This window comes from uncultured Lutibacter sp. (assembly GCF_947493565.1).
GTDB lineage: Bacteria > Bacteroidota > Bacteroidia > Flavobacteriales > Flavobacteriaceae > Lutibacter > Lutibacter aestuarii.
The window spans coordinates 172,396-230,066 of the sequence record NZ_CANLRG010000006.1 but is presented as its reverse complement, the minus strand read 5'-3'; the positions used below and the strand labels follow the sequence as shown (position 1 = coordinate 230,066).

The window sequence follows — 57,671 nt, the reverse complement described above, 5'->3', positions numbered from 1 at the left end:
GTGGCAACTTGATATAATAAAGGTTGAAATGTATGGTAATTATTTTTATCGATTAAAACGACTTGAAGTTCTTGGTTTTTTAAATTTTTTGCAAGCATAATTCCTGCAAAACCTCCTCCAACAATTACAACTCTGGGGAAACTAGTTTTAGGTATATTCATAACTTTTAGTTCGTAGTTATCAAATTTACAAATTATGAATTACACTAAACAAAAAAACGCTTTCAAAAATCGAAAGCGTTTTCTTAAGTATGTTAACGAATAACTAATTAGTCTTCTTTTACTTCTTCAAAGTCAACATCTTCTACATTATCTCCCTCATTTTTTGGTTGTGCATTACCTGCATCACCAGTTGGTGCGCCTTGTGCTTGCGCCTCTTGTTGAGCTTTATACATTTCTTCACTTGCTACTTTCCAAGCTTCATTAATTTTTTCCATTGCAGCATCAATTTGTGCAAGGTCTTTAGTTTCATGAGCTTTCTTTAATTCAATTAAAGCAGCTTCAATAGGTTCTTTTTTATCTGCTGATAATTTATCACCAAATTCTTTTAATTGTTTTTCTGTTTGGAAAATCATCGAATCTGCGCCATTAATTTTTTCAGCAACTTCTTTTGCTTTTTTATCAGCGTCAGCATTTGCTTCTGCATCAGCTTTCATTTTCTTGATTTCCTCCTCAGTTAAACCAGAAGAAGCTTCAATTCTAATGTCTTGCGTTTTGTTGGTTGCTTTGTCTGTAGCAGTTACATGAATAATTCCATTAGCATCAATATCAAAAGTAACTTCAATTTGAGGAACTCCTCTTTGTGCTGGTGGAATTCCATCTAAATGGAAACGACCAATCGTTTTATTATCTGCAGCCATAGCACGCTCTCCTTGAAGCACATGGATTTCAACTGATGGTTGGTTGTCTGCAGCTGTTGAGAATACTTGTGATTTTTTAGTTGGAATAGTTGTATTAGCTTCAATTAACTTTGTCATTACATTTCCCATAGTTTCAATACCTAAAGAAAGTGGTGTAACGTCTAACAGCAATACATCTTTTACATCTCCAGTTAAAACTCCTCCTTGAATAGCTGCTCCAATAGCTACAACTTCATCTGGATTTACTCCTTTTGATGGCGCTTTTCCAAAGAATTTTTGAACAGCTTCTTGTACTGCTGGAATACGAGTTGATCCACCAACTAATATAATTTCATCAATATCACCTGTTGTTAAACCTGCGCTATCCAATGCTTTTTTACAAGGCTCAATTGTTCTACGAACTAAATCATCAATTAATTGTTCAAATTTAGATTTAGATAAAGTTCTAACCAAGTGTTTTGGACCTGTAGCAGTAGCCGTTACATATGGTAAATTAATTTCTGTTGATGCTGAAGATGATAATTCTATCTTCGCTTTTTCAGCAGCTTCTTTTAAACGTTGTAAAGCCATTGGGTCTTGACGTAAATCCATATTTTCATCAGCTTTAAACTCTTCAGCCAACCAATCAATGATTTTTTGATCAACATCATCTCCTCCTAAATGCGTATCTCCATCTGTTGATAATACTTCAAAAACACCATCTCCTAATTCTAAGATAGATACATCATGTGTACCACCACCAAAATCAAAAACTACAATTTTTTGGTCTTGTCCTTTTTTATCTAAACCATAAGCTAAAGCTGCAGCAGTTGGTTCATTTATAATACGACTTACTTTTAAACCTGCAATTTCACCAGCTTCTTTTGTTGCTTGACGTTGTGCATCGTTAAAATATGCTGGAACAGTAACCACTGCTTCTTTTACTTCTGTACCTAAATAATCTTCAGCAGTTTTCTTCATTTTTTGAAGAACCATTGCTGATATTTCTTGCGGTGTATATAATCTTCCATCAATATCTACACGAGGTGTATCATTATCTCCTTTAACTACTTTATATGGTACACGTTCTGCCTCCATTTGAGATTCAGAATATTTATTACCCATAAAACGTTTAATTGAATAAATGGTTTTTAGTGGGTTTGTAACTGCTTGTCTTTTAGCAGGATCTCCTACTTTACGTTCTCCTCCTTCAATAAATGCCACAATAGAAGGGGTAGTTCTTTTTCCTTCGGCATTAGGAATTACAACAGGCTCATTTCCTTCCATTACAGAAACACAAGAGTTGGTAGTTCCTAAATCTATTCCTATAATTTTACTCATAATTATATTTTTAAATAATTGTTTTAATTTTTTTAAACTTACAATAAGCAATAGACAATGACTGTGCCATTAAAACAAATATGTCAAGTTGTCATAATTTAAAGTCATAACCAAAAAAATTGACATTAAATCTTAGCATTCTTTAGAATAATTTCAAAATATTTTCAAAAATGCATTTAACAAAGCCTTATATTTACACAATTTTTAAAACGAAAAATTAAATGGAGTGTATTTCTATTTTTGATATGCTTAAAATTGGAATTGGTCCCTCAAGTTCACATACTTTAGGTCCATGGAGAGCTGCTGAAAGGTGGATAAATCATCTAAAAAAAGTTAATTTATTTGATAGCATAACTGCTGTTAAAGTTGATTTGTACGGATCTTTATCTTTAACAGGAAAAGGGCATGCTACAGATTTAGCTGTGATTTTAGGTTTATCTGGTTGCGATCCTGAGTATATTCCTACTGATGAAATACAACCTTTAATTTCTAAAATTAAGGAGGAACAAAAATTAAAATTTGGCAACAGTTTCAATATTCATTTTGAAGCAGCTTCTAACATTGTTTTTAATAAAGAATTTTTACCATTTCATGCAAATGGAATCAAATTTACTGGCTTTAGCCATGATAAAGAAATTTCAACAGACACCTATTATTCAATTGGAGGAGGTTTCATTGTTAGAGAAGAACTAATACATGCCAAAGAAAATATTGAAATCCACAAAACATTTCCTTATCCAATTCAAAAAGCAAAAGAGTTAGAAGAATACTGTAAACAAACCCAATTAAAAATTTCTGAAATTGTATTAGAAAATGAACGTTCTTTAAGAAGTGATGAAGAAATTGACTTTGAAATAAAAAGAGTTTGGAATACCATGCTTGAATGTATGTATATTGGATGTCATACTGAAGGAAAATTACCTGGAGGTTTAAATGTTAGAAGAAGAGCTTTTGATTTACATGAAAAATTAAAAGAAGAAAAAAAATATAATTCTCCCGAAGAATGGCTAGTTGCTATTAGAAATACCGAAGTTAAATTTCGTCAAATATTAAAATGGGTAAGTTGTTTTGCTTTAAGTGTTAATGAAGTTAACGCTTCATTAGGACGAGTTGTAACAGCACCAACAAATGGTAGTTCTGGAGTAATTCCTGCTGTTTTAATGTATTATATGGTAATTGAAAATCATGATGCAGATTTTAAGCAGATTAAACAATTTTTATTAGTGGCTGGAGAAATTGGAAGTTTATTTAAAAAAGGAGCAACCATATCTGCAGCTATGGGAGGATGTCAAGCAGAAATAGGGGTTTCATCAGCGATGGCAGCCGGAGCCTTAACTGAGTTGTTAGGCGGAACCCCTGAACAAGTTTTAATGGCAAGTGAAATAGCTATGGAACACCATTTAGGTTTAACCTGTGATCCTATTGGTGGTTTGGTACAAATACCTTGTATTGAACGAAATGCTATGGGAGCTATCAAAGCCATAAATGCTGCTGAACTGGCTTTAGAAAGCGATTACTTAAATGCAAAGGTTCCTTTAGATAAAGTAATTTCGAGTATGTGGGAAACTGCAAAAGACATGAATGTTAAGTATAAAGAAACCTCAGAAGGTGGTTTAGCCGTTAGTGTAAATATTTCAGATTGTTAAAATAATTACGAAATACCAATTTTATTTTTTTATATTTGAGTATCTATTTTTAATTAATAATAAAAAAATTCGTTACTCATGAGTAAATTTGATGAAAAAATAACACTTTATCAAAGTGAAATGAAAAAATTAGGTCTTAGTTTTGACGCTGATTTACTAACAAAAGTTACTAAAGGATTAGGTCCTTCAATCTACAAAGCTGATGCTGAAACTGTTTCTGGATCTGATGAAAAAGAACTTGAAACTGTAAAAAATAATTTTTTAATTAAAAAATTAGGTTTATCTGATGGTCCAAAATTAGATAGTGCCTTAGAATCTGTAATTGAAAAAGTAGGAAAATCTAACAGAAATAAATATAGAGCTATTGTTTATTATTTATTAGTAAAAGAATTAGGTCAAGAATCTAAGTATTAATTGCATACTTATTTCAAAAAATAAAAAGACCTGCATGAGCAGGTCTTTTTATTTTTTAAGGGCTAGAAATTTTAATCTTCGTCCATTTCATCTGGTAAATCTTCTACATCATTATCATAAACTTCATCAAAGTTATCTTCGTCAGCATCATAGTCTTCCATCGTCTCTTCCAACTTCAAACTAATTTTAACTAAATAAATAGTGTCTTCAGTTTTTACTTCTACAGCTCTCACTGTTTCATCTTTCGCATTTTTAAAAGTTATAATATCTCTATATCCATATCCATTTGGAAATTTTTCAACTAATAAATCTAAAATATCACTTGTTAGTTTGCTATAATCTACAATTACTCTTTTCATTAATTTCTACAATTACATATTTAACAAATAAGCGAAAATCAAAGGCGCTACAATTGTGGCATCTGATTCAATAATATATTTTGGTGTATGAATATCTAATTTACCCCAAGTGATTTTTTCATTAGGAACAGCTCCTGAATAAGAACCATAACTTGTTGTTGAGTCTGAAATTTGACAAAAATAACTCCAAAACGGTGTATCGGTACGTTCCATATCTTGATATAACATAGGTACAACACATATTGGAAAATCTCCAGCTATACCTCCTCCAATTTGAAAGAATCCTATACCTTCTTTTGAATTTTCTGTATACCAATCTGCCAAAAACGTCATATATTCGATTCCAGACTTCATAGTGCTTGCTTTCAATTCACCTTTTAAAACATAAGAGGCAAAAATATTACCCATAGTACTATCTTCCCAACCAGGAACTACCATTGGCAAATTAGCTTCAGCTGCAGCCAACATCCAACTATTTTTAGGATCAATTTCATAATACTGTTCCAAAACTCCAGAAAGCACCAACTTATACATAAATTCATGAGGAAAATAGCGTTCACCAGCATTTTCAGCATCTTTCCAAATTTTAAAAATATGCTCTTGTAAACGTCTAAATGCTTCTTCTTCTGGGATACAAGTATCTGTAACTCTGTTCAACCCTTTTTCTAATAAATCCCATTCATCTTGAGGTGTCAAATCTCTATAATTAGGAACTCTTTTATAATGAGAATGCGCTACCAAATTCATGATATCTTCTTCTAAATTAGCACCTGTACAAGAAATAATTTGTACTTTGTTTTGTCTAATTACTTCTGCAAATATTTTTCCTAATTCAGCAGTACTCATTGCACCTGCAAGAGAAACTAACATTTTTGAACCTTTTGCTAATTGGTTTTCATATTCTTTAGCAGCATCCACAACTGAGGCTGCGTTAAAATGTAAATAATATTTTTCAATAAAATTTGAAATAGCTCCTTTAGTAGTCATAATCTTCGTCTTCGAATTTAGTTGATTTATGGTTAGGTTCTTTATAACCATCTATATTATCATATTCATCTATTTCAGTGTTTGCAAACTTGTAACTAAGCATTTTATAGTACAATTTTGCAGCTAAGAAATCTGATGATTTTTCATCTTTATTTGGGCAAAGTTCAACAATATCAAACCCTACTACATTTTTTTCTTTAAAAACTTTTTGAAGAAACTCCAATGTTTCATACCACAACAACCCTCCTGGTTCTGGCGTACCAGTTGAAGGCATAATTGACGGATCAAAAGCATCTAAATCAATAGTTAAAAAAACGTTATTAGTCATTAAATCTATTGCATTATCCATCCAATAATCATCTTGAGCCATTTCATGTGCAAAAAACACTTTATCTTCATCCATAACTGTTTTTTCAATAGCATCCATACTACGAATCCCTACTTGAATTAGGTTGGTATTTTGACTTGCTTCATAAACAGCACAAGCATGATTACATTTAGAGCCTTCATATTCCTTTCTCAAATCGGCATGAGCATCAATTTGCACTACTGTTAAATTATCAAAACACTCGTTAAATGCTCTAATTGAACCAATTGAAATTGAATGTTCGCCTCCAAATAAGGTTACAAATTTATTTTTTTGAATATAGGATTTTGTAATATTATGAACCTCTGCCACCATTGTTTCTGGAGATGAGTTTTCAGTAACAGGATCAGCTAAAAACACACCGTTTTTGTAAACTTCAGAATCTGTTTCAATATCATATAATTCCATATTTTCAGATGCTTCTAAAAAAGCTTCTGGACCTTTGTCTGCTCCTTTTTGCCAAGTACTTGTTCCATCATAAGGAACAGGGATTAAAACTACTTTTGAAGTTTCAATTTTTGAATACTGCTCAGGAATTCCTGCGTATGTTCTTTTATTCATAACCCAATATTTTTAAAAAATCTTTTGCTGTTTGTTTTTCTTTAAAAACTTTAAATTCTAATTTTTGTTCGTTGTTTTTTGATATAATTATATGTTTTGGTTGTGGAATTAAACAGTGTTGTAACCCTCCATAACCTCCTATTGATTCTTGATAAGCACCTGTATTAAAAAACCCTAAATACAATGGTTTATCTTCTTTATATGTTGGTAAATAAACGGCGTTTATATGCTGTTCTGAATTGTAATAATCATCACTATCACAAGTAAGTCCACCTAATAAAACACGTTCATAAACATCATTCCATCTGTTTAAAGGTAATAAAATAAATCTTTTATTTATAGCCCAACTATCAGGTAATGTAGTAATAAATGATGAGTTAATCATATTCCAATTTTCTCTATCATTTTGTTTTTTCTGATAAAGAACTTTGTAAATAGCTCCTCCGCTTTCGCCAACAGTATAACTGCCAAATTCTGTAAAAATATGTGGTGTTTGCACCTCAGCTTCTTCACAAGCATTTTGAATTTGAGAAATAATTTCATCAATCATATACTCGTAGTCATAATCAAATGCTAATGAATTTTTTATAGGGAAACCGCCACCAATATTCAAACTATCTAAAGAAGGACAAATTCGTTTTAGGTTAATGTAAACTTTTAAACATTTATTCAATTCATTCCAATAATAAGCATTGTCTTTAATACCTGTATTGATAAAGAAATGTAACATTTTTAAATTTACCTTATTATTTTCTTTGATTTCTCTTCGATAAAAATCTACAATATTTTTATATCCTATCCCTAATCTTGAAGTATAAAATTCGAATTTTGGCTCTTCTTCAGATGCTATTCTAATTCCAATATTCATTTTTCTACGAACTCCATTTGTTAACAGTCCAATTTCTTCATAATTGTCTATTATTGGGATACAGTTTTTATGTCCGTTATTAATTAATTTTTGAATATTTGAAATATACTCATCCCGTTTAAAACCATTACATAAAATGTAGGTTTTATCGGTAATTTTACCTTCTTTTTTTAGGTTCTCTACAATGTTAATATCAAAAGCCGAAGAAGTTTCAATATGTATATCGTTGGTTAATGCTTCATCAAGCACATGTTTAAAGTGAGAACTTTTTGTGCAATAACAATAGTGATATTTGCCTTTGTATTTATGTTTACGCATAGTGCGTTTAAACATTTCTTTAGCTTTTTGAATGTTCTCGCTAATTTTTGGCAAATATGTAAATTTTAAAGGCGTTCCGTATTCTTCCACTAATTTCATCATATCAATATCGTGGAAGTGTAAATTTTTGCTGTTATCCACTTTAAATTCTTCTTGTGGAAAATCAAATGTTTGATTGATTAGATCAATATATTTATTATTCATTTAGTATTATATTAATTTTTTTGATAAAAAATAGCATAAAGCTATAAGATTTTACAGTAACTAATACTAAATCATACTCTTAAAACTGAATATATGTGCTGATTATTTACAACAAAAAGAAAGTTGTAATTAATAAAAATACGGTTAAAAGAAGTTCTTATTTTTTTATATTTTCCGTTATACTTCCTAAGTATATTGTAACCTAAAAACCTCTTTACAAATAGGTTACAACCGAAAAAAGACATATCTTTCATCGTTAATAAAAAATAACGTGACAAACATATATAAAAAATAAATATAATTTTAAAAAAAATATAAAAATTTATCGTGTAAATACCAATTCGGTAGTAGAAGATAAATTAGAATCTAATGCATACCCTTCATAATTAAACCCCTTTAAGCCTTCTAAGGTTTCAATATTATGATCAATTATATAACGAACCATTAATCCTCGAGCTTTTTTAGCAAAAAAACTAATCATTTTTAGTTTTCCATTTTTATAATCTTTAAAAACAGGTGTAATAACTGGAACTTTAAGTAAAGTTGGTTTAATTACTTTAAAATATTCATTACTAGCAAGATTTAAAAATAACTCATCCTCATCTAATTCTTCATTTAAAGCTTCAGTAATTCTTTTCCCCCAATATTGATATAAGTTTTCTTTACGACCAACTTTTAACTTTGTTCCCATTTCTAAACGATAAGCTTGCATTAAATCTAACGGTTTTAACAAACCGTATTGACCCGATAAAATTCTTAGCTTTTGTTGAAGTTCTTCTAACTTATTTGCTGGAATTGTATAGGCATCTAAACCAATATAAACATCTCCTTTAAAAGCATATACAGCCTGACGAGCATTTTGTAATGAAAATGGCAATTCCCATTCTTGATTTCTCTTCCAGTTTAGTTCTCCTAACTTGGAGGAAATATTCATTAATTCTGATAGTTTTTTAGGAGATTTCTTTTTTAAAACTTTATTTAATTTTTCAGCATCACTTAAAAAAATACCTTGTGTATAGTTTGAAGTTGGTATGTTGCTTTCGAAATCTAATGATTTTGCGGGTGATATAACTATTTTCATATTCTATTTTTAGTCTGAAACAAATTTACATGATTTCAATTATTTCTCCTTTTTTAAATTCAAAATTAAAATCCCCTTTAACAATAAAGTCTGATTGATAAATTTTATCTCCAGTAGGAAACCATTTTCTCAACTTATTATTCGCAATAATAAACAATCCATCTTCATCACCTAATGCACAAAACTGTTCCATATCTCCACTATAAATTTTTATTGCTTCAAAAGTATTTAATTTGTTTACTGTACGCTCTATATTATTCGAAGATATTCCTATTTCACTAATGCTATATAGTTGTTTTGAAGAAAATTTTGTTTCAGAAATTAAATTCATATTCTTTCTTGAAATAAATTCTACAATATTTTTATCAATATCATAAAAATAAATTGCTTTAGAATTCCAACTATAAAAATCTTGAATTTCATTGTCTTCAAAACATAAAACATCTACACGTTCTTTTAACCACTCTAATGCTTCTTTCTCTTTATTTGAAGGAATGTTAAAAGCAAAATGATATGGAGTTATATGTTTTTTATACTTAAATGTTAATAGCGACTTACCCACTCTAAAACTTGTAAATTCTGGTGTAGAAATTACTATTGGAAGTTCTAAAATTGTAGCGTAAAAATCTATTTGAAATTCTAACTTATTTGTAAATATTATCAGTTCTTTAATTTTCATTATAGTGTAAATGTAATACAACAAACAATAATTATCGTTAAAAAATAATACAATAAAATTATGAAAGAATAAGTTAAACTTATGTTAGTGTATTAATAAACTGTTGCATTTTAGAAAATAATAATGAAACGTGATAACCATCTAACAAGGCATGATGAACTTCAACTGAAAAAGGTATTTTTTTCAATTCATTGTCATTAAACAAGCCTCCAAAAACTATCTTTGGTATTCCTTTACTATATTCATCACCTTTTCTTGCGTGTTTAAATCCTGTAAACGAAACCCAAGGAATTGTAGAACAATGTACAATTGCTAATTCATCTTCATTTGTATTAAATACTTCACCTCTTTTAAGTTTTAAAATTGCTTTTTTTCCACTGGCATTAAATTCAAAAATTGAAGATGTAGGTGTAAATATAAAATCGCAAAATGAAAAAGTATGATCCTCATTTAAAATGGTAGAACCAACATTAACAGAATCAAAAGCATAAACTTTTTCATTTTTGATTCTTAATTTAAATTCTGGAATTTCATTTATACTTTTTATGGCCACATAAATACAAGCTAATGAAAATAATAAATCATGCTTTTTACAATACGTGTAAAGTTTTGTTACTTCTAAGTTTGCTGTAATATTGAAAAAAGGATCTTTATAAGATTTAAAAAATTTATATTGAGATTTTCTTATTCCAATTATTTACATCAAACTCTTTCATTTTTATTCTTTTTGATGAATGGTATAGGTCCTCCATTTTTCAAGACAGTCCGACATATCTTGAGGTATCTCAGAATTGAATCTTAAAAACTCTTTAGTGGTAGGGTGTTCAAAACCTAATGTTTTTGCATGTAAAGCTTGCCGAGGTAAAACCGTAAAACAATTTTCTACAAACTGCTTATACTTTGTAAATGTGGTTCCTTTTAAGATGGTATCACCTCCATAACGTTCATCATTAAAAAGTGTATGTCCTATATATTTAAAATGAGCTCTTATTTGGTGAGTTCTCCCTGTTTCCAATTTGCACTGCACCAAGGTAACATAGCTAAATCTTTCAATTACTTTATAATGTGTTACGGCGTGTTTTCCAAAATCACCTTCAGGAAAAACACTCATTTGTAGTCTATTTTTTAAACTTCTACCAATATTCCCTTCAATAGTTCCTTCATCTTCTTCAATATTGCCCCAAACTAGCGCATAATATAAGCGTTCAGTTGTTCTATCAAAAAATTGTTTGGATAAATGTGCCATTGCAAACTCTGTTTTGGCAACTACTAATAAACCGCTAGTATCTTTATCTATTCTATGTACTAAACCTGGTCGTTCATTAGAATTAGTTGGTAAATTTTCAATATGATGAATCAATCCATTAACCAGAGTTCCTGAATAATTTCCATGTCCTGGGTGCACCACCATTCCAGCAGGTTTGTTTACAACAATAACTTGGTCATCTTCAAATAAAATTTCTAGAGGAATGTCTTCAGCAACTAATAAGTTTTCATGAGGCGGATGTGCTAATACTACCCTAACCACATCTTTTGGTTTTACTTTGTAATTAGATTTTACTGGAATTTCATTTACCAATACATTTCCTGCCTTTGCTGCTTGTTGAATTTTATTACGAGTCGCATTTTCAATAAAATTCATTAAAAATTTATCAACACGTAAAGGAACTTGTCCTTCATGAGCCACATACCTAAAATGTTCGTAGAACTCTTCTTGTTCTTGCCCTATTTCTTCAATACTCATTACTGTGTTCCTCCTAAATTTGGTGAATAACTACCACTGCCTTTTCCATCACCTAATTTTAAGGTAATTATAGAATTTTTAGGTATTTTATCTCCTGCTTTTACATCTTTTCCTTTAAATTTCATCCCTCTAACCACATCTTTCGCAATATCAGAAACGTAAATTGGATTGGCTCCAATTTTAAAACCAATAGCAGTAAGCTGAGAAACTGCTTGCCGTTTAGTTTTACCATATAAATTTGGTATTTCAACATCTGCGTAACCAGAAGGATTTAGTGTTAAATAAATTTTTCTATTTTCTTTCACATAATCTCCAGCTATAGGTGTTTGCTCTATTACTGATTGTTTTGGATAGTCCGGGTTGTAGCTTGCTGAATCTATAACTACAAAATTTAAGTCTAATTCTTCTAAGGCTTTTTCTACATTAGCTAAACTCATTCTTTCCAAATTAGGAACCTCAATTTTTTGATTATGGTTCGTAGATATATTTAACCATTTCATTACGAGGAAAATAAAAACTACCAAACCAATTACAGCTATTACTAACTGTTTTAAAAACGTTTTTGATTTTATAAATTGAATAAGACTCATTTTTTATATTTTAATTTTGCAAAGATACTTTTTTTGAGTTGAATTGTTTATTTCTTTAAACCTTAAAAAATAAATCTGTTTTAACAACCAACTTATTTTTTATTTCTAACACTTAAATTTTCTTAATTTTTGCACTTAAACTATTAACTATATTTATGTAAGTTTGTAACTATACTCAAATAATAAACTTAAAATGAAAAAAAATATTGCCATTATTATGGGTGGTTACTCCTCTGAAGTAAATATTTCACTAGAAAGCGGAGCTGTTGTTTATCAACATATTTCTAAAGAAAAATACAATACATATAAAGTTCATATCTTAAAAAATAAATGGATAGTAGTTGATGATAATGGAAAAGAGTATGCTATTAATAAACATGATTTTTCTACCATAATCAATAACAAAACAATACATTTTGATTTAGTTTTTAATGTCATACATGGACACCCAGGTGAAGATGGAACTATTTTGGCATACTTTGACTTACTTGGAATAAAACATACTTCTGCCCCATTTTATCAAATGGCATTAACCTTTAACAAACGTGACTGCTTAAGCGTTGTTAAACAATATGGAGTTAAAACTGCTACTTCTTATTACTTAGATAAAGGTGAAACCATTGATGTAGGTAAAATAATAAAAAAAGTAGGCTTACCTTGTTTTGTTAAGCCTAATAAAGCGGGTTCAAGCTTTGGAATTTCTAAAGTGAAACATCAAAATGAAGTTATCCCAGCAATCGAAAAAGCTTTTACCGAAGATTCCCAAATTTTAATTGAAGAATTTTTAGATGGAACTGAAATTACTATTGGCGTTTTAAACTATCATAATACCATAAAAGTACTTCCAATGACCGAAATAGTTTCAGAAAATGATTTTTTTGATTATGAAGCAAAGTATTTAGGAAAGTCTCAAGAAATTACCCCGGCTCGTATTTCAAATGAACTCCATAAAAAATTAGAAAAAATTGCTACAAAAGTTTATAAAATTTTAAATATGAGTGGTTTTTCACGTTCAGAATATATTATTGTAAATGAAGAACCTTACTTTTTAGAAATGAATACAGTTCCAGGACTCACTGCTGCTAGTATCATACCTCAACAAGCGGCAGAAGAAGGTATTGGTTTACAAGAACTTTTTGATAACGCCATTGAAATGGCCTTAAAAAACTAATTATGAGAAGAGCAATTTTTCCAGGGTCTTTTGATCCAATTACATTAGGTCACGTTGATATTGTTAATAGAGCATTGCCTTTATTTGATGAAATTATTATTGCTATTGGAATTAATTCAGATAAAAAATATATGTTTACTCTAGAAGAACGAGTAAATTTTATAAAAGAAAATTATAAAACGGAATCAAAAATTAAAGTACTTACTTACTCTGGTTTAACCACCGATTTTTGCAAAAAAAAGGCTGTAGATTTTATTTTAAGAGGGTTGAGAAACCCTGCTGATTTTGAATTTGAAAAAGCCATAGCTCAAACCAACAGAAAATTATCTAATATTGAAACTGTATTTTTGTTAACATCCGCAGATACCGCATTTATTAGTTCAAGTATTGTTAGAGACGTATTTAGACATGGTGGAGACATAACAGGCTTTGTACCTGAAAGCGTTTACAAAAAATAGTGAAACTTCTTATGAAAAAACACTTTTACTTAGTACTCATAATTATTATAACTTCTTGTAGTAAACCCAACAAAACTACAGTTGATTTTACTACAAAATTTGAAAAATCAGAAGGATTAGAAACAACAACTTATGAAGAAACTATTTCTTATTTTAAAAAATTAGCTCAAGAATTCCCTGAAATTTCCATTCAAGAAATAGGAGTAACAGATAGTGGAAAACCATTACATTTAGTTGTATTTAATAGTTCAAAAGAGTTTAACTTTGAAAAAATTAATGAAGGAAACAAAAATGTAATTCTTATTAATAACGCAATACACCCTGGAGAATCTGATGGAGTGGACGCTTCTATGATGTTGCTAAGAGATATCGTTAAAAATCCTACTAAAATAAAACAGTTAGAACATATTGTTTTAGCAATCATTCCTATTTATAATGTTGGTGGAGCGCTTAATAGAAATAGCTCTTCTAGAGCCAATCAAAATGGCCCAAAAGAATATGGATTCAGAGGGAATGCAAGAAATTTTGATTTAAATAGAGATTTTATAAAAGCTGACACCAAAAATGCACGTACATTTGCTCAATTATTTCATCTGGTAAATCCCGATATTTTTATTGACAACCATGTAAGTAACGGAGCCGATTATCAATATACAATTACCCATTTATTTACTCAACACAATAAATTAGGTAATGATTTAGGTGATTTTATTGAAAACACAATGCGCCCTAGTATTGAAGCTGATTTACTTCAAAAAGATATTATTATAACACCTTATGTAAATGTATGGGGTGCAACTCCTGAAATTGGTTTTAGTCAATTTTTTGACTCTCCACGCTATTCCAGTGGATACACAACACTATTCAATACTCTAGGAATGATGATAGAAACACATATGCTAAAACCCTACAAACAACGTGTTGAGCAAACATATGGTTTGTTGGAAAGTATGATTGATTTCACTATAAATAATGGCAAAAAAATAAAACAACTTCGTAAAAATGCTGTAGATAACATTTTAAAAAGCAACACATATCCTATAGCCTATGAAGTAGTTAAAGACACCTGTTCTATTCTTCAATTTAAAGGATATGAAGGAAGTTATATTGACAGTAAGGTAACAACTGGAAAAAGACTTTTTTACGACCGAACAAAGCCTTATACTAAAAATATTAATTATTACAATCAGTTTAAAGTTGTAAAAGAGATAAACATTCCTAAAGCATATATTTTAAAACAAGGTTGGTGGAAAGTTTTAGAACGATTAAATGACAACAATATTAAATACACAATAGTTGATAAGGATACAATTATAAATGTTGAAGAGCAACATATTAAAGACTACAAAACAAGATCTAATGCATACGAAGGACATTATCCACACTACAACACCTTAGTAACAACTACTTTAAAAGAAGTTAAATTTAATAAAGGAGATATTTACATTCCGGTAAATCAATTTGGAGCGAGATATATTATAGAAACATTAGAAGCTTCAGCAACAGATTCGTTTTTTAATTGGAACTTTTTTGATAGCATTTTACAACAAAAAGAAGGCTATTCCGCTTATGTTTTTGAAGATATTGCAGAACAATTTTTATTAAAAAACCCTACTGTAAAAATTGAGCTTGAGAAAAAAATAGCAACTGATGAAAACTTTGCAAATAATTCAAAAGCTCAATTAGATTTCATCTATAAACATTCTCCTTATTATGAATCGGCACATTTAAAATTACCAATTTATAAAGTGTTTTAATTCATTTGATTATGAGTTTGAATAGCAAAGAAATTCAATTACAATTTGAAGGTTTTTTGAATACTCCTAAACTTTGGACAACTACCAGCGTTTACACCTTAAAACAATTTAAATTTGAGTTGAAAAACACCTTACCCTTTAATGGAAACATTTTAAAAAATCAACGTTTAGGTAAAAGAGTTGAAAGTTTTGTGAGCTTCGTTTTAAATCAAACTGATTCTTGTAAAATTTTAATTGAAAATGCCCAAATACAAAACAATAAAACAACTTTAGGTGAACTCGATTGTATTTTGCTGCAAAATAACACCCCTGTTCATTTAGAAGTCATTTACAAATTTTATTTATATGATAAAACCGTTGGTAAAAACGAAATAGAACATTGGATTGGACCTAATAGAAAAGATAGTTTAGTTGCTAAACTCAACAAATTAAAAGAAAAACAATTACCTATTTTATTTAGTTCATTTACAAAACCATTATTAAAAAAACTAAATATAGATATTGCCACCATTCATCAACAAGTTCTTTTTAAAGCTCAATTATTTACCCCCTATAATAAAGAAAAACCAAAGTTTAATTTATTAAATAAAGAGTGCGTGAAAGGCTTTTATATTCATTATAATCAACTTTCACAATTCAACGATTGTAAGTTCTATATTCCAACAAAATTAAATTGGTTACAAGAAATTAGAGTACCTATTAGATGGTTAACCTATGAACCATTTTTACATAAAATTGAAATATTGATTCAACAAAAAACTGCTCCACTTTGCTGGTTAAAACATCCAAATGGCAACACTGAAAAGTTTTTTGTGGTTTGGTGGTAAAAAGATCAATCAAAAATTTCGTTTTCGTTTTTAAATGCTTTAAATTCTATTGGGTTTCCACTAAAATCCTCAGTAAACATTGTATATTGTTCACCTTTTGAATCTTTATACCTAAGTTGTGGTTTTACAATAAATTTACAATTTGCAGTCGTTAAACTTTGCTTTATATTTTCAAATTCTTCTAATGTTAAAATACATCCAAAATGAGGTATTGGCACTTTAACTCCATCTACTGTTCCACAATAATCCAGTTTTGGAATATTCCTATTGACATGAGCTGATAGTTGATTTCCAAAAAAATCAAAATCTATCCAGTTTTCTGTATATCTACCTTGTTTACACCCTAAAATATCTAGGTAAAATTTTTTGGTAGATGCGATATCTTTTACTTTAAAAGCATAATGAAAAGGTCTCATAATCAACTTATATTAGTTATTAAATTCGATATTAATAAAAAATCATTTTTTATTCAGGCCATTTAATAGTATCATCGTCAATAAAAAGTGGTGACCACTGTATTTCATCCAAAACACCATTAGTTAACCAAAAATTAATCGATTTTTCTTCTATTTCTATTACTTGGTGATTTTCATCATCACTTTCAGAGCAATCTTCTACATCAACATCTTCAAAATTTAAATCAGTTAATTGATTCAATAGTTCACTTTCTTGTAAACCAATCAAAGATTTCCCTTCTAATTGATAAAAATTAGAAGCAACAGAAATCATGGTTAATTTCCATTGTTCTTCTTCATCAAAACCTAAAGAAATTTTTAAATTTTCATACTCCCACGATTCCGTTAAATCTTTTGAACTTTCAGAATATGAAAAAGCATCAATAAATGAAGGCTCTCCTAACAACAATTTTACCTCAGCCCTACTCATTCCAAATTTAAGTACACCTAATCCGTAACCAAGTTTTATCTCTTTAATTTCATTTCTCATAATTATCAAATTTATATTTACAAAGGTACTTTAATAAATGCTAATAAAAATAAAAAACCAAAACTTGATTCTCTTTTAAAATTCACCTAAAATTACGTAATTTGAACACTTCAAAAAAAGAAAATAAATGAAAGTTTGTATAGCTGAAAAACCAAGCGTAGCAAGAGAAATAGCTTCTGTATTAGGAGCCAATACCAAACGCGAAGGTTATTTTGAAGGCAATGGTTATGCTGTAACTTATACTTTTGGGCATTTATGCACACTTTTTGAACCGAATGATTATAAACCACATTGGAAAAGTTGGGATTTGAATAATTTACCAATGCTCCCTGAAAAGTTTGAAACCAAAGTAGTTACAAATGATGGTATCAAAAAACAATTTAACATTGTTAAAAGTTTATTTGATAAAGCTGAAGTTATTATAAATTGTGGTGATGCTGGGCAAGAAGGAGAACTTATTCAACGTTGGGTTATTAATCAGGCTAATTATAAAGGAGAAGTTCAACGCTTATGGATTTCATCATTAACTACTGAAGCCATTAAAGAAGGGTTTGAAAATTTGAAACCTTCCAAAAATTATGATAATTTATACTATGCCGGATTTTCTAGAGCCATTGGAGATTGGTTATTAGGAATGAATGCTACCCGATTATACACGGTAAAACATGGTGGTTACAAACAAGTGCTGTCGGTTGGCAGAGTACAAACCCCAACTTTAGCCATGGTTGTCAATAGATTTAAAGAAATTGAAAATTTTAAGCCGCAGCCTTATTGGGAACTTCAAACCTTATACAGAGAAACACTATTTAACTGTGAAGAGGGTCGATTTTTAAAGAAGAGAGATGGAGAAGTTTTAGCCAATAAAGTAAAAGAAAGTGACTTTGAAATTGTTTCAATAACCAAAAAAGCTGGAAAAGAATATGCACCAAAATTATTTGATTTAACAGGATTACAAGTATATTGTAATAATAAATTTGGATTTTCAGCAGATGAAACCTTAAAAATTGTTCAAAAATTATACGAACAAAAAGTAGTTACCTACCCAAGAGTAGATACCACTTTTTTACCAAATGATTTGTATCCAAAGGTTCTAGGAATTTTAAAAAATTTAACCAACTACAGTTCTCTAATTCAACCTTTATTAAACCAGAAAATTAGAAAATCTTCGAAAGTTTTTGATGATAAAAAAGTAACCGATCATCACGCAATTATCCCAACTGGAGTGCAAATTAATTTACAATATAATCAACAACAAGTATATGATATTATTACCAAACGTTTTATTGCTGTTTTTTATGAAGATTGTAAAGTTGCAAACACTGCTGTAATAGGACAAGCTGCTGAAGTTACTTTTAAAACTACTGGAAAAGAAATTGTAAAAAAAGGTTGGAGAATTGTTTTTGAAACAGCTGAAAATACTAAAAAAGAATCTGGAATTCTTCCTACTTTCACCAAAGGTGAAAAAGGACATCATGAACCTTCTTTTTTAGAAAAAGAAACAAAGCCACCTAAGCATTTTTCTGAAGCAACTCTTTTAAGAGCTATGGAAACTGCTGGTAAACAAGTGGATGATGATGAAATGAGAGAACTAATGAAAGAAAATGGTATTGGACGTCCATCTACCCGAGCAAACATTATTGAAACACTTTTTAAACGCAAATACATTATTAGAAACAAAAAACAAATTTTACCTACAATTACTGGTATTCAATTAATTGATATTATTCAAAATGAATTATTAAAATCTGCCGAGTTAACAGGAAGATGGGAAAAAAGATTAAAAGAAATTGAACAAGGAACTTTTAACGCTGGAACTTTTATAAAAAACATGAAAAAAATGGTAGACCATTTAGTATATGAAGTTCGTTCAGAAACTATTAGAGCAAATATTTCAGCTACTACCTCATCTAAAAATAATAAAAATTCGGCTAAAGAACTTAAAAAGAAAAAAGGAATCACTATTGAAAATTGCCCAAAATGTACTACCGGAACTATTTTAAAAGGTTCTACAGCTTTTGGTTGTAGCAACTACAAAAATGGATGTAATTTAAAACTTCCTTTTAATTATTTAGGTAAAAAAATATCTGAAAAACAATACATTAGATTAATTCAAAAAGGATGTACTGTTAATTTAAAAGGCTTTAAAACTGAAGAAGGAAACGTTGATGGATTAATTCGTTTTGATGAAAACTTCAATCTTAAATTAGAACAAAAGAAAACGATAAAAAAAACAGACACTCTAACTTGTCCAAAATGTCAAACAGGAACAATATTGAAAGGAAAATCGGCTTATGGTTGTAGTAATTACAAAAAAGGTTGCAACTTTCTTTTTAGCTTTGAAGACATCAAAAAAAAAGCTGCAGGCTCTAAAATTACCAAAGAATTAGTATTACAAATTATAAATGGACAAGTTTAAACATCAACATTTTGCAATGTATAAACCTGACGGCTATTTAAGTCAATTTACAAATAATGATGTAAGTAAAAACAAAAAGAAGTTGTTAGGAGAATTTTATACATTTCCAAAAAATATTATGGCAATTGGCAGATTGGATGAGCCATCAGAAGGGTTACTACTACTTACCACAAATGGAAAAACCAGTGAATTTATTAGGAGTCGTAAAATAGAAAAAGAATACTTGGCACAAGTAGATGGCAACATAACTTCTAAAGCTATTGAAATGCTAAAAAAAGGAGTTGAAATTAGTGTTGAAGGCAAAAAATACTTAACCAATCCCTGTGAAGTTTCTAAATTAAATGAACACCCTGTTTTACCAAAAAGGAATAAAAAAATTAGAGATGATAGGCACGGTCCAACAAGCTGGATTTCGATTACAATTACGGAGGGCAAATTTAGACAAGTACGAAAAATGACTGCTGCTGTTGGTTTCCCAACACTGAGATTAGTACGAGTAAGAATAGGACATATTAAACTACAAAATATGATTCCTGGAGAAGTAAAAAAGATTAACCTTTAAAGCTATAAACACCTACAATTGCCCGTTAAAATCTTGTTAAACAACTTCTTCCTTAATAAATTTCAAAAAATATTCTTATCTTGTTGTTTCAAACTAAACTACTAAATTTATAAAATGATCACACTTCAAATAAATGGAGAAAAACACCAAATCGATGTTTCTCCAGAAATGCCTTTACTATGGGCAATTAGAGATATTATTGGACTTACAGGAACAAAATATGGTTGTGGTATTGGAGTTTGTGGGTCTTGCAAAGTTTTATTAAACAACTCTCCTGTACAATCTTGTATGATTCCAGTATCAGTAGCTGAAGGTCAAAATATTACAACTATTGAAGGTGAATCAAAAAACTTACAATTACTACAAGAATCTTGGGGAGAATTAAACGTACCTCAATGTGGATTTTGCCAACCAGGACAATTAATAGCTGCAACGGCTTTACTTGATAAAAATGACAATCCGACTGATGATGAAATTGATGAAGCGATGATTGGAAATATCTGCAGATGCGGAACCTATCAACGCATAAAAAAAGCAATTCACAGAACAGTTGAACTTAAAAAACAAAACTAATTATGAAACCTATAAAAAATGTAAGTCGAAGAAGTTTTGTTAAAAGTATTGGTTTAGCCTCTGGCGGATTAATACTAGCTTGTAACACTTCTGTATTTTCTGACAAAGAAAAAACTCCAGAAAATTTAATCAATTTTAATCCAAATTTATTTGTTCAAATAAATTCTGATGGAAGTGTTGTTTTAATTGCCTCTCGTTCTGAAATGGGCAACGGAGTTAGAACTTCATTACCATCGGTAATTGCAGATGAAATGGAAGCTGATTGGTCTAAAATTAAAGTTCAACAAGCCGTTGGAGATAAAAAATATGGCGATCAAAATACCGATGGTTCAAGAAGCATTCGTTATTTATATGAGCCTATGAGAAAAATGGGAGCAATTGCAAAAGCAATGTTAATTAGTGCTGCTGCACAAAAATGGCAAGTTCCAGAAGTTGAATGTTCTGCAGAGAATCATTTCATAATACATACAAGTGGAAAAAAAATTGGTTTTGGAGATTTAGTTGAAATTGCAAAAACTCTTGAAATTCCTTCAGATGAAAGTTTAACTTATAAGAATCCTAAAAATTTTAAATATATTGGCAAACATTTAAAAGGAGTTGATGTTAAAGCATACGCAAATGGCAGTGCTATTTTTGGGCTTGATAAACGTTTGCCCCACATGAAATTTGTTGCTATTGCACGTTGCCCTGTTACTTTTGGAAAAGTAAAATCGTTTGATAAATCAGCTGCTTTAAAAGTTTCTGGTGTAGAAGATGTAATTGAAATCCCTCGAATTGAAAAACCTTTTGGTGCCCTTGGAGGTGTTGCGGTAATAGCCACAAATACTTGGGCCGCTTTTAAAGGTAAAGAAGCTTTAAAAATTGAGTGGGATTTTGGTGAAAACCAACAATATGATTCTGAAAAATACATGAATCAAATTACCCAAAATGTTCACAAAGAAGGTAAAGTTGGAAAAAATCAAGGAAATATAAATAATGCTTTTAAAAATGCTCACAAAACCATTGAAAGCACTTTTCAATTACCACACTTAGCACATGCTCCAATGGAAGTTCCAAATGCAGTTGCTTGGGTACAAGGCGATACTTGTGAAGTTTGGGCTCCAACTCAAGCACCACAATCAACAAGAAAAGAAATCACAGATTATTTAGAAACTACAGAAGATAAAGTAACCATTAATGTTACCTTTTTAGGAGGTGGATTTGGAAGAAAGTCTAAACCAGATTACATTGTTGAAGCAGTAATAGCCTCCAAAGCCTTAAATGCACCTGTTCAAGTTGTTTGGACTCGTGAAGACGATATCAAGCATGGTTATTATCATACCACCAGTGCTCAATATATGAAAGCTTCATTAGATAAAAATGGCAAAGTAACTGGCTGGCTACATCGATTTGCATTGCCTTCTATTGTTTCAACATTTCAACCTGGAGTAGGTTATGCTGCTGGTTTTGAAATTTCAAGCGCTGCAAATGTTCCTTTTGAAATTGATAATTTAAAAGTTGAAATTGGACAAGCCCCAGCTCATGTTCGTATTGGATGGCTGCGTTCAGTTATCAATATTCCTCACGGTTTTTCAATCAATGTATTTGCTGATGAATTAGCTTATGCTGCTAACAAAGATCCTTTAGAGTTTCGATTAAATTTAATTGGTAAAAACCGAATTGAAGACACTCAAGATCCTATAAAATATGACACTGCTCGTTTAAAAAATGTTTTGAAAATTGCCGCAAAAAATGCTGAATGGGGAAAAGAATTACCCGAAGGTCATGCTTATGGATTAGCAGTACATTATAGCTTTTATTCGTATGTTGCTTCCGTTGTAGAAGTTTCAATGAAAAACAATAAAGTTAAAGTTCATAATGTATATACCGCTATAGATTGCGGAACTGCAGTTAATAAAAATACTATCACCTCTCAGATGGAAGGAGCTGCCATTTTTGGAATGTCTTTAGCTTATTATGGTAAAATAACAGCTAAAAATGGAGCTATCGAGCAAAATAATTATAACGATTATAAAATGATTCGAATGAATGAAATTCCTAAGGTTCATGTTGAAATTGTAGATAGTTCTGAAAAACCGACAGGTGTTGGTGAACCTGGTGTGCCTGTAATTGCTCCAGCAATTATAAATGCCATTTATAAACTTACAGGGAAACGCTGTTATAACTTACCTTTAGCTGATTATGATTTGGTCTAATTACATAAAACATACACATTAATTAAAACCTTAATGAATAACAATTGGATTGAATTACTTTCTGAATTTAAACATAAAAAACAACCTATTGCACTGGTTACTGTAACAAAAATTTTAGGATCAGCTCCTTGTAAAGTTGCATCTAAAATGATTGTAACAGAAAAAAAAGATATTTTTGGAACTATTGGTGGAGGAAAACTTGAATTTCAAGTAATTGATGAAGCTATTACTGCTATTACTGAAAATAAAATTAAAGAATTTTCATATACATTAGGACCTGAATTTGAACAGTGCTGTGGTGGAAAAGTTGAATTAATTATAGAACCTATGAATCAACAACCTGAGTTGTACTTATTTGGAGCAGGTCATATTGGTGTGGAATTATGTAAAATTCTAAAAGACACGCCATTCAATATTACGCTTTTAGATATTCGCAAAAATTGGCAAGAAACTTTAAGTCTTGACCAAAGTATTACATTTTCTAATGTGGATTTTGACTTATACAAACACACTGTTAATTGGGGTGACAACTGTTATATAGTTATTATGACTCACGATCATAAATTAGATTTTGAAATTACTGCGCTAGCCCTAGATAGCAAAACCAAATATATTGGTTTAATTGGAAGTAAAACCAAAAAGAACAAATTTAATAATATGCTTAAAAATGAATTAAGTTTCAAAACGGGAATTTCACCTGTAAACTGCCCTATTGGTTTAGACTTAGGAGGAAATTCACCCAAAGAAATTGCAATTAGTGTTGCTGCTGAGTTGTTAAAAATTCATTATGGAAAATAAGAAGGCTTTTATTTTATTAGCTGGAGGGAAATCTGAAAGAATGGGTGTTGCAAAAGGATTACTAAAATATCAACAAACTTTTTGGATATTAGAACAACTAAACAGAATTTCAAAAATTTCTATAAAAGAAGTATATATAGGTCTGGGTTATTATTATGACCACTATTTCTCAGCCATTCCTTGGCTTAAAATTGCACAAAAAAAAACCTTCGAATTTCAAGGATTAAACGTAAAAACTGTAATCAATAAAAACCCTGATTTAGGTTCATTTTCTACGCTTCAAACCGTTTTAAAAGCTATTCCAAAGCAGACAACTATTTTAATAAACCCAATTGACACTCCCCTATTAAATTCAGAAGAGTTGGCTAAACTTATTTCTGAAAAAAATGAGGTTGTATTTCCAAATTTTGAAGGCAAAAATGGACACCCAATAAAAATAAGTTCTCGAATTTGGAATAATTTTTTAACTATAAATACTAAAGATAAAAACGCTAGATTAGATTTTCAACTAAAAAAAGTAAGCCCTACCAAAATTACAATTGTAAATGTTTCTGATAGGGCAATTATTTTAAATTTAAATACAAAAAAAGAATGGGTTTCTTTTTTAAAAACACTTAAATAATAACTTATTTTTCAAATAGTCCTTTTGTAAATTTTTCTGGATTTGCTGCTAAATGGTAACGGGGATCGTCAACTGCTTCTTCAATAACTTCTTGAAATTTTGGATTGGATTTATACAACAATTCTTTACATTCCTCGCTCAAATGTTTTAAATGAATTTTTTTGCCAGCTGTTTCATATTTTTCAACCAAATTAAAAATAGCTTCTAATGCTGAATGATCACTTACACGAGATTCAATAAAATCTATTTCAACAACGTCTGGGTCATTTTTTACATCAAACTTTTCATTAAATGCAGAAATTGATCCGAAAAATAAAGGACCCCATATTTCATAAATTTTTGTACCATCATCTTTCATTCTTTTTCGCGCCCTAATTCTTGTGGCATTTTCCCAAGAGAAAACCAATGCACTAACAATTACCCCTGCAATTACAGCAATCGCTAAATCAAAAATCACAGTTAATGTTGATACCAAAATAAGAACAAATAAATCTGTTTTAGGAATTTTATTTATAATTCTAAAACTACTCCAAGCAAATGTGCCAATAACAACCATAAACATTACTCCAACCAAAGCCGCAATCGGAATTTGCTCAATATATTCAGCTCCAAATAAAATAAACAACAGCAACATCACGGCAGCTACAATCCCTGAAAGCCTTCCTCTTCCACCACCTTTAATATTGATAATTGATTGACCAATCATGGCACAACCTCCCATACCTCCAAACAATCCAGTAACTATATTTGCACTTCCTTGTGCTACACACTCTTTATTTCCATTTCCTCTTGTTTCGGTTAAATCATCAATTAAATTTAGAGTCATAAGAGATTCAATCAATCCAATAGCTGCTAAAATTAAAGCATAAGGAAAAATGAAAACAATAGAATCCCAAGTAAATGGAATTTTAGAAAAGGTTTCTAATTTCAATGTTGGAAAGCCTCCTTTTAATCCTGTTCCTCCACCATCTCTTATAAAAGAACCTACAGTAGCGACATCAAATTTTAATAGAATAGCTATGGTACTAACTACTAAAATTGCTATTAATGCTTCAGGTAATTTTTTAGCTTGCCTAATTTTTGGCAATCCCCACATTATAAACATTGTTAAAGCTACTAGCCCAATCATTAAATACAGTTGACTTCCTTGCAACCAAGTCTTTTCGCCTTCAATTGTTTTTTGAAACATCCCCAATTGAGAAATGAAAATTACAATAGCTAAACCATTAACAAAACCCATCATTACTGGATGTGGAATTAAACGGACAAATTTACCTAACTTTAAAACACCTGCTAAAATTTGAATTATTCCCATCAATATAACTGTGGCAAACAGATAATATAAACCTAAATTTTCTCCGGGCTCTCCTAGAGCATTTCCTTCTGAAACTAAAGTTACCATCACTACCGCCAAAGCACCTGTAGCACCTGAAATCATTCCTGGACGACCACCAAAAATTGAAGTAATTAAACCCACCATAAAGGCAGCATATAAACCAACTAATGGGTCAACTCCTGCAACAAATGCAAACGCTACAGCCTCTGGAACCAAAGCCAAAGCTACTGTTATTCCAGATAAAACATCATTTCTTACATTTGATACTCTTTTCTCAATAAATTCAGTCATAATTTTAATTTTCAAAAAGCGGCAAAGGTAATGAATTAAATTTAGCTAAGTTTTTAACTATTTATTACTTAATAATCAAAAAGGTAATTTAAACCAACTTAAAACAACAACTTAATATTCTCATAAGTATTATGTAATGCAGCATTAACTGCTACTTTATTTTTAAAAATTACTTTTTTAATTCCTTCTTCAGTTTGAGGGGTAAGTTCTCCTGTAAAACTGGTTCTCATTAAAAACCAATACGTAATTTTTAAAATTGTCTTATTTTTTCGTTCAAAAATGTGATAAGTAGTTTCTAATGGATTTTGTATTGTAAGCTTAGAAATTCCACATTCTTCCTCAACTTCTCTAATAGCGCATTGTTCAATAGATTCGCCTTTTTCTAATTTTCCTTTTGGCAAATCCCATTTATTCAATCTGTAAATAAACAACACTTCATTTTCTATGTTTAACACCTTTCCTCCTGCGGCTTTTTGAATTTTAAACAACGATTGAAACTGTTTCCAATCATTTTCTAAATGATCACATATTAAATAAATACCTGATAATTTCTTTTGAAATAAATCATTTATAATTGATTTAATTTCAGTAAGATTAAACTTTACCTTCTTATAGTTTGTTGAAATATTATTATTTTCTGTCAAAAATATTGGACAGTCATTCACAAAAACTTTATACATTTGCATTATGATTATGAGCAAAGATACTGCAAAAAAAACTGCTGAACTTTTATTACAAATAAAAGCTATCAAGCTACAACCAAACGACCCATTTACTTGGGCTTCTGGATGGAAATCGCCTATATATTGCGATAATAGAACAACGCTTTCTTTTCCTAAAATAAGAAATTATCTAAGAGAAAATTTGGCGAATATTATTGAAAAAGAATATGGTAAACCCGATGTAATAGCTGGTGTTGCTACTGGTGCTATTGCTATTGGAGTTTTAGTTGCACAACATTTAAACTTACCTTTTGTATATGTTAGACCTGAACCTAAAAGTCATGGTAGAAAAAATCAAGTCGAAGGTTTTTTAGAAAAAGGTAAAAATGTTGTTGTTATTGAAGATTTAATTAGTACTGGTAAAAGCAGTTTAAATGCCGTAAAAGCATTAAAAGAAGAAGGTGCTAATGTAAAAGGAATGGTGGCCATTTTTAATTATGGCTTTAAAATTGCTGATGAAAATTTTGAAAATGCCAACGTAAATTTAACTACATTAAGTGATTATGAATATTTACTTGAGCAAGCTTTAGATAGCAATTACATATCATCTAGTGAGTTAGAAACACTTAAAAACTGGAGAGAAAATCCAAGCAAATGGAATCAATAAAATAACGTTATGAACTTAGAAACTAAAAAAACTATCATCCCAAGATCTCAAAAAGATTTTTTCAATTTTTTAACCAATCTTGAAAATTTTGAACAGCTAATGCCTGAAAATAAAACTAAATTTGAAGTGGATGGAGATTCCTTTATTTTTGGTTTAAAAGGAATGCCGGAAATTAGACTAGTTATCAAAGAAAAACAAGAATTTGACAAAATTGTTTTAGGAGCGGCAAGTAGTAAATTAAACTTTTCACTTACAGCTACAATTACCGAAGTAACTGAAAGTTCTTGTGAAGCACAATTATTATTTGAAGGTGATTTTAATCCAATGATGGCGATGATGGTAAAAGGACCACTTCAAAAATTTATTGATACATTAACCGACAATGCTTCAAAAATTTAAGCATTTATTTTAAATAATTTTAACGGCTCGCAAATTTTACTTCCTTTAAACTAAATTTGCGAGTTGTTTCGTTTTCCAATTCAATTATTAGCATCCCGCTTTCTTCAACATCTATAATTTTACCCAAAAATAACTCATCGTTAGCATCCACAAACATCGATGGTTTTTGAAATTTATACAGAGCTTTCATATAACGTTTTTTCAAAAATACAAACTCCTTTTTCTCAATAAATTGAACATAATAGCTAATTGAGTTTACAATTTTATTTAATAATTGATCTGCATTAAAATGAGTTCCAGAAATATTTTTTAAAGAAGTCACATTTTCAATGTCTTTTGGAAATGATTCTTGATTTAAATTAATTCCCATACCAATAATAGATTGCCTAATAAAATTTCCCTTTAACACATTTTCAATTAAAATTCCAGCTACTTTGTCGTTTTCTGCCAATATGTCGTTTGGCCACTTAATAAACAATGACACATCAACTCGTTTTTTTAACACCTCTAATAAACCTAATGAAACCGCCATACTTAAATAAAATTGATAAGCAATTTCAAATTCTTTAAATTTTATTAAAATACTGAATGTTAGATTTTTACCATAGTCAGAAACCCAGTTAGTTCCCATTTGACCTCGCCCTTCAGTTTGATGTTCTGCAACAACAACCGTAAAAGTATCTAAATCACTTTTTTGTGCTAACTTTTTTAAGTATGAATTTGTAGAATCAATGGCACTAAGTTTGATTATGTTCATTTGTAATTTATAATTTTAACAAAGTTACTTAAATAACAATTTATGATAAAAAAATAATAACTTTGTAACGAATAAAAAAAATATTAATGACAAAAAGAAAAGTAAGTACAGACGACTTAATAGCGGCAATTTTAAAAGCAATAGATGAAATTAAAGGTGAAGATATTCAAATTTTAGATTTGAGAGAAATTGAAAATACGGTTTGCGACTATTTTGTAATTTGTACAGGTACTTCTAATACACATGTAAATGCCATTTCAGGTATCGTACAAAAACAAGTAAGCAAGTTAACAAAAGAAAAACCTTGGCACGTTGAAGGTGAAGACACTAGTGAATGGGTTTTGTTAGATTATGTGAATGTTGTAGTACACGTTTTTCAAAGACAAACTCGTGAATATTACGATATTGAAAGTTTATGGGGAGATGCTAAAATTACCACCATAACTTCAAACAACTAAAATTTTAACTTATTGTAATTAAAGAAAAAAATGAGTCAGAATAAAAAAAATACAACAAATAAAAATATAAAGCCTCCAAAGTTTAACTTTTACTGGGTGTACGGAATTGTTTTGGTATTATTTATAGGATACCAGTTTTTTAATAGTGGAAGCTTATCTTCAAAAAACTTAAGTCAGAATGAGTTTGAAACCATTTTAACTGAAGGAGATATCGATAAAATACTAATTGTTAATAGAGATATTGCCAATATATTTATTAAAAGTGATGCCTTAGAAAAAGAAAAACACAAAAAAAATAAAACCTCTCTATACTCAATTAATACACCAATGTATTATTATAATTTTGGTGATTTACAAAACTTTGAAAAAGAATTAAACATTAAAAAGAGTGAAAATAACTTAGATTTTGATCTTAAATATGAAGAAAAAACAAACTTCTTAGAACAAATATTTATTTATTTACCATTTATATTTTTAATTGGTTTATGGATTTATTTTATGAGAAGAATGTCTGGTGGTGGTGCTGGAGGTGGCGGTGGCCAAATTTTCAGCATAGGAAAATCTAAAGCTAAATTATTTGATCAAGATCAAAAAGTAAAAACTTCTTTTAAAGATGTAGCAGGTTTAGAAGGAGCAAAAGAAGAAGTTCAAGAAATTGTTGACTTTTTAAAAAGCCCTGATAAATATACTGCATTAGGAGGTAAAATTCCAAAAGGAGCACTATTAGTTGGCCCTCCTGGAACGGGTAAAACTTTATTAGCTAAAGCAGTAGCAGGTGAAGCAGGTGTGCCATTTTTCTCACTTTCTGGGTCTGATTTTGTTGAGATGTTTGTAGGTGTAGGAGCATCTCGTGTTCGTGATTTATTTAAACAAGCACAGCAAAAGTCCCCTTCAATTATTTTTATTGATGAAATTGATGCCATTGGTAGATCGCGTGGTAAAAGTAATATTACAGGTGGAAACGATGAAAGAGAAAATACACTCAATCAATTATTAACTGAAATGGATGGCTTTGGTACCGATACCAATGTTATTGTGATAGCTGCAACAAACAGAGCTGATGTTTTGGATAAGGCATTAATGCGTGCAGGAAGATTTGATAGACAAATTTATGTAGACTTACCAGATTTAAAAGAACGTGAACAAATTTTTAAAGTTCATATCAAACCTATTAAACTTCATAAAGATGTTGATATCTCATTTTTATCTCAACAAACCCCTGGTTTTTCTGGTGCAGATATTGCTAATTTATGTAATGAAGCTGCTTTAATAGCTGCAAGAAAAGGAAAAAAAGCAGTACATCATCAAGATTTTTTAGATGCTGTAGATAGAATTGTTGGTGGATTAGAAAAGAAAAATAAAATTATTTCACCTAAAGAAAAGAAAACTATTGCATTTCATGAAGCTGGTCATGCAACGGCAAGTTGGATGCTAGAACATGCGGCTCCATTAGTAAAAGTTACCATAGTACCTAGAGGACAATCATTAGGTGCTGCTTGGTATTTACCTGAAGAACGTCAAATTGTTCAAGCTGAACAAATGTTAGATGAAATGTGTGCTACGTTGGCTGGTAGAGCTGCAGAAAAATTAATGTTTGATAAAATTTCAACTGGAGCACTCAACGATTTAGAAAAAGTTACTAGACAAGCAAAAGCAATGGTCACAGTATATGGACTGAATGATAAAATAGGAAATATAACTTATTACGATTCTTCTGGACAATCTGATTATAATTTCACAAAACCTTATAGCGAAGAAACTGCTCAAGTAATTGATAAAGAAATTTCTCAAATTATTGAAATTCAATATCAAAGAGCCATTCAAATTTTAAGTGATAATAAAGATAAATTAATTACACTTGCTGAACTTTTACTTGAAAAAGAAGTTATTTTCAAAAAAGATTTAGAAACTATTTTTGGTAAAAGAGCTTTTGAAGTAGAACCTAAAGAAACGACCACTGAAACCAATTCTGAAAATTCATTAGAAACAGAAGAGTAAATTCATTAGTTTTTTATAATTTTGAATTTATTCAATAAAAGTTAATGAGTTTTTTTAAAAAGTTATTTAATACTCCTAAACCAAAGGAAACTAAAGAAGATAGTTCAGATTTTCAAAACTTACCCATTGATCAAATTTTTGTCAAAAATTTCATCAAAAATAGTGGTAAGTTTTTGTATTGTACTACCTTACAAGAAGTCTCTTTAAATTTAAAAAATATCATTCAAGAAAATTCTTGGGATACAATAATTTGTAATGAAAGTGATTTACTGAAATTAATTAAAACCATAAACGTCAAAACAACAAGCAAATTAAATGGAGAACTGCCATTTTTTGTGAGTTGTGAGCATTTAATTGCCGAAAATGGAAGTATTTTATTTTCTTCAAACCAATTAAAAGAGCTTAAAATATCAGAATTATCTGATAATTTTATTGTTTATGCAACAACCAGCCAATTGGTAAATACCAAAGGTGAAAGTTTAACAGGAATTAAAACGCGTTATCAAGGTAATATTCCCAATAATATTAGCGCAATAAAAAATTACAATCCTAATTCCAAAGAAGATGACTTTATGAGTTATGGAAATACCAATGCAAAAAACTTATATTTGTTACTTTTTGAAGACCTATAGTTTATGAAGAAACTTTTAAAACGGGCACTCTCAGGTTTTATTTTTGTTAGTGTTTTAATATTTTCCATATTATACAGTAAAATAACATTTATTGGCCTTTTCTTTATAATGATGATGTTTTGTTTGTATGAGTTTAAGAAAATGATACAACTTAAAAGTGTTTTTCCTTATTTAATTGGAACCTTATTATTTATTTTTGGAAACATTTTAAATGTCGATGACTTACCTTCAAGAATTATTTTTGAATATGTTGGTGTTGCATTATTTTTAACCATTTTTATAACTTTTGCATCTATCTTATTTGCTAAAAAAGAAGAAGTTATAAGTCATTTAGGGAAAATATTCTTATCCATAATTTATATTGTTGTACCTTTTACATTAATTGTTCAAATCCCTTTTTTAAATGCAAGGTTTAACTATGTAAACACTACTATTTTAGGCGTTTTTATTCTAATTTGGACAAATGATACATTTGCATTTTTGGTAGGTAAAAATTTTGGGAAAAGAAAATTATTAGAACGTATTTCTCCTAATAAAACTATTGAAGGCTTTATAGGAGGAATGGTTTTTACCTTTATAGCTAGCTTTGTTTTGGCAAGTCAATTTGATAGTCATACACTTATTCAATGGATAGTAATTGCAGGAATAGTGAGTATCTTTGGCGTATTAGGAGATTTAATAGAATCTATGTTTAAAAGACAAGCGGGTGTTAAAGACAGTAGTAACTTTATTCCTGGACATGGTGGTTTTTTAGATAGGTTTGATAGTGTTATCTTTGCAGCACCATTCATATTTATATACTTACAAGTAATTCAATAATTATGTTTCATAAAGAAGGTTTTAAAATAATTTTAATTGCAACATTTATTGTTGGTATAGGTATTATCGCTATTGAAAATGTTGTTTCCATAAATTGGTTAAATAAATTATTGGCAGCTACTTTGTTAATATTTTATATACTTATCTTACAATTTTTCAGAAATCCTAAAAGAACCACTAATATTAACGATTCTACTATTGTTGCACCTGTTGATGGTAAAGTAGTAGTAATAGAAGAAGTATTTGAAAAAGAATATTTTAAAGACCAGCGTATACAAATTTCAATTTTTATGTCTCCACTTAATGTACATGTAACAAGGTATCCAATGAGTGGAAAAGTAAAGTTTAGCAAATATCACCCAGGAAAATATTTAGTAGCTTGGCATCCTAAAGCTTCAGAAGAAAATGAGCGAACTACAATTGTTGTAGAAAATAAAAAATTTGGTGAAGTATTATACAGACAAATAGCGGGTGCTTTAGCTAAAAGAATAGTCAATTACGCTAAACCATCTATGGAAGTACTTCAAGGATCTGATGCAGGATTTATAAAGTTTGGATCTAGAGTAGATATCTTTTTACCTTTAAACACTAAAATTAATGTAAATTTGAATGATAAAGTAAAAGGAGGAGAACAAATAATTGCTACTTTATAGTTATTTATAAATACAAGCTAATGGGAAAAGAATTAGATATTGAATTTAAAAAAGCTTACAAAATAGCATCCACTACAAAAATTAAATTACCACCAGATGTAATGCTTCAATTTTATGCATATTATAAACAAGCAATAAAAGGGAATAATTATGAAAGACCATCTGGCAATGTTCAGCTTAGAAATGCGTTTAAACTAAATGCTTGGATTCAACTTAGCCATCTAACAGAAGATGAAGCAAAAATAAAATACATTCAACTAGTAAATAAACATCTAAAATAACTACTAATTAAAATTAACAATTATGAAAAAAATACGAATACTAAGTATGCTATTGGCAATTACCTTAATTTATTCTTGTAAAGAAGCTCCTAAAAAAGAAGTGAAAAAAGAAGAATTAAGTTATTCAATAGCAACTGAAACATCTACTATAAATTGGACTGCATTTAAAACAACAGATAAAGTACCTGTGAAAGGCCAGTTTACTGAGTTTTCAATTGAAAATTCAAAAAAAGCTTCAACACCTCTAGAAGCTTTAGATGGAATCAAATTTAAAATTCCCGTAAGCAGTCTATTTACAAAAGATACTATTAGAGATGGAAAATTAAAAAAATTCTTTTTTGGTGTTATGAAAAATACCACCTTTCTTTCAGGTACAGTTCATACTACAAATCAAAACACTGGTACAGTTGATTTAAATATGAATGGGATTACCCATACTTTGCCTATTACTTTTGTTTTAAGTGAAAATAACGTAGTAATTAATGCTGAAATGAATGTTGATAATTGGCAAGCTCAAGAAGCTTTAATTAGTTTAAATGAAGCATGCAAAGATCTACATACTGGACCAGATGGAGTTACAAAAACTTGGAGCGAAGTAAAAATTGAAGTATCCACCAATTTTATACAAAATTAAAAAGAAAGAGCCTCTAATTAGAGGCTCTTTCTTTTTAATTCTATTTTTTTAATAATCTATTCTTTTTAGATATTCTAATTTGGCTTTCCAAATTTCAAGCTTTTCTTTAAAGACATTGATATTATCTCTTACATTTTTAACTAAAGGATTGTCTTCAGTTACATTTGAAATAAAACCAATATTATTTTCAAGCTGTTGTATTTCTCTTACAATTTCATCAATCTTTTTTCTAACAAATAATTGTTCTGAATCCAATTTACGATAATCTTTTTGTTCTAAATAACCATTCACTAGGTTTTTAAACTTAATCATCTCTACCTCTTCCTTATCAATATCAGTTGAATCAACAATTTTATCTAACAATTTATTAAATTTAACCTCAACATGACGCATTTCATAGGGAACTCTACCTAATTCTCTCCAATCATTCACATAATCTTTAAGTTCGTCTAAAGTAATCTCATCTTTAGATTCTGCAGATTCTTTAATTTCTGTTAATAGTTCTTTCTTCTTATTAAAAACTTCTAATTGCTCTTTATTCCCAGCATCTTGTTTAGAGTGCAGTCTATCAAAATAATGATTACAAGCATCTTTAAATTGCCTCCAAAGCTTATCGGAATATTTTTGTGGCACATGACCAATCTTTTTCCAATCTGCTTGAATCTTCTTCATGATATCTGTGGCAACGTCCCAATCTTCACTATCTTTAATAGATTCTGCTTTTTCTATAAGTAACTTTTTGGCATTTAAATTTTCTAAATGAGCTTTTTTTACTTCTTTAAAATACTTGTTTTTTGCACTGTTAAATTTTCTAGTTGCTTGCTTAAATTTAGACCAAATTTGATCACTTTTTGCTCTTGGAACTTGACCAATTTCAAAAAACTTTTTACGTAATTTTTCAATTTCTTTAATACTCTTTTGCCAATCTGATCGAGTTTTATTACTTAAGAAATCTAAATTTTCAATTTCGGATATGACTTCTAGTTTTTTATCTATATTTTGTTCAAACTTAGATTTTAATTCTTTAAAGAAATCATGACGTTTGTCATGTACTTTTTTGGTTGCTTCACTAAAACGCCCCCAAACTTCATCTCTATGTTCACGTGGAATTGGGCCTATATCTTCTTTCCACATCTTATGCAATACTTGTAATTCTTTAAAAGCTAAATTAATATCATCCAATTCTGCTAATTCTTCTGCTTTTTCAACAAGTTTTAATTTTTCTTCAAAGTTATGTTTAAAATCTAAATCTCTTAAATCATTATTTAAATGCAATAAATCATAAAACCGTTCTACATGATGATGATAGGTTCTCCAAGTATCGTTATATTTTGCTCTTGGAATTGGACCTATTTCTCGCCATCTATCCTGTATATTTTTAAATAATTTATACATTGTTGCTCCATCAGCATTGTCAATTAAGTGCTTTAATTCTTCAATTAAATCTAACTTAGCTTGTAAGTTTTGTTTCAACTTACTTTCTTGTTGTGCATAATATTCATTACGTTTAATTTTATAATCGTAAAGAATACTATTATAGGTAGATTTTATAGGGTTGTTATATTGAAAATCAACAACATTACCACCTTCAGCTAAAAACTTTTCTTTTTCTTTTTTTAAAAGTTCTCCAAACTTAACATTGAAACTGTTTTTTATACTATTTACGTTGCTACTAATACTTTGAACCTTGTGTTCTTTAACAAGTACAGCTAACTCAGCAACTAAATCTTCTAAACTTAATTTAGAATAGTCTTTATGCTCAATTGCAGTTTCATCATCATTTTCTGAACTTTCCGCAATTTTACTCTCAATTTCATCAACTGCTTTATTGTTAGTACCAGCTCCTTCTTTTATGGTAGGTTCTGGCTCTTTTGTTACATTGTCTTCTACAGCAATAGGCTTACTTTTTGTGTTTTCAGCATGTTCTACTACTGCTTTTTCATCATTTAAATTTTCAGTTGTTTTTGAAGTTGAATTGTTTTCTTCTGCCGGTAATTTGTTGTTCTCGTCTAACATATAAAAATGTTTAAGGTTCGTTTAATTATATTAAATAATAATTTTCAAAATAGCAAATCTTATGATATCCTATTTCTTAATTAAGATGTTAAGTTGCTTTAACAGTTGCGTAAATTTACGTAATTCTTTTTATGAATTCCATATTTCCCATGACTTTTCGGCTTGTAATTCGAGCATTTCAAGTCCATTTTTTATTACCGCTCCTTTTTTTTCTCCTTCATTTAAAAATTTAGTTTTTGCAGGGTTATAAATTAGATCATATAATAAATGATTTGAGGATAAATAATGATATGGGATTTTGGGTGCATCATCTATATTTGGATGAGTTCCAATAGGTGTACAATTAATTATAATTGTATATTCCTTTAAAATATTTTCATTAAGTTGAGTATATAAAAACCTGTTTTCAGCTAGCTTTCTTGAAACAAATTTATATTGTATTTTCATCATTTTTAAGGCATAAGCAACAGCTTTAGACGCCCCTCCGGTTCCTAAAATTAGAGCTTTTTTATGATGAGTTTTTAAAAGAGGTTCTATCGATTTTTGAAAACCATAAAAATCTGTATTATAACCTATTAATTTATTTTCATCAGTAATTTTTATTGTATTTACTGCTCCAATTTCTTTTGCATTAGATTCAATTTTATTTAAGTATTTAATTACTGATTCTTTATAAGGTATGGTTACGTTTAGCCCTCTAAACTCATGTTCTTTATGGTACAAAATAAAAGGGAATTCTTCTACTTCTGGAATATCAAAGTTATAGTATTTATAAGATTTAAGTCCTAATTTTTGAAATTTTTCAGTAAAATATTTTCTTGAAAATGAGTAGGATATATTTTTTCCTAACAGCCCAAATTTAATTCTTTTATTCATCTATGTATTCTTTTCTTTCTGAACCGTATTTATCAATTAACAAAATAATTCCTGCACCAATTATTACAAATAAAATTGCTATCCAAGTTTCTTTGTTTGTAAAGTCAGGAAAGTATCTGGTATAATTTTCAATTACTTCGTTTCCATTTGCGTCAAATAAAACGTTACCATCAACTACTTTATAAACCACTTTTTTCCAAGGCCAAACAATTCCTAAAGATCCTGCTATAAACCCAATAATAACTGCTGTTACTATTTGATGCCAACGTTTTAAAACATAACCTAAAATATGTGAGGTGAACACCAACCCAAAGGCTGAACCTCCAGTAAATGATGCTATAATTTTTAAATACCTAATTCTTTCATCATTATCCATAAAACTGAAATCACCTGTAAAAATTTCAGTAATGGTTTTAAATAACATATTTACAGAGTCGACCAATAACAATACATAGTTTCCTAATAAAATTAAAATAAACGACCCAGATAAACCTGGTAAAGTCATCCCCGAAACACCAATAATACCACAAGCAAATACAAACCATAAATTGTCGTTTTCTTTTGCTGGGTTCATAAAGCTTATAGCTACTCCTAATGAAATTCCAATAATCATAGCTACAATATTTCTAGTTTTCCAATTATTAAAATCTTTTGAAATGTAATAAATGGAACCTAATATCATTCCAAAAAAGGAGCTCCAAACATACAGCTCATATCTTTGCAGTAAATAATCAAGAACAAGTGATACGCTAAAGTAGCTAAACATACTGCCTCCAAAAACTAACAATAAAAAAGTTGCATTTGTGTAATAATAAAAACTTTTGAACCTTCCATTAATTAGTAGTAATAAAGCCTTATAATTTATTTTTTTGAATGAATAAATCATTTCTTCATAAAAGCCCAATACAAAAGAAACTGTACCTCCTGACACGCCAGGAACTTTATTTGCTGCCCCCATTGACAATCCTTTAATAAAAAGGAAAAATTTATCTAACAAACTACGTTCCCTAGCCATAACTACTTTTTTGATGAAACTTTAGCCAATTTTTCTAATAAAATAATTACTAAAAAGCCAATTACAGCTAAAATTATTGCCATTGCTATTTGAGGTTCTCCTTCATAAGAAGAAGGCAAAATACTTTGCTCATTAAAAGGAACTTTTACACCATGAGAATTTAAACGCCATGTTAATGTTTGCTTCCAAGGCCATATTTTATTTAAGGATCCTAAAATAAAACCTGTTAACATTGCTAAAGTAAAATTTCTATAATGATTAAATAGCCACTTTAAAATTTTGGAAAAAAATAACAGCCCAACTATTGCTCCAGTGGCTAAAATTGCCAGTAATTTGAAATCTTTGTTATGGATTGCATCTAAAACTGGTTTATAGGCGCCTAGTAAAACCAAAATAAAAGAACCTGAAATACCGGGCAAAATCATTGCGCAAATTGCAATTGATCCAGCCAAAAATATAAAAAGTGGAGAAGAGTTTTCTGTTACTAAAGGTTGTAAAGTTGTTATATAATAAGCAATCAGAGCACCTACAATAAACAAAAAAATAGTCAACAAATTCCAACGTGTAATTTGCTTTCCTATATATAAAATACTTGCCAATACTAAACCAAAAAAGAATGACCAAACAAGTATTGGTTTGTTTTCTAACAACCAAGAAATTAATTTGGCTAAAGATGCAATACTTATAAAAATACCAATCAATAGAGCAATCAGAAAATTTCCATTTATGGTCTTCCAAGCAGCTTTTAAGCCTTCGAATTTTAGAACTTTTAATGTTTTTAAATTTACTGAACTTATTGATGTTAATAATTCTTCGTAAATACCTGAAATAAACGCAATGGTTCCACCAGAAACTCCAGGCACTACATCAGCAGCACCCATAGCGATTCCTTTTAATGAAATAATTAAATATTGTAACAGATTTCTTTGTTGCATAAGCTCTTAAAAGTTATTGAGCAAATGTAACATTTTTATAATGAAGTTTTTTTGTATTGAGTTATAATATCCTTGACTTCTTTCATTTTGTAAACCTCCGGAAATAACTCTTTTATTACTGTGTGGTATTCAAAATCAATAGTTAAAGCATTAATTAGGTGAATTTTCCCTTTATGAGAATTGTTAAATTTAAAATACAAACCACTTAACCTGTATTCAATTTCTGCAAAATCATGGAAAAAAGATTTAGCTTTTAGTAAATTTTTTAAAGCATCTTCAAACTCTCCTAAAAAACATAAAACATCACTTAGCCCAACCCAAATTGAAATGTCAAAATCTTGCAATAAAATACATTTTTCAAAAGCGGTTACTGCCTCTTCAAAATAGTTTAATTTTAAATTAATTTCTGCATATTTTCTCCAATACAACGGATTTTGGTCATCAATTTCAATAGCTTTTTTAACATAAAATAATGCTTTGCTATATCTTTTTTCCTTTAAACTTAGATTGGTAACTGCCATCCATCCTTTATCTAAAAGAGGATCTTCATGAACTGCTTTTTTATAATACTCAATGGCAAACTTTACATTATCAATTTTTTCGTAACATTCACCTATTCTTAGAAACACAAATGAAGTTGGATCATCTAATTTTAATGTTTCTTTATAATTTTCAATGGCTTCTTCATACTTATTTAATTGCTCTAAGGTTTTAGCTTTTTCTAAATAAGCTCCAACAAAATGCTCATCTATTAAAACTGCATAATCAAAAGCTCTTAGTGCTTCTTTATAATTTTCTAGTATAAAATATTGACGTCCTAATTGATGCCAAGCAACTTCACTATAAGGGTCTTCATCAATATACTTAGTTAAATAAGTTATTGCTTCAGTATGTTTCCCTTCCATATCAAAACAATAAATTACATTATAAAGCGAAGAATAATCTTCAAAATCTACTTCTAAACATTTAGCAAAGTGAAATCTAGCTTCATCAAAATTATTTAAAAATAAATATTCCATTCCTATCAACGCTAAAATATCAGCTTCATCATCAGTATATGCCAATGCTATTTTTAATGATGTTATTGCCTTTTCATGTTCATCATTTTTAGAAAAAATATTTGCTTGTTGTACATAAATTTCTTCATTGGTAGGTTCAATAGCCTGTAATTCCTTTAACAATAAAGTAGCTTCTTTTGTTTTACTTTCAAATATTAGCAATTCTGCTTTTAATAATTTTAATGTAATAGAGTTTGGGTGTTGTTTTAAACCTAAAGCAATTGCTTTTTTAGCCAAGGAATTTTTACCAGAATCTAAATAATAATGTATAATCTCTTCAAACTCTGCTGAATCAAAAAAATAAACACTATTGGTTTTAAGCATAGATTCAAATTTTGATAAAGGAATATTATTTTCTTTTGGAGTTAAAGACATAAAGAAGTAGCTATAAATTAGTACTGGAATAAAAGTACAAGAACTAAACATCAAAATTGATTACAACTTCTAAATGTTTTTAACAAATTAATTAACAAAATGCTTTATATTTGTATTCCAAACAATGTTTGGTACTACCATGAGTAAAAAAATACTACTTAACTCAAAGGAAATTTATATCATTTTACATCGATTGGCTTGTCAGTTAATTGAAAATCATAATAATTTTGAAAACACAGTGCTAATTGGAATTCAGCCAAGAGGCATTTATTTAGCAGAGCGTTTAGTCTCTATTTTAAAAAATGATTATCACATTTCTAATATAAAATCTGGACAATTAGACATTACTTTTTACAGAGATGATTTTAGAAGACGAGAAGCTCCTTTAGAAGCTAACAAAACCAATATTAATTTTATTGTAGAAGATAAAAATGTTGTTTTTATAGATGATGTTTTGTTTTCGGGTAGAAGTATTAGAGCAGCTTTAACAGCCATACAATCTTTTGGAAGACCAAGTGATATAGAACTGTTGGTTTTAATTGATCGAAGGTTTAGTAGACATTTACCTATTCAACCTGATTACAGAGGAAGGCAGGTTGATGTTATAAATGAAGAAAAAGTTACTGTTAATTGGAAAGAAAAAGACGGTAAAGATGCCGTATACATTATAAATAACTAAATACATGAGTCAGTTAAGCGTACAACACCTTTTAGGAATAAAACATTTAAATAAAGCTGATATTGATTTAATTTTTAAAACTGCTGATCACTTTAAAGAAGTAATTAACAGACCTATAAAAAAAGTTCCCTCACTAAGAGATATTACCATTGCCAATTTATTTTTTGAAAACAGTACTCGTACTAAACTTTCATTTGAATTAGCTGAAAAACGTTTATCTGCCGATGTTATAAATTTCTCCGCAAGTCAATCATCTGTAAAAAAAGGGGAAACTTTAATTGACACTGCAAACAATATTTTATCAATGAAAGTTGATTTAATTGTTATGCGCCACCCAAATGTTGGTGCTTGTGATTTTTTATCAAAACATGTGAATGCACGTATAGTTAATGCCGGTGATGGAACTCATGAACATCCAACACAGGCACTGTTAGATTCCTACTCAATTAGAGAAAAGTTAGGAGAAGTAACAGGTAAAAAAATAGTTATTGTTGGAGATATTTTACATTCTAGAGTTGCTCTTTCCAATATTTATGCTTTAAAATTACAAGGAGCAGAAGTAAAAGTTTGTGGTCCAAAAACATTGATACCAAAATATATTGAAAGCTTAGGGCTACAAGTAGAGTACAACATAAAAAAAGCTTTAGAATGGTGTGATGTAGCTAATGTTTTAAGAGTTCAAAATGAACGAATGGCAATCAATTATTTCCCTTCAACAAGAGAATATTCACAATTATTTGGAATTAATAAAAAATTATTAGACTCTATTGATAAAAATATAGTTATTATGCATCCAGGTCCTATAAATAGAGGGGTAGAAATAACAAGTGATGTAGCCGATGCAGAACAATCTATTATTCTTAACCAAGTTGAAAATGGTGTAGCTATACGTATGGCAGTCATTTATTTATTAGCTCAACAAATACAACACAAATAGTTATGGAAATTTCAAAAACTGAAAAATATACACTCATCAAACCATCTGAAAATTCTGTAATTAATTTTCTAGAAAATTTTAAAAATAAGTATGCTAATTTTACTGAAGAACATTTAATAATAGATTTTTCAGATAAAATTAACACAAAAATTGAAGAATTATTATTATTTTTGGATTTAAGTGTACGTCATAAAGAGAACGGCACAAGTTTTGTTATGATTTGTAATGGAATTGATATTGATGAAATTCCAGAAGAAATTAGTGTGGCTCCAACATTTAATGAAGCTATTGATATTATAGAAATGGATGCCATTGAACGAGATTTAGGATTTTAAAAACCTTATGCTTATTGATGAAAAAACTACTTTTAATAACTTTCTTATGTATCTTTTCTTTTTCGTTTGCGCAGCAAAACGGAGAAAAAAACACTGCAGTTATTCAAAAAGAGCCTCCTACTACCCTTTCATCAATTTCTGCATACCCAAATCCTTTTAATGTAAGAACTAGAATCAATTTTAAATCTTCACAATCTCAAATTATTGAATTTACTGTAAAAAATTTATTAGGTAAAACTGTTTACTTTAAGAAAATTAATGCAAAAATAGGCTATAATTCAATTGAATTTGAAAGAGATGATTTAAGGAAAGGAATGTATATTTATTCTTTACAAACAGATTCAGAAATTATATCCAAAAGATTAGTTATTAGATGAGTTTAAAACTCACCATTTTAGGTTGCCACTCAGCAACTCCTCGTGTAAATACTCACCCTACTTCTCAATTTTTGGAAATTAAAAATCATCACTTTTTAATTGATTGCGGAGAAGGTACCCAAGTTTTACTAAGAAAATTTAAAGTTAAATTTTCAAAAATTAAACATATTTTTATTTCCCATTTACATGGAGATCATTTCTTTGGTTTAGTGGGTTTAATTTCTACTTTTAGATTATTAAACCGAATAACTGAATTACATATTTATGGTCCTAAAGGAATTAAAGAAATAATTACACTGCAATTAAAACTCTCAAATTCTTGGACAAATTACCCTCTACTTTTTCATGAATTAACATCCAAAAACAGTGAACTCATTTTTGAAGACACTAAAGTTGAAGTTTTTACCATTCCTTTAGATCATAGAGTTTACACTAATGGTTTTTTGTTTAAAGAAAAATTAGGAGAACGAAAGCTAAATATGGAACAAATTTCCAAGTATAAAGAAATTGAGGTTTGTGATTTTCAGAATTTAAAAAATGGCAAAGATTTTAGGTTTCAAAACGGTACAATTATTAAAAATAAAGAGCTAACCCTTAACCCTATACCACCTAAAAGTTACGCCTATTGTAGCGATACTGCTTACTTTCCAAAAATAGTTTCCATAATACAAAATGTAAATTGTTTGTATCATGAGGCTACTTTTTTAGAAGGTAAAAAGCAGCTAGCTTTAAAAACAAAACACTCTACAGCATTACAGGCTGCTAATATAGCAAAACAAGCTAATGCTAAACAGTTAATTATTGGACATTATAGCGGTAGGTATAAAAATATTGAAGAATTCAAAATAGAAGCCGATACAATTTATGAGAATACCCAATTAGCAGAATCAGGAAAAATATTTGAAATAAACTAAAACTCACCAATACTTAACAATACTAAAGTACAGGCTTTTTCAAATTTGATGTTATGTTCTGTTAACAATTTTTCCAATTCAATATTTTCTGTTCCAGGGTTAAAAATAACCCTTTTCGGTTTTAGATTAATTATATATTGATAATAACTTAACTGATGCATTTTGTTTAAATACAAAGTAATTGTATGAATGCCCTTAAAATTTTTAACATTTGAGTAAATTTTCACTTCGTTAACGTAGCCTTCCTCCTTCCCAACAGCAACTGTTTCAATATTATTGTCAACTAATTTATGTATCGCTAAATTAGAATATCTATTAGCATTTTTTGAAGCTCCTAAAACCAAAGTCTTTTTTATCATTTGTTAAAATTAGTTAAAGTTTGTTAAACAAAGTAACATAATTTAAAATATGGAGTCTGTTAAGAAGCTAAGGTAAGCATCACGTTTAAGATCATAAAATAATCAACTAATTATGTTAAAAAAAACTTAAAACAGTACTTTGTTTTACATAGTACTATATTTAATTATATATTTGTCAATGCAAACTAACAATATCAACATTATGAATACTTTAAAACTAAGAACAAAAAAAATTGAAATAATGAACTCCTCAAAAAGAAATAATTGGAATACCAGAAGACGATATTCGGTTTCAATTCCTTATAAATTTATTTAAGCATATACTAACTCAATTAAAGAAACATGAAAAATATAGTATTACTATGCAGTTTTATATTCTCAATAACTGCATTTGCTCAAATACCTTCCAACGCTAACCCAAGAACTGGTACCATTAGCGGTAAGGTTGTAGATGCTAACACACAAAATGCCTTACCATATGTTACTATTGTTGTTAAAGATGCATTAAACAAATCTGTAACAGGAGGCATAACAGATGACAAAGGAACTTTTTTAATTAAACAAATTTCAGAAGGTAAAAACACCGTTGAAATTCAATTTATTGGATATAAAACAATTGAAAAAAAAATTAATATCACTCGTTTAAATTCAAAAATTGATTTAGGAACAATCCAATTAAAAGAAGAAGCTTCACAATTAAATGAAGTTGTTGTTGTTGCCGAAACTTCAACCGTATCACAAAAAATAGATAGAAAAGTAATTAATGTTGGAAAAGATTTAACTTCAGCAGGTACCACTGCTTCTGAATTATTAAATAACGTTCAGTCCGTATCCGTCGATAGTCAAACGGGAAATATAAGCTTACGTGGCAATGAAAACGTACGAGTTTTAGTTGATGGAAAACCTACTAATATAGATGCATCTCAGCTACTAAAACAAATCCCTTCAACATCCATAAAGAGTGTAGAATTAATTACCAATCCTTCAGCTAAATACAATCCAGAAGGAATGAGTGGTATCATAAACATTGTTTTACATAAAAATTCAAATATAGGATTTAACGGTTCAGTTAATACAGGCTTAACTATGGGTGAAAACAACCGATTTAACGGCTCAATGGACATGAATTTTAGAACAGGTAAAGTGAACTTTTTTGCTAACTATGGTTTTAATGATGGAAAAAGAGAAAATTATGGAGTTGTTAGACGTTCTGATAATAATTCAGTTCAAAATTTTCAAATGCTTGATGATAGAGCATCTCATTTATTAAAAGTAGGTGCTGATGTTTACTTTAATGATAAAAATACTTTTTCATTTTATACTACTCAAAATATGACCGATAACTTGTTTAATGGTGGTACTAAAGTAACCTTTAACAACAACTTAGACAGTAATAGTAAGATGATTGTTGATGGTGAATCGGACTCACAAGCCTACAATTTTAACTATAAAATTGATTTTAACAAAAAAGGTCACAATTTAGAGTTTGAAGCTAACTTTTCTGACTCTGAAAGTCCTGAATCTGCAAATTATAACGAGTTAGTTCGTCCAAATGATTTAACTACAAATTATGATGACAAAATAGTTAATGAAAGAAGTTCAAAACTCTATAATATTGATTATACAAATCCATTGTCTGAAAATTCAAAGCTAGAGCTTGGACTAGAAGCCAGATATAACGAAACAAATAACAGTAATGTTACAACTCAACATGAGTTTATATATGATACTAATGGAGAATTGATTGACGATGGCAATGGTTGGTATGAAACAAAATCTAAAGACTTTACTTCATTTGATTATAATAGAGATATATATTCTGCATACATAAACTACAACCATAAAATTGATAAAATAGCCATACAACTTGGTGCGCGTTTTGAACAATATGAAGTAGATGGAACTTTTGTAAAAGGGGCTGAAACTTTAAAATATTCTGATGAAATATTCTCGGTATATCCATCAGCATTTATTACCTATAACCCAAGTGATAAAAACCAATTTCAATTAAGTTACAGCAGAAGAGTTGATCGCCCATCTATTGGTCAAGTAAACCCTATTCGAGAATGGAGCACTCCATTAATTACTTCTGTAGGGAATCCAAATTTAAAACCTCAGTTTACAAATTCTTATGAATTTAATTATACCAAACAGCATAATAAAGGCTCCTTTACCATAGAAACATTTTATAGAAGAGTAAATGATAATATTAATAGAATTTTAAATATTGACCCATTAGATGAAGACAAAGTTGAATTATCTTTTAGCAATACCGAAAGTAACGACAGATATGGATTTGAAGTATCCTCAAATTATAAAATTGCTAAATGGTGGAGAACAAATGCAAGTTTTGATTTATATACGCAAAAAGAAAGTGGTTTAGCTAACGGTGAACAAGTTGAAGTTACAAATAATTCATTAAACTTTAGATTAAGCAATAGCTTTACTGTTAGTAAAAATCTTCGTTTTCAACTATTTACAATGTATAGAGGTGGTGGCGAATCTATTCAATTTAAAGTAGATCCAATGTGGATGATTAATACTGGAGCTAGCTTAAATGTATTAAAAGGAAAAGGAACAATTAGCTTAAGAGTTAATGATATTTTTGAAGGAATGAAATTCAAATTTGATTCAGAAAACCCTTATCCACAATCGGGACAATTCAATTGGGAAAGTAGAACAGCCTATGTAGGATTTATGTACAGGTTTGGTGGTGGCAAAAATAAAGCAAAAGGCCGCAAAACTAGAGACAAAAACGAAGCTCAAAATAGTGGTGGCTTTATATAATTAATACTTAATTAACCTTTATTTAACAAATAAGCTGTCACAAAACATACTTTAGCTCGTTTTTAAAATATAGCATTGTAAAAAGTTTTGAAAAATATTAAAAGGATATTATAATTATTTGAATTAGTTAACTAATAACCTTTTACAAAGCCTCTAAACTTGCATTTTAGAGGCTTTTCTCAATTTATGAACAATTGTTTATCTCAAATTTATTTTGAAAATATGCCCAAAACAAAAATCATATTAATTCTTTTTTTGTCATTTATAAATGCAACTAGCTTTGCAAGTGACATCAATAAGTTGGTTTTTCCAAAAGCTGAAATTCTAAATAAATATACTGCACGTATTCCTTTTAAATTAATTGATCATTTAATTGTAGTTGAAGCCAATGTATTAAACAAAAAAGGGAACTTTATTATAGATACAGGATCACAAAATTTAATATTAAATAAAGTGCATTTTCCTTCTCAATATGGGCACAACAAAAAAAGAGTGGAAACAACAGGTGTTTTAAACAGCCTCGATAATCCTCTTCAAAAAAAGCTTAGTGAATTTAATTTATTACATTTTTCTTTAAAAGATAAAAACTCTGATATAATTGATTTATCACATATCGAAAAAAGTAAGAAAATGCACCTTTTAGGTATTATTGGTTACAGTATTTTAAAAGATTATGAAATTTTTATTGACCTTTATTTAAACCAAATTACCTTGACAAAGGTTGATAAAAATGGAAATAAATTAGATCCTAAAGTATATTTAGAAAAAATTGTTGACAGCATCGATTTTAAGCTAAAAAAACATACTATTGTAGTAAATGGTTCTATTAATAGTCAAAATCTAAAACTAGGATTAGATACCGCTGCAGAGTTTAATCAAATCAACAAAAGTGTCAATAAAAAAGTTTTAAAGCATTTTGTTCCAAAAAAACGAATTAATTTAGCTGGCGCAAGCAATAAACAAATTGAAGTTTTGGCAGGAAATTTGCATCGATTAAAACTAAGTAAAACAGTATATTTAGGCCCTATGAAAACCATTTTAACAAACCTTTCAAAAATGCAAGAAGCTTTTGGAGTTCAATTAGATGGAATTTTAGGTTATGAATTTTTTAAGTACAAAAGAACAATTATAAATTATCAAAAAGAGAAGCTATATTTTATAAATTATCCTTTAATAACTCAATGAATAAAACTGTAGCACATATAATCATTTTATTTTTAGTTTTTATAACTACAACAACATTTGCTCAAAACAGCAAGGTTAAAGGTTATAGAATTGAAGGAGATGAAATTGTATTTTCTTTTGATAAAAGAGACTATAAAAAAGTAACTAATAATAATTTTGGTGCTGAAAAAGACTTTGAAGATATTGATATAAATAGTGTAGTAGTGGCGGGAGAATTTAATAATTGGTCATTAAAAAAATGGCGAATGGTTAAGATAAGTGAAAACAGCTACGAATTAAGAAAAAAAATCGAAGATTTTACTGATGAATTTTCTTGGGAATTCAAATTTGTGATTAATAACTATTATTGGGCAGAGCCTAGTAAAGATATTGTAAATATTAGTAGAGCAACAAAAAATGGAAAAAAATTGAATGTTTATAATCTTAATTTTACAACCGCTTATGTTGATGAAAATGGAAATGCAACATTTAAATTAAAAGGTTTTAAAAATGCACACAATGTTATTTTATCTGGAACTTTTAACAAGTGGAATGAAGATTATTTTAACATGGTTCCAACTGATGATGGTTGGGAATTAACCTTACAATTAAAACCTGGAGAATACGAATACAAATTTATTGTTGATGGTAAATGGATGGAAGATCCTTCAAACAACCTAAAAAAAAGAAATGAATTTGATGGTTATAACTCTATCATTAAAATTTATAAATGGGTAACATTTCATTTAAAAACCAACTTAAATGCAAAAAAAGTCATTTTATCTGGATCATTTAATGATTGGGATGAAAATAAGTATAGAATGATTAAAACCGAAAATGGTTGGGAATATACCTTAAAACTTTTTGGAGGTAAATATCACTACAAATTTATTGTTGATGATTATTGGATGGTAGACCCAAACAATCCTGTAAAAGAATTTGATTATGATGGCAACATCAATTCAGTTTGTATTGTAAAATAAAAAAAAGCACTTTAAAGTGCTTTTTTTATTTAATTTATTTAAATTTAATTAGTTACTACCAACGGATAATAACACTACCCCAAGTAAAACCACTACCAAAAGCTGCTAAAACTACTAAATCATTATCTTTAATTTTTCCTTCTTCCCAAGCTTCTGAAAGTGCAATAATAACAGATGCAGCAGTTGTATTACCATATTTCATTATATTATTATATACTTGATGATCCTCTAATTTAAACTTCTTTTGTATAAATTGAGATATTCTTAAATTAGCTTGATGAGGAATTAACATATCTATATCTGAAACTTGTAGATTATTAGTTTGTAAACCTTCCATAATTGCCTCAGAAAAACGCACTACCGCATGTTTAAACACAAAAGTACCATTCATATAAGGAAAATAAGACTCATCATTGGCATCATTTGCTTCAATTATCTCAGGAACCCAATGTCTAATGCTTGGAGCTAAAACAGTTAATTCTTCCGCATGTTTACCTTCTGAATGTAAATGAGAAGATAAAATTCCTTTAGTATTGTCTTCAGTTCTTGATAAAATTGCAGCACCTGCACCATCACCAAAAATTACTGATACTCCTCTACCTCTGGTTGTTTTATCTAATCCTCCTGAATGAAATTCTGCACCAACAACTAAAATATTTTTATACATTCCAGTTTTTATAAATTGGTCTGCAACTGAAAGCGCATAAATAAAACCTGAACACTGGTTTCTTACATCTAATGCTCCAACAGTTCTTAAACCTAACATCTCTTGCAATTGAACACCTCCTCCAGGGAAATAGTAATCAGGACTTAATGTTGCAAAAATTATAAAATCTATATCTTCTTTTGTTAATCCAGATCTTTCAATAGCAATTCTTGATGCTTTTGCACCCATAACTGCTGAAGTATCTTCGCTTCCTTCTTTGATCCATCGTCTTTCTTTTATACCTGTTCTTTCTTGTATCCATTCATCATTCGTATCCATTAATTTAGACAAATCTTCATTGGTCACGATGTTATCTGGAACATAATACCCTAAACCAGTTATTTTAGAATTATACATAAATTGTTATTTAAAGTTTATTTTTTCAAACATACACAAAAGTTAAAAGTATTACAACTAATTAGAGTTGTTAGAATTTTAGTATTTTCTTAATTTATATGGTGATATTTAAAAATAGTTTAAAAATTTATTATTAACAACTTAATTTTAAATAATTAAAACTTATAAATATCAAAAAATATAATAAACCTTGTAATTAATAAATTTGCATTACTTTTTCTAAAGATTTCCGCTTAAGGTCTGGAACATAGGCTTTTTCAGCTTCATAACCAACCGGAAGCAATAAGAAAGCACGTTCATTATCGGGTCTTTTAAGTATTTTTTCTAAAAAACGCATTGGACTCGGTGTATGTGTTAAAGTTACTAAACCTGCATGATGAATGGCTGATATTAAAAACCCACAAGCTAAACCAACAGACTCGTTTACATAATAATTTTGATGTTTCTCACCACTTTCATCATACTCAAAAGGTTTTTTAAAAACTACTATTAAGTATGGTGCAATTTCTAAAAATGCTTTATCAGGGTTTGTTCCTAAAGGTTTTAAATCTTTTAACCATACATCATTCATCCTACTTTCATAGCTTTGTCGTTCTTCTTCTTCAGCAGCTTCCCTAATTTTCTTTTTAATATTAGCACTTTTTATTACACAAAAAGTCCAAGGTTGTTTATGGGCTCCAGACGGTGCTGTAGAAGCTGTTTTTATAATATTTTCAATAACTTCTATGGGAATGTCTTTATTTGAAAAATGACGAACCGACCTTCTCTTATCCATCCAATTATAAAGACTTTTTGTCCTTTCAATCATTTCTTCTTCTAAAAAAGACTGTTGTTGATGTCTTATATGTTTAAATCCTTCAACTAAAATATAATCTTCCATTGTTATCCTCTTATTATTTTGGTTTGTTTGGTATTTTGCTCATTGCATGTTCACTAATTGCCGTTATTGTTAATGAAGGATTTACACCTGGATTTGCAGAAATCATAGCTCCATCACAAACAAACATATTTTTATAGCCAAAAACTTGGTTATTTTTATCAATAACTCCTTCCAATTTATTAGCTCCCATAACACAGCCTCCTAAAATATGTGCTGTAGTAGGCGTTCCAAACAGAACATCCGTAAAATTTGCATAAGGGATACCTTGTACTTTTTTTCCAAAGAGCTTTGCAAATTTGATGGCTTCTGAAATAAATGCGGTAGGTTTAGAACCAATTTCAGTTTTGGTTTTCATCTTAGTAATTTTTCCAAGTTTAATTTGCAGCGTACTATCTAATGTTTGCATAAATAATAAAACGGTGGTTTTTTTAGCATAGCTCCTAATAAAGAGAGTTTTTATTAATTTTAAAGGACTTTTAAACAATAAACCTAAAATACCTAACAATCTTAATATTGTAAACCTATTTTGAATAAAAGGAATGGTTAAAAGTTTGAAAAAACTAGAACCCTCTCCATATCGAACGGGTTCTATGTGGCTATTTTTATCGATATGCAAAATAGAACCTATTGCAATTCCTTTTGAATAATCTTTAGTATTATTAGCTGTTGAAGTGACTAATAATAATGATTCATTATTGGTTCGAATATTACAACCTAACTTAGCCGATAAATTTGGTAAAGATTTTTCTTTTAATTTTAATAAAAGAGGAACGGTTCCTAAAACTCCTCCTGAAAAAATTACTCCTTTAGAAGTTATACTAGCCTCCCTTTTTTTTCCAAAACTTGACTTATATTCAATTTGATAACCATTATTGCCATCTGAAGTTCCTATGGTTTTTACATTATAAACTTCTTTTTCTGCTAAAATTTTAACTCCTAATTGTTGAGCCAAATACAAATAGTTTTTGTCTAACGTATTTTTAGCATTAAATCTACAACCTGTCATACAAGCTCCACAGTTTATGCAGCCAGTTCTATCAGGCCCTTTCCCATTAAAATAAGGGTCTTTTACTGTTTTACCAGCTTCTCCAAAATACACTGCTACTTTTGAAGGTTCAAAATATTGTTTTTTACCAATATGTGTTGCAATTTCTCTAATTTCCGCATCAGCATCATAAAACTCTGGATTAATTTTAGCCCCTAACATTTGATAAGCAGTTTTATAATGAGGTTTTAAAGCTTCTTCCCAATTATTTAAATTTCCCCAACTTCCAGAGTTAAAAAAAGGTTGTTTAGGAACTGGTAATGTATTGGCATATGTTAAAGAACCTCCCCCCACTCCAACACCAGATAACACTGATACATGATTAAGAAAAGTCATTTTAAAAAAGCCTTTCATAAATAATTTTGGCTCCCAAATCCACTTTTTTAAATCCCAATTATTTTTAGGGAAATCTTCGCTTTTAAACCATTTTCCTTTTTCAATTACCAAAACTTTGTAACCTTTCTCAGCCAATCTTAAGGCACTTACCGATCCTCCAAAACCGCTTCCAATGATTACATAATCGTAATCTAAACTTTTCATACTTAATAATTACTTTCAATAAAAATAAGTAATTATTATAAATTATCATTAGGCTATCTTTTTAAATCTTCTTGGTATTGGTCTGTAAGCATAATAACTTAAAACCTCTTCAATGGCTCTAATTAAAGCTTTGTTAATTGGAAGTATGGTAGCTCCTAGTGTGAAATCAATTTGAGAAAGCTGCATATAGTAATCTGTAAAAACAGGAATTGAAGCTTTATTTTTTAAAGCATCAATAACTTGTTGATAATTTTGTGGCTGACTTTCTTTTAAAATTTTACATGTTGCTAACCTTAGTTGTCCATATTTATCTTTTACGGCTGCATAACCAAAAAGCCTGCATATTAAACCTCTATAACGATACTCTCCACAACTTCCACTACTACTATCTGTTAGTGATAAAGGCTGATAAATATGACAAATTGTAGTTGATTTATGATTTAATTCTCTTAAAACTTCTTCAGCTTTATCATTTAAAAATAAATAAAAAGCCCAAGGTAAAAACTCTAATGGTGAAGCTTCTACGTCTAGCTTAGTACAACATTTACCACAACCTGAAACACATTGCATATCAAATTGCTTTTTAAATGTTGTTATTTCCTGCTCAAGACAACCAAACATCTGTTCAATTAATCTTACTTTGCGTTCTATTGACATTCTTGAACGAATGTACGGTAAATTAGCTTACAAATTACATTGCTTAAAAAATTAACATCAATAAAAAATATAAAAATATAGGCTACATAAAAAGTGTCACTTTGTCATAATTGAAATTTTGGTACTTTATTTGACAAATAACTAGCGTTAATAATAAATTAAAAAATTAAAAAATATGGCAACTGGAAATATTAATGTAACGGCAGAGAATATTTTTCCTATTATTAAAAAATTCTTGTATTCAGATCACGAAATATTTTTACGTGAGCTTATTTCAAATGCAACAGATGCAACTTTAAAACTTAAACATCTTTCTACTTTAGGTGAAATAAAAGGAGATATTGGTAATCCAATTATTGAAATTAAAATTGACAAAGAAAACAAAGAAATTAGAATTATTGACCAAGGAGTTGGGATGACTGGTGAAGAAGTAGAAAAATACATCAACCAAGTCGCTTTTTCTGGTGCAGAAGAGTTTGTTGAAAAGTATAAAGACAAAGTTGAAGATTCAGGAATTATTGGTCATTTTGGATTAGGTTTTTACTCTTCATTTATGGTAGCAAGCAAAGTAGAAATTTTCACAAAATCATTTGCTGAAGACTCGAAAGCTGTTCGTTGGGAATGTGATGGAAGTCCTCAATATACTTTAGAGGAAATTGAAAGAGGTGAAAGAGGAACTGAGATTGTTTTACATATTGATGATGAATCTTTAGAATTCTTAGAAGATTCTAAAATAAACGAGTTGTTAAATAAATACAACAAGTTTATGCCTATTCCAATAAAATTTGGAACACGAGAAGAAACTTTACCTTTACCTAAAGATGCAAAAGAAGGTGCTGAACCTGAAAAAATTACCGTTGACAATATTGTTAACAATCCAAACCCAGCTTGGACCAAAAAACCAACAGAGTTAAAAGATGATGATTATACTTCATTTTACAGAGAATTGTACCCAATGCAGTTTGAAGATCCATTATTTCATATCCATTTAAATGTTGATCATCCATTTAATTTAACAGGTATTTTATACTTCCCTAAATTAAGTAAAAGTGTAGATCCATTAAAAGATAAGATTCAACTATACCAAAATCAAGTATTTGTTACGGATAATGTGGAAGGAATTGTACCAGACTTTTTGCAAATGCTTAGAGGGGTAATTGACTCTCCAGACATTCCGCTAAATGTTTCTCGTTCTTATTTACAAGCAGATGGTGCTGTTAAGAAAATTTCAGGATATATCACTAGAAAAGTAGCTGATAAACTTATCAGTTTATTTAAAAACGATAGAAAGTCATTTGAAGAAAGATGGGATGACATTAAAGTAATTATTGAATATGGAATGCTTTCTGAGGATAAATTCTTTGAAAAATCTGACAAATTTGCATTGTACCCTACGGTAGATAAAGAATATTTTACTTTTTCAGAATTAGAAGAAAAAATTAAACCCGCTCAAACTGATAAAGACAATAAATTAATTGTTTTATATGCTTCTGATGTTAAAACTCAACACAGCTATATTGACGCTGCAAAAGACAAAGGTTATGAAGTTTTATTGTTAGATTCTCCAATTGTTTCTCACTTAATTCAAAAATTAGAAGGCAGCAAAGAAAACATTCAATTTGTAAGAGTTGATGCTGATCATATTGATAATTTAATCAAAAAGGATGAAGATAAAATAAGTAAACTTTCTGATGAAGAAAAAGAAACATTAAAACCAATTATTGAAAATGCAATTCCAAAAGAAACCTACACCGTTCAACTAGAAGCTATGGATTCTAATGCCAACCCTTTTATTATTACGCAACCAGAATTTATGCGTAGAATGAAAGAAATGCAAGCCACAGGAGGTGGAGGAATGATGGGAATGGGAAATTTCCCTGAAATGTATAATCTAGTTGTAAACACTAATAATGAATTGGTAAGTGAAATTTTAAACACCAAAACTTCCAAAAAACAAGAGCGTTTAATAAAACAAGCTTTTGATTTAGCTAGACTTTCTCAAAACTTATTAAAAGGAGAAGAGCTAACAAATTTTATTAAGCGTAGTTTCCAAATGATTAAATAAATTAATTTTAGTATAAAAAAGCCACTAATTATAGTGGCTTTTTTTATTTATAGTTTTAACAAACAATTATTAAAATACTATTAATTACAACGTTTCATTTTTAGTATTTTTATCCGTAATTTAAAATAGTTGGCATTTTTTTTGCAGCTTTGTACTATAAATTTTATCAATGAATAATTTTATAAAATATTTTCTATTTAGTTTCTTAATATATTTAAGTGGAGGAAACATATTTGCACAAAGTGATACTACAAAAGTACACTCAAAAATTACGGATGAAACATCAAAAGGAATCCTTAAAAACACCAATCAATTAAAAGCTAAATTTCCAGTTACCAAAGCTAATCCTCCAGTAAACTTTAATTTAAACATTGATAAAAAGTTAAACACTAATGCTGTAAATAAAAAACTAAATTCAAATCCATCTAAATCACATGCCAATTTTTTAATGGAAACATTACCCGAGGATAGAGATATTATTACAAAAAAATACTTTCAAGGTAAAGATGTAACTCATCAAAAATTAGTTAGTAATTTTAGCTTGGGAACTGTAAATAGTAAAACTAAAACTGTAAAAGTTGAGTGTAGAGATTATAGTTATGTTGATGGAGATAGAATTAGAATTTACGTAAATGAAAAAGTAGTTAGTGATAATATTGGTTTAAAAGCAAATTATTATGTGTACTATATTAATTTAGATGAAGGCTATAATCGTATTGATTTTCAAGCATTAAATCAAGGGTTTTCTGGTCCTAATACCGCTGAAGTTAGTTTATATGATGCCAATGGAAATTTAATTTCATCTAAAGAATGGAATTTAGCTACAGGACAAACAGCAACATTAGGTGTTATTCACCGTTAATTTAAATGATGATATTAGCAGCTTCAGGAATCATACTTCAAGAAAAAAAAATATTATTACTTCAACGTTCTAATTATACAGAAAACTATCCAGGTTTTTGGGGTTGTCCAGGTGGAAGAGCTGAAAAAAATGAAACTGCAGAACAAAATGTAATTAGAGAAGTGAAAGAAGAATGTAATTTAGACTTTTCGCCAACTTCAATTATAAAAACAGGCATTTGGCAAGACCGAAAATATTATCGTTTTTTAGGAAATTGGAGTGGTCAAATTAAAATTCAAGAAGAGGAAGTTTTAGACTTTAATTGGTTTAATTACGAAAAAGCTATCAAATTAAATTTATCTTTCGATTATAAGGAAATCATTGAAATCTTGTATAAAAACAACTTACTTTAAGTTATAATTCACTGTTTTTTAACATTTTATTAGCAAAACTAAAATACTTTTAACTGTAACTTTTCTGTTTTAATATCGTCTTTATTATAAAGCCGCACAAAAACTAACTTAAATTAACCAATTATTAAAACTATTTATACGCATAAAGTTCCAAAAGAAATTGAAAACATTCGATTACAAGATTATGCCCCTAAGGTTTTTAATAAATTTATTCCATCAAATAGTGGAATTAAAAAAGCTATAAAAAAAGGGCTTTTTTTAGCTGATGGTAAAATTGCACAAACTGGAACTTGGGTAAATTATGGTCAGGTAATTCAATTGGTTGAAAATCTTGAAATTAAACCTAAAGTATTTGAGTACGATTTTGAAGTTATTTATGAAGATGAACATATAGCTGCAATAAACAAACCAGCAGGAATTACTGTAAGTGGTAATAAATTTAAAACCGTGTTTAATGCTTTACCTTACAATTTAAAAAAAAGCAAAGCCCCTGATGCTCTTTATAAACCAACTCCTCTACATCGGTTAGACAATCAAACTTCAGGAATTTTACTAGTAGCTAAAACAAAAACTGCTCAAATTGAATTGGGGAAACAATTTTCCAATCATACCATTCAAAAAAAATATTGCACTATAGTTATAGGTAAAGTACACGCAAGTCAACTAATTAACACCCCTATTGAAAATAAACTAGCGGAAACAAATTTTGAAATTATAAAAGTTGAAAAGTCTTTAAAATATAATTATTTAACTTGTTTAAAAGTATTTCCTAAAACAGGAAGAACTCATCAAATAAGAATTCATTTAGCCTCTATTGGACATCCTATTTTAGGAGATAAATTATATGGAAACAGCAAAACTCTTTATAAAGGGAAAGGATTATTTTTATGCGCTTCAGAAATTTCTTTCCTACACCCAAAAACATTTAAAACAATTCATCTTAAAATAGAAACTCCAACTAAGTTTATCTCGTTTTTAAATAGAGAAAAACGTAGGTGGAATACCTATAATGTATAAATTACAACTTATTTTAATTGTTTTTCACCTATCAAAATTCCAGAAACATTCCAATGACTGAAACTTGACCCTTCATCATCTCCCTGATCAATTACCACTTCTATAGTATGCGTTCCAGGCTCTAAATTATGTAATGGAATAATATACGGAGGTGTCAATGTTGCTGGGCACCAATTTGATCTACTCAAATCACTTGACGATAATCCATTGAAAAAATTTCCAGACGCGGGGTTGCTATATCTATAGGTAGCACAATCGGTTCTCCAAGGCACCACGCTATATACTAGTTTACCATCAATAAAAATTTCATTTAACTTTTGGTTAAACTCATCTCCTCCACCCCAACCTCCGTGTCCAGTTGAAGTAAATAACAATTGAGGATTCTTTATATTTTTTGGTATCGTTACAACTGCTTTTAAAGTATCATTTTTA

At 29.2% G+C, this 57,671-nt stretch carries 60 protein-coding genes (2 of these 60 only partly in view); 33 read left to right on the top strand and 27 right to left on the bottom strand.

The features are described 5' to 3' along the window. Positions 1-161, bottom strand: partial view of an NAD(P)/FAD-dependent oxidoreductase gene (locus Q0714_RS09590; protein ID WP_298264518.1) — the start only. It extends 1,117 nt beyond the left edge of the window; the window shows 161 of its 1,278 coding nt (coding positions 1-161); it begins with the start codon at positions 159-161; its stop codon lies off the left edge, out of view. Positions 162-268: 107 nt separating this feature from the next. Continuing rightward, positions 269-2,179: a molecular chaperone DnaK gene (gene dnaK, locus Q0714_RS09585; protein WP_298264517.1), complete on the bottom strand. Its 1,911-nt coding sequence runs from the start codon at positions 2,177-2,179 to the stop codon at positions 269-271. A 221-nt stretch (positions 2,180-2,400) separates the two neighbouring features. On the opposite strand from dnaK, the gene Q0714_RS09580 reads away from it, so the two are divergent. Continuing rightward, positions 2,401-3,825, top strand: a complete 1,425-nt coding sequence (locus Q0714_RS09580; RefSeq protein ID WP_298264516.1) for an L-serine ammonia-lyase — start codon at positions 2,401-2,403, stop codon at positions 3,823-3,825. Between the two features lie 78 nt (positions 3,826-3,903). Continuing rightward, positions 3,904-4,239: a DUF2853 family protein gene (locus Q0714_RS09575; RefSeq protein ID WP_298264515.1), complete on the top strand. Its 336-nt coding sequence runs from the start codon at positions 3,904-3,906 to the stop codon at positions 4,237-4,239. Between the two features lie 71 nt (positions 4,240-4,310). On the opposite strand, the gene Q0714_RS09570 is transcribed toward Q0714_RS09575, so the two are convergent. The 9 genes from Q0714_RS09570 to Q0714_RS09530 all read right to left on the bottom strand — a co-directional run bounded on the left by Q0714_RS09570 (position 4,311) and on the right by Q0714_RS09530 (position 11,997). Beyond that, the gene (locus Q0714_RS09570; protein WP_298264514.1) at positions 4,311-4,598 is read right to left on the bottom strand and encodes a hypothetical protein; all 288 of its coding nucleotides are present in this window, start codon (positions 4,596-4,598) and stop codon (positions 4,311-4,313) included. Between the two features lie 12 nt (positions 4,599-4,610). Then, positions 4,611-5,585 (bottom strand): deoxyhypusine synthase family protein, encoded by a 975-nt coding sequence (locus Q0714_RS09565; RefSeq protein ID WP_298264512.1) that lies wholly within the window; start codon positions 5,583-5,585, stop codon positions 4,611-4,613. Then, positions 5,575-6,513 (bottom strand): agmatinase, encoded by a 939-nt coding sequence (speB, locus tag Q0714_RS09560; protein WP_298264510.1) that lies wholly within the window; start codon positions 6,511-6,513, stop codon positions 5,575-5,577. Before speB ends, Q0714_RS09565 begins: the two co-directional genes overlap by 11 nt. Next, entirely contained in the window at positions 6,506-7,903 is a 1,398-nt protein-coding gene (locus tag Q0714_RS09555) for an arginine decarboxylase (RefSeq protein ID WP_298264508.1), read from the bottom strand. Before Q0714_RS09555 ends, speB begins: the two co-directional genes overlap by 8 nt. Positions 7,904-8,225: 322 nt before the next feature. Continuing rightward, a complete protein-coding gene (gene yaaA / locus Q0714_RS09550; protein WP_298264507.1) occupies positions 8,226-8,984 on the bottom strand; it encodes a peroxide stress protein YaaA in 759 nt (252 codons plus the stop codon). Positions 8,985-9,009: 25 nt separating this feature from the next. Continuing rightward, entirely contained in the window at positions 9,010-9,663 is a 654-nt protein-coding gene (locus Q0714_RS09545; protein ID WP_298264506.1) for a VOC family protein, read from the bottom strand. Between the two features lie 79 nt (positions 9,664-9,742). Beyond that, positions 9,743-10,351 carry a CatA-like O-acetyltransferase gene (locus Q0714_RS09540; RefSeq protein ID WP_298264581.1) on the bottom strand — a complete coding sequence of 203 codons (609 nt, stop codon included), beginning with the start codon at positions 10,349-10,351 and terminating at the stop codon, positions 9,743-9,745. Positions 10,352-10,381: 30 nt separating this feature from the next. Continuing rightward, positions 10,382-11,407 (bottom strand): RluA family pseudouridine synthase, encoded by a 1,026-nt coding sequence (locus Q0714_RS09535; RefSeq protein WP_298264504.1) that lies wholly within the window; start codon positions 11,405-11,407, stop codon positions 10,382-10,384. Then, complete coding sequence (locus tag Q0714_RS09530; protein ID WP_298264503.1) at positions 11,407-11,997, bottom strand: PASTA domain-containing protein; 591 nt, start codon at positions 11,995-11,997, stop codon at positions 11,407-11,409. Before Q0714_RS09530 ends, Q0714_RS09535 begins: the two co-directional genes overlap by 1 nt. A gap of 193 nt (positions 11,998-12,190) precedes the next feature. Here Q0714_RS09530 and Q0714_RS09525 point away from each other — a divergent pair, with 193 nt between their 5' ends. From Q0714_RS09525 to Q0714_RS09510, 4 genes are read left to right on the top strand one after another with little or no spacing between them, the layout of a single operon-like run. Then, the gene (locus Q0714_RS09525; RefSeq protein WP_298264502.1) at positions 12,191-13,168 is read left to right on the top strand and encodes a D-alanine--D-alanine ligase; all 978 of its coding nucleotides are present in this window, start codon (positions 12,191-12,193) and stop codon (positions 13,166-13,168) included. A gap of 2 nt (positions 13,169-13,170) precedes the next feature. Then, on the top strand, positions 13,171-13,626 hold the full coding sequence (gene coaD, locus Q0714_RS09520) for a pantetheine-phosphate adenylyltransferase (protein WP_298264500.1): 456 nt from the start codon (positions 13,171-13,173) through the stop codon (positions 13,624-13,626). A gap of 11 nt (positions 13,627-13,637) precedes the next feature. Further along, positions 13,638-15,383 carry a M14 family metallopeptidase gene (locus Q0714_RS09515; RefSeq protein WP_298264498.1) on the top strand — a complete coding sequence of 582 codons (1,746 nt, stop codon included), beginning with the start codon at positions 13,638-13,640 and terminating at the stop codon, positions 15,381-15,383. Positions 15,384-15,394: 11 nt separating this feature from the next. Then, positions 15,395-16,210: a DUF1853 family protein gene (locus Q0714_RS09510; protein WP_298264496.1), complete on the top strand. Its 816-nt coding sequence runs from the start codon at positions 15,395-15,397 to the stop codon at positions 16,208-16,210. Between the two features lie 5 nt (positions 16,211-16,215). Here Q0714_RS09510 and Q0714_RS09505 read toward each other — a convergent pair whose 3' ends face one another. Both Q0714_RS09505 and Q0714_RS09500 read right to left on the bottom strand, forming a co-directional pair. Further along, the gene (locus tag Q0714_RS09505; RefSeq protein WP_298264495.1) at positions 16,216-16,626 is read right to left on the bottom strand and encodes a VOC family protein; all 411 of its coding nucleotides are present in this window, start codon (positions 16,624-16,626) and stop codon (positions 16,216-16,218) included. A 49-nt stretch (positions 16,627-16,675) separates the two neighbouring features. Then, positions 16,676-17,155 carry a hypothetical protein gene (locus Q0714_RS09500; protein WP_298264493.1) on the bottom strand — a complete coding sequence of 160 codons (480 nt, stop codon included), beginning with the start codon at positions 17,153-17,155 and terminating at the stop codon, positions 16,676-16,678. 127 nt (positions 17,156-17,282) lie between these two features. Here Q0714_RS09500 and Q0714_RS09495 point away from each other — a divergent pair, with 127 nt between their 5' ends. The 6 genes from Q0714_RS09495 (at position 17,283) to Q0714_RS09470 (ending at position 24,321) form a co-directional block, all read left to right on the top strand. Beyond that, positions 17,283-19,571: a type IA DNA topoisomerase gene (locus Q0714_RS09495; RefSeq protein ID WP_298264492.1), complete on the top strand. Its 2,289-nt coding sequence runs from the start codon at positions 17,283-17,285 to the stop codon at positions 19,569-19,571. Then, a complete protein-coding gene (locus Q0714_RS09490; protein WP_298264491.1) occupies positions 19,558-20,133 on the top strand; it encodes a pseudouridine synthase in 576 nt (191 codons plus the stop codon). Before Q0714_RS09495 ends, Q0714_RS09490 begins: the two co-directional genes overlap by 14 nt. 114 nt (positions 20,134-20,247) lie before the next feature. Further along, the gene (locus tag Q0714_RS09485; RefSeq protein WP_298264490.1) at positions 20,248-20,706 is read left to right on the top strand and encodes a (2Fe-2S)-binding protein; all 459 of its coding nucleotides are present in this window, start codon (positions 20,248-20,250) and stop codon (positions 20,704-20,706) included. 2 nt (positions 20,707-20,708) lie between these two features. Continuing rightward, a complete protein-coding gene (locus Q0714_RS09480) occupies positions 20,709-22,901 on the top strand; it encodes a molybdopterin cofactor-binding domain-containing protein (protein ID WP_298264489.1) in 2,193 nt (730 codons plus the stop codon). Between the two features lie 33 nt (positions 22,902-22,934). Next, on the top strand, positions 22,935-23,699 hold the full coding sequence (gene xdhC / locus Q0714_RS09475; RefSeq protein ID WP_298264488.1) for a xanthine dehydrogenase accessory protein XdhC: 765 nt from the start codon (positions 22,935-22,937) through the stop codon (positions 23,697-23,699). After that, positions 23,689-24,321 carry an NTP transferase domain-containing protein gene (locus tag Q0714_RS09470; protein ID WP_298264487.1) on the top strand — a complete coding sequence of 211 codons (633 nt, stop codon included), beginning with the start codon at positions 23,689-23,691 and terminating at the stop codon, positions 24,319-24,321. The genes xdhC and Q0714_RS09470 overlap by 11 nt, the downstream gene beginning before the upstream one ends. 4 nt (positions 24,322-24,325) lie before the next feature. Here the strand turns inward: Q0714_RS09470 and Q0714_RS09465 are convergent, their stop codons facing one another. Together Q0714_RS09465 and Q0714_RS09460 are read right to left on the bottom strand one after the other, a co-directional pair. Further along, positions 24,326-25,948 (bottom strand): SulP family inorganic anion transporter, encoded by a 1,623-nt coding sequence (locus tag Q0714_RS09465; RefSeq protein WP_298264486.1) that lies wholly within the window; start codon positions 25,946-25,948, stop codon positions 24,326-24,328. A gap of 98 nt (positions 25,949-26,046) precedes the next feature. Continuing rightward, a complete protein-coding gene (locus Q0714_RS09460; protein ID WP_298264485.1) occupies positions 26,047-26,628 on the bottom strand; it encodes an NUDIX domain-containing protein in 582 nt (193 codons plus the stop codon). A gap of 7 nt (positions 26,629-26,635) precedes the next feature. Here Q0714_RS09460 and pyrE point away from each other — a divergent pair, with 7 nt between their 5' ends. Both pyrE and Q0714_RS09450 read left to right on the top strand, forming a co-directional pair. After that, positions 26,636-27,277 carry an orotate phosphoribosyltransferase gene (gene pyrE / locus Q0714_RS09455; protein WP_298264483.1) on the top strand — a complete coding sequence of 214 codons (642 nt, stop codon included), beginning with the start codon at positions 26,636-26,638 and terminating at the stop codon, positions 27,275-27,277. A gap of 9 nt (positions 27,278-27,286) precedes the next feature. Then, on the top strand, positions 27,287-27,676 hold the full coding sequence (locus Q0714_RS09450) for an SRPBCC family protein (RefSeq protein ID WP_298264481.1): 390 nt from the start codon (positions 27,287-27,289) through the stop codon (positions 27,674-27,676). Between the two features lie 19 nt (positions 27,677-27,695). Here the strand turns inward: Q0714_RS09450 and Q0714_RS09445 are convergent, their stop codons facing one another. Continuing rightward, positions 27,696-28,433, bottom strand: coding sequence for a biotin--[acetyl-CoA-carboxylase] ligase (locus tag Q0714_RS09445; RefSeq protein WP_298264480.1), 738 nt, complete (start codon positions 28,431-28,433; stop codon positions 27,696-27,698). An 86-nt stretch (positions 28,434-28,519) separates the two neighbouring features. Here Q0714_RS09445 and rsfS point away from each other — a divergent pair, with 86 nt between their 5' ends. From rsfS to Q0714_RS09410, 7 genes are read left to right on the top strand one after another with little or no spacing between them, the layout of a single operon-like run. Continuing rightward, positions 28,520-28,891 carry a ribosome silencing factor gene (gene rsfS / locus Q0714_RS09440; protein ID WP_298264478.1) on the top strand — a complete coding sequence of 124 codons (372 nt, stop codon included), beginning with the start codon at positions 28,520-28,522 and terminating at the stop codon, positions 28,889-28,891. 30 nt (positions 28,892-28,921) lie between these two features. Further along, positions 28,922-30,889 carry an ATP-dependent zinc metalloprotease FtsH gene (ftsH, locus tag Q0714_RS09435; protein ID WP_298264476.1) on the top strand — a complete coding sequence of 656 codons (1,968 nt, stop codon included), beginning with the start codon at positions 28,922-28,924 and terminating at the stop codon, positions 30,887-30,889. A 44-nt stretch (positions 30,890-30,933) separates the two neighbouring features. Continuing rightward, positions 30,934-31,521 (top strand): hypothetical protein, encoded by a 588-nt coding sequence (locus Q0714_RS09430; protein WP_298264474.1) that lies wholly within the window; start codon positions 30,934-30,936, stop codon positions 31,519-31,521. 3 nt (positions 31,522-31,524) lie between these two features. Further along, positions 31,525-32,340, top strand: a complete 816-nt coding sequence (locus Q0714_RS09425; RefSeq protein ID WP_298264473.1) for a phosphatidate cytidylyltransferase — start codon at positions 31,525-31,527, stop codon at positions 32,338-32,340. Between the two features lie 2 nt (positions 32,341-32,342). After that, the gene (locus Q0714_RS09420) at positions 32,343-32,993 is read left to right on the top strand and encodes a phosphatidylserine decarboxylase family protein (protein WP_298264472.1); all 651 of its coding nucleotides are present in this window, start codon (positions 32,343-32,345) and stop codon (positions 32,991-32,993) included. Between the two features lie 20 nt (positions 32,994-33,013). Then, on the top strand, positions 33,014-33,274 hold the full coding sequence (locus Q0714_RS09415) for an acyl-CoA-binding protein (RefSeq protein WP_298264470.1): 261 nt from the start codon (positions 33,014-33,016) through the stop codon (positions 33,272-33,274). A gap of 22 nt (positions 33,275-33,296) precedes the next feature. Then, a complete protein-coding gene (locus Q0714_RS09410; RefSeq protein WP_298264469.1) occupies positions 33,297-33,908 on the top strand; it encodes a YceI family protein in 612 nt (203 codons plus the stop codon). A 48-nt stretch (positions 33,909-33,956) separates the two neighbouring features. Here the strand turns inward: Q0714_RS09410 and Q0714_RS09405 are convergent, their stop codons facing one another. The 5 genes from Q0714_RS09405 to Q0714_RS09385 all read right to left on the bottom strand — a co-directional run bounded on the left by Q0714_RS09405 (position 33,957) and on the right by Q0714_RS09385 (position 40,234). Then, the gene (locus tag Q0714_RS09405) at positions 33,957-35,924 is read right to left on the bottom strand and encodes a DUF349 domain-containing protein (protein WP_298264468.1); all 1,968 of its coding nucleotides are present in this window, start codon (positions 35,922-35,924) and stop codon (positions 33,957-33,959) included. A gap of 129 nt (positions 35,925-36,053) precedes the next feature. Next, positions 36,054-36,800 carry a shikimate dehydrogenase gene (locus Q0714_RS09400; RefSeq protein WP_298264467.1) on the bottom strand — a complete coding sequence of 249 codons (747 nt, stop codon included), beginning with the start codon at positions 36,798-36,800 and terminating at the stop codon, positions 36,054-36,056. Next, positions 36,793-37,815: a DUF368 domain-containing protein gene (locus Q0714_RS09395; protein ID WP_298264466.1), complete on the bottom strand. Its 1,023-nt coding sequence runs from the start codon at positions 37,813-37,815 to the stop codon at positions 36,793-36,795. The genes Q0714_RS09400 and Q0714_RS09395 overlap by 8 nt, the downstream gene beginning before the upstream one ends. Positions 37,816-37,817: 2 nt before the next feature. After that, positions 37,818-38,750 (bottom strand): DUF368 domain-containing protein, encoded by a 933-nt coding sequence (locus Q0714_RS09390; RefSeq protein WP_298264465.1) that lies wholly within the window; start codon positions 38,748-38,750, stop codon positions 37,818-37,820. A gap of 35 nt (positions 38,751-38,785) precedes the next feature. Then, positions 38,786-40,234 carry a tetratricopeptide repeat protein gene (locus Q0714_RS09385; RefSeq protein WP_367181339.1) on the bottom strand — a complete coding sequence of 483 codons (1,449 nt, stop codon included), beginning with the start codon at positions 40,232-40,234 and terminating at the stop codon, positions 38,786-38,788. 88 nt (positions 40,235-40,322) lie between these two features. On the opposite strand from Q0714_RS09385, the gene pyrR reads away from it, so the two are divergent. The 5 genes from pyrR to Q0714_RS09360 are packed head-to-tail and all read left to right on the top strand — an operon-like array spanning position 40,323 to position 43,425. Next, positions 40,323-40,862: a bifunctional pyr operon transcriptional regulator/uracil phosphoribosyltransferase PyrR gene (pyrR, locus tag Q0714_RS09380; protein WP_298264578.1), complete on the top strand. Its 540-nt coding sequence runs from the start codon at positions 40,323-40,325 to the stop codon at positions 40,860-40,862. 4 nt (positions 40,863-40,866) lie between these two features. After that, entirely contained in the window at positions 40,867-41,799 is a 933-nt protein-coding gene (locus Q0714_RS09375; protein WP_298264463.1) for an aspartate carbamoyltransferase catalytic subunit, read from the top strand. A gap of 2 nt (positions 41,800-41,801) precedes the next feature. Continuing rightward, positions 41,802-42,134 carry a hypothetical protein gene (locus tag Q0714_RS09370; protein ID WP_298264462.1) on the top strand — a complete coding sequence of 111 codons (333 nt, stop codon included), beginning with the start codon at positions 41,802-41,804 and terminating at the stop codon, positions 42,132-42,134. Positions 42,135-42,151: 17 nt separating this feature from the next. Then, positions 42,152-42,511 (top strand): T9SS type A sorting domain-containing protein, encoded by a 360-nt coding sequence (locus tag Q0714_RS09365; RefSeq protein WP_298264460.1) that lies wholly within the window; start codon positions 42,152-42,154, stop codon positions 42,509-42,511. After that, entirely contained in the window at positions 42,508-43,425 is a 918-nt protein-coding gene (locus tag Q0714_RS09360; protein WP_298264458.1) for a ribonuclease Z, read from the top strand. The genes Q0714_RS09365 and Q0714_RS09360 overlap by 4 nt, the downstream gene beginning before the upstream one ends. On the opposite strand, the gene Q0714_RS09355 is transcribed toward Q0714_RS09360, so the two are convergent. Further along, positions 43,422-43,784 carry a CoA-binding protein gene (locus tag Q0714_RS09355; protein WP_298264457.1) on the bottom strand — a complete coding sequence of 121 codons (363 nt, stop codon included), beginning with the start codon at positions 43,782-43,784 and terminating at the stop codon, positions 43,422-43,424. The genes Q0714_RS09360 and Q0714_RS09355 overlap by 4 nt on opposite strands. Positions 43,785-44,126: 342 nt before the next feature. Here Q0714_RS09355 and Q0714_RS09350 point away from each other — a divergent pair, with 342 nt between their 5' ends. The 3 genes from Q0714_RS09350 to Q0714_RS09340 all read left to right on the top strand — a co-directional run bounded on the left by Q0714_RS09350 (position 44,127) and on the right by Q0714_RS09340 (position 48,718). Next, positions 44,127-46,571: a TonB-dependent receptor gene (locus tag Q0714_RS09350; protein ID WP_298264455.1), complete on the top strand. Its 2,445-nt coding sequence runs from the start codon at positions 44,127-44,129 to the stop codon at positions 46,569-46,571. Between the two features lie 222 nt (positions 46,572-46,793). After that, positions 46,794-47,756, top strand: coding sequence for a hypothetical protein (locus Q0714_RS09345; protein WP_298264454.1), 963 nt, complete (start codon positions 46,794-46,796; stop codon positions 47,754-47,756). After that, positions 47,753-48,718 (top strand): hypothetical protein, encoded by a 966-nt coding sequence (locus tag Q0714_RS09340; RefSeq protein ID WP_298264453.1) that lies wholly within the window; start codon positions 47,753-47,755, stop codon positions 48,716-48,718. Before Q0714_RS09345 ends, Q0714_RS09340 begins: the two co-directional genes overlap by 4 nt. 55 nt (positions 48,719-48,773) lie before the next feature. Here Q0714_RS09340 and Q0714_RS09335 read toward each other — a convergent pair whose 3' ends face one another. The 4 genes from Q0714_RS09335 to Q0714_RS09320 form a co-directional block, all read right to left on the bottom strand. Further along, positions 48,774-49,781, bottom strand: a complete 1,008-nt coding sequence (locus tag Q0714_RS09335; protein WP_298264452.1) for a 3-oxoacyl-ACP synthase III family protein — start codon at positions 49,779-49,781, stop codon at positions 48,774-48,776. A 196-nt stretch (positions 49,782-49,977) separates the two neighbouring features. Further along, the gene (locus tag Q0714_RS09330; protein ID WP_298264450.1) at positions 49,978-50,661 is read right to left on the bottom strand and encodes a nitroreductase family protein; all 684 of its coding nucleotides are present in this window, start codon (positions 50,659-50,661) and stop codon (positions 49,978-49,980) included. 13 nt (positions 50,662-50,674) lie between these two features. Beyond that, a complete protein-coding gene (locus Q0714_RS09325; protein WP_298264449.1) occupies positions 50,675-52,246 on the bottom strand; it encodes a GMC oxidoreductase in 1,572 nt (523 codons plus the stop codon). Positions 52,247-52,294: 48 nt separating this feature from the next. Beyond that, complete coding sequence (locus Q0714_RS09320; protein ID WP_298264448.1) at positions 52,295-52,903, bottom strand: YkgJ family cysteine cluster protein; 609 nt, start codon at positions 52,901-52,903, stop codon at positions 52,295-52,297. 175 nt (positions 52,904-53,078) lie between these two features. On the opposite strand from Q0714_RS09320, the gene htpG reads away from it, so the two are divergent. The 4 genes from htpG (at position 53,079) to Q0714_RS09300 (ending at position 57,239) form a co-directional block, all read left to right on the top strand. Further along, positions 53,079-54,968: a molecular chaperone HtpG gene (gene htpG / locus Q0714_RS09315; protein WP_298264446.1), complete on the top strand. Its 1,890-nt coding sequence runs from the start codon at positions 53,079-53,081 to the stop codon at positions 54,966-54,968. Between the two features lie 169 nt (positions 54,969-55,137). After that, complete coding sequence (locus Q0714_RS09310; RefSeq protein WP_298264444.1) at positions 55,138-55,830, top strand: hypothetical protein; 693 nt, start codon at positions 55,138-55,140, stop codon at positions 55,828-55,830. A 5-nt stretch (positions 55,831-55,835) separates the two neighbouring features. Then, entirely contained in the window at positions 55,836-56,222 is a 387-nt protein-coding gene (locus tag Q0714_RS09305) for an NUDIX hydrolase (protein WP_298264443.1), read from the top strand. A 318-nt stretch (positions 56,223-56,540) separates the two neighbouring features. Next, positions 56,541-57,239, top strand: coding sequence for an RluA family pseudouridine synthase (locus tag Q0714_RS09300; RefSeq protein WP_298264442.1), 699 nt, complete (start codon positions 56,541-56,543; stop codon positions 57,237-57,239). A gap of 8 nt (positions 57,240-57,247) precedes the next feature. On the opposite strand, the gene Q0714_RS09295 is transcribed toward Q0714_RS09300, so the two are convergent. Further along, on the bottom strand, positions 57,248-57,671 hold the 3' portion of the coding sequence (locus tag Q0714_RS09295; protein ID WP_298264440.1) for a PNGase F N-terminal domain-containing protein. The gene runs 1,265 nt beyond the window's last position; 424 of the gene's 1,689 nt are visible here — the last part of the coding sequence; its start codon lies beyond the right edge, outside the window — the gene reads right to left on this strand; it ends in the stop codon at positions 57,248-57,250.

What these genes read in the sequence shown, in the direction of transcription:
- Q0714_RS09340 (WP_298264453.1), top strand. Translation starts at nt 47,753, where the DNA reads ATGAATAAAACTGTAGCACATATAATCATTTTATTTTTAGTTTTTATA.
- Q0714_RS09400 (WP_298264467.1), bottom strand. Translation starts at nt 36,800, where the DNA reads ATGAATAAAAGAATTAAATTTGGGCTGTTAGGAAAAAATATATCCTAC.
- pyrE (WP_298264483.1), top strand. Translation starts at nt 26,636, where the DNA reads ATGATTATGAGCAAAGATACTGCAAAAAAAACTGCTGAACTTTTATTA.
- speB (WP_298264510.1), bottom strand. Translation starts at nt 6,513, where the DNA reads ATGAATAAAAGAACATACGCAGGAATTCCTGAGCAGTATTCAAAAATT.
- Q0714_RS09505 (WP_298264495.1), bottom strand. Translation starts at nt 16,626, where the DNA reads ATGAGACCTTTTCATTATGCTTTTAAAGTAAAAGATATCGCATCTACC.
- Q0714_RS09515 (WP_298264498.1), top strand. Translation starts at nt 13,638, where the DNA reads ATGAAAAAACACTTTTACTTAGTACTCATAATTATTATAACTTCTTGT.
- Q0714_RS09320 (WP_298264448.1), bottom strand. Translation starts at nt 52,903, where the DNA reads ATGTCAATAGAACGCAAAGTAAGATTAATTGAACAGATGTTTGGTTGT.
- Q0714_RS09580 (WP_298264516.1), top strand. Translation starts at nt 2,401, where the DNA reads ATGGAGTGTATTTCTATTTTTGATATGCTTAAAATTGGAATTGGTCCC.
- Q0714_RS09525 (WP_298264502.1), top strand. Translation starts at nt 12,191, where the DNA reads ATGAAAAAAAATATTGCCATTATTATGGGTGGTTACTCCTCTGAAGTA.
- Q0714_RS09370 (WP_298264462.1), top strand. Translation starts at nt 41,802, where the DNA reads ATGGAAATTTCAAAAACTGAAAAATATACACTCATCAAACCATCTGAA.
- Q0714_RS09330 (WP_298264450.1), bottom strand. Translation starts at nt 50,661, where the DNA reads ATGGAAGATTATATTTTAGTTGAAGGATTTAAACATATAAGACATCAA.
- Q0714_RS09385 (WP_367181339.1), bottom strand. Translation starts at nt 40,234, where the DNA reads ATGTTTAGTTCTTGTACTTTTATTCCAGTACTAATTTATAGCTACTTC.
- Q0714_RS09470 (WP_298264487.1), top strand. Translation starts at nt 23,689, where the DNA reads ATGGAAAATAAGAAGGCTTTTATTTTATTAGCTGGAGGGAAATCTGAA.
- Q0714_RS09570 (WP_298264514.1), bottom strand. Translation starts at nt 4,598, where the DNA reads ATGAAAAGAGTAATTGTAGATTATAGCAAACTAACAAGTGATATTTTA.
- yaaA (WP_298264507.1), bottom strand. Translation starts at nt 8,984, where the DNA reads ATGAAAATAGTTATATCACCCGCAAAATCATTAGATTTCGAAAGCAAC.
- Q0714_RS09360 (WP_298264458.1), top strand. Translation starts at nt 42,508, where the DNA reads ATGAGTTTAAAACTCACCATTTTAGGTTGCCACTCAGCAACTCCTCGT.
- Q0714_RS09485 (WP_298264490.1), top strand. Translation starts at nt 20,248, where the DNA reads ATGATCACACTTCAAATAAATGGAGAAAAACACCAAATCGATGTTTCT.
- rsfS (WP_298264478.1), top strand. Translation starts at nt 28,520, where the DNA reads ATGACAAAAAGAAAAGTAAGTACAGACGACTTAATAGCGGCAATTTTA.
- Q0714_RS09355 (WP_298264457.1), bottom strand. Translation starts at nt 43,784, where the DNA reads ATGATAAAAAAGACTTTGGTTTTAGGAGCTTCAAAAAATGCTAATAGA.
- Q0714_RS09345 (WP_298264454.1), top strand. Translation starts at nt 46,794, where the DNA reads ATGCCCAAAACAAAAATCATATTAATTCTTTTTTTGTCATTTATAAAT.
- Q0714_RS09410 (WP_298264469.1), top strand. Translation starts at nt 33,297, where the DNA reads ATGAAAAAAATACGAATACTAAGTATGCTATTGGCAATTACCTTAATT.
- Q0714_RS09425 (WP_298264473.1), top strand. Translation starts at nt 31,525, where the DNA reads ATGAAGAAACTTTTAAAACGGGCACTCTCAGGTTTTATTTTTGTTAGT.
- dnaK (WP_298264517.1), bottom strand. Translation starts at nt 2,179, where the DNA reads ATGAGTAAAATTATAGGAATAGATTTAGGAACTACCAACTCTTGTGTT.
- Q0714_RS09535 (WP_298264504.1), bottom strand. Translation starts at nt 11,407, where the DNA reads ATGAGTATTGAAGAAATAGGGCAAGAACAAGAAGAGTTCTACGAACAT.
- Q0714_RS09490 (WP_298264491.1), top strand. Translation starts at nt 19,558, where the DNA reads ATGGACAAGTTTAAACATCAACATTTTGCAATGTATAAACCTGACGGC.
- Q0714_RS09450 (WP_298264481.1), top strand. Translation starts at nt 27,287, where the DNA reads ATGAACTTAGAAACTAAAAAAACTATCATCCCAAGATCTCAAAAAGAT.
- ftsH (WP_298264476.1), top strand. Translation starts at nt 28,922, where the DNA reads ATGAGTCAGAATAAAAAAAATACAACAAATAAAAATATAAAGCCTCCA.
- Q0714_RS09445 (WP_298264480.1), bottom strand. Translation starts at nt 28,433, where the DNA reads ATGAACATAATCAAACTTAGTGCCATTGATTCTACAAATTCATACTTA.
- Q0714_RS09390 (WP_298264465.1), bottom strand. Translation starts at nt 38,750, where the DNA reads ATGCAACAAAGAAATCTGTTACAATATTTAATTATTTCATTAAAAGGA.
- Q0714_RS09480 (WP_298264489.1), top strand. Translation starts at nt 20,709, where the DNA reads ATGAAACCTATAAAAAATGTAAGTCGAAGAAGTTTTGTTAAAAGTATT.
- Q0714_RS09420 (WP_298264472.1), top strand. Translation starts at nt 32,343, where the DNA reads ATGTTTCATAAAGAAGGTTTTAAAATAATTTTAATTGCAACATTTATT.
- htpG (WP_298264446.1), top strand. Translation starts at nt 53,079, where the DNA reads ATGGCAACTGGAAATATTAATGTAACGGCAGAGAATATTTTTCCTATT.
- Q0714_RS09575 (WP_298264515.1), top strand. Translation starts at nt 3,904, where the DNA reads ATGAGTAAATTTGATGAAAAAATAACACTTTATCAAAGTGAAATGAAA.
- Q0714_RS09510 (WP_298264496.1), top strand. Translation starts at nt 15,395, where the DNA reads ATGAGTTTGAATAGCAAAGAAATTCAATTACAATTTGAAGGTTTTTTG.
- Q0714_RS09430 (WP_298264474.1), top strand. Translation starts at nt 30,934, where the DNA reads ATGAGTTTTTTTAAAAAGTTATTTAATACTCCTAAACCAAAGGAAACT.
- Q0714_RS09405 (WP_298264468.1), bottom strand. Translation starts at nt 35,924, where the DNA reads ATGTTAGACGAGAACAACAAATTACCGGCAGAAGAAAACAATTCAACT.
- xdhC (WP_298264488.1), top strand. Translation starts at nt 22,935, where the DNA reads ATGAATAACAATTGGATTGAATTACTTTCTGAATTTAAACATAAAAAA.
- Q0714_RS09465 (WP_298264486.1), bottom strand. Translation starts at nt 25,948, where the DNA reads ATGACTGAATTTATTGAGAAAAGAGTATCAAATGTAAGAAATGATGTT.
- pyrR (WP_298264578.1), top strand. Translation starts at nt 40,323, where the DNA reads ATGAGTAAAAAAATACTACTTAACTCAAAGGAAATTTATATCATTTTA.
- Q0714_RS09545 (WP_298264506.1), bottom strand. Translation starts at nt 9,663, where the DNA reads ATGAAAATTAAAGAACTGATAATATTTACAAATAAGTTAGAATTTCAA.
- coaD (WP_298264500.1), top strand. Translation starts at nt 13,171, where the DNA reads ATGAGAAGAGCAATTTTTCCAGGGTCTTTTGATCCAATTACATTAGGT.
- Q0714_RS09365 (WP_298264460.1), top strand. Translation starts at nt 42,152, where the DNA reads ATGAAAAAACTACTTTTAATAACTTTCTTATGTATCTTTTCTTTTTCG.
- Q0714_RS09565 (WP_298264512.1), bottom strand. Translation starts at nt 5,585, where the DNA reads ATGACTACTAAAGGAGCTATTTCAAATTTTATTGAAAAATATTATTTA.
- Q0714_RS09415 (WP_298264470.1), top strand. Translation starts at nt 33,014, where the DNA reads ATGGGAAAAGAATTAGATATTGAATTTAAAAAAGCTTACAAAATAGCA.
- Q0714_RS09335 (WP_298264452.1), bottom strand. Translation starts at nt 49,781, where the DNA reads ATGTATAATTCTAAAATAACTGGTTTAGGGTATTATGTTCCAGATAAC.
- Q0714_RS09395 (WP_298264466.1), bottom strand. Translation starts at nt 37,815, where the DNA reads ATGGCTAGGGAACGTAGTTTGTTAGATAAATTTTTCCTTTTTATTAAA.
- Q0714_RS09555 (WP_298264508.1), bottom strand. Translation starts at nt 7,903, where the DNA reads ATGAATAATAAATATATTGATCTAATCAATCAAACATTTGATTTTCCA.
- Q0714_RS09375 (WP_298264463.1), top strand. Translation starts at nt 40,867, where the DNA reads ATGAGTCAGTTAAGCGTACAACACCTTTTAGGAATAAAACATTTAAAT.
- Q0714_RS09500 (WP_298264493.1), bottom strand. Translation starts at nt 17,155, where the DNA reads ATGAGAAATGAAATTAAAGAGATAAAACTTGGTTACGGATTAGGTGTA.
- Q0714_RS09325 (WP_298264449.1), bottom strand. Translation starts at nt 52,246, where the DNA reads ATGAAAAGTTTAGATTACGATTATGTAATCATTGGAAGCGGTTTTGGA.
- Q0714_RS09530 (WP_298264503.1), bottom strand. Translation starts at nt 11,997, where the DNA reads ATGAGTCTTATTCAATTTATAAAATCAAAAACGTTTTTAAAACAGTTA.
- Q0714_RS09460 (WP_298264485.1), bottom strand. Translation starts at nt 26,628, where the DNA reads ATGTATAAAGTTTTTGTGAATGACTGTCCAATATTTTTGACAGAAAAT.
- Q0714_RS09350 (WP_298264455.1), top strand. Translation starts at nt 44,127, where the DNA reads ATGAAAAATATAGTATTACTATGCAGTTTTATATTCTCAATAACTGCA.
- Q0714_RS09310 (WP_298264444.1), top strand. Translation starts at nt 55,138, where the DNA reads ATGAATAATTTTATAAAATATTTTCTATTTAGTTTCTTAATATATTTA.
- Q0714_RS09495 (WP_298264492.1), top strand. Translation starts at nt 17,283, where the DNA reads ATGAAAGTTTGTATAGCTGAAAAACCAAGCGTAGCAAGAGAAATAGCT.
- Q0714_RS09305 (WP_298264443.1), top strand. Translation starts at nt 55,836, where the DNA reads ATGATGATATTAGCAGCTTCAGGAATCATACTTCAAGAAAAAAAAATA.